General features: G+C 50.2%; 40 protein-coding genes and 1 tRNA gene (2 of these 41 only partly in view). 23 read left to right on the top strand and 18 right to left on the bottom strand.

What is annotated here, in order from left to right; translation table 11 throughout:
* A protein-coding gene (locus ACYVFD_RS19475) for a TonB-dependent receptor (RefSeq protein WP_461092114.1) crosses the window boundary here: on the bottom strand, window positions 1-394 show its 5' portion. The gene continues 2,174 nt to the left of window position 1, outside the view; 394 of the gene's 2,568 nt are visible here — the first part of the coding sequence; the start codon lies at window positions 392-394; its stop codon lies off the left edge, out of view.
* A 381-nt stretch (window positions 395-775) separates the two neighbouring features.
* Here ACYVFD_RS19475 and ACYVFD_RS19470 point away from each other — a divergent pair, with 381 nt between their 5' ends.
* Window positions 776-1,159 carry a hypothetical protein gene (locus tag ACYVFD_RS19470; protein ID WP_461092113.1) on the top strand — a complete coding sequence of 128 codons (384 nt, stop codon included), beginning with the start codon at window positions 776-778 and terminating at the stop codon, window positions 1,157-1,159.
* A gap of 18 nt (window positions 1,160-1,177) precedes the next feature.
* Here the strand turns inward: ACYVFD_RS19470 and ACYVFD_RS19465 are convergent, their stop codons facing one another.
* The 6 genes from ACYVFD_RS19465 to ACYVFD_RS19440 form a co-directional block, all read right to left on the bottom strand.
* A complete protein-coding gene (locus tag ACYVFD_RS19465) occupies window positions 1,178-2,308 on the bottom strand; it encodes an efflux RND transporter periplasmic adaptor subunit (protein WP_461092112.1) in 1,131 nt (376 codons plus the stop codon).
* A gap of 16 nt (window positions 2,309-2,324) precedes the next feature.
* Window positions 2,325-5,582, bottom strand: coding sequence for an efflux RND transporter permease subunit (locus ACYVFD_RS19460; protein ID WP_461092111.1), 3,258 nt, complete (start codon window positions 5,580-5,582; stop codon window positions 2,325-2,327).
* 10 nt (window positions 5,583-5,592) lie between these two features.
* Window positions 5,593-7,029 (bottom strand): TolC family protein, encoded by a 1,437-nt coding sequence (locus ACYVFD_RS19455; protein ID WP_461092110.1) that lies wholly within the window; start codon window positions 7,027-7,029, stop codon window positions 5,593-5,595.
* 85 nt (window positions 7,030-7,114) lie between these two features.
* Entirely contained in the window at window positions 7,115-8,500 is a 1,386-nt protein-coding gene (locus tag ACYVFD_RS19450) for a sensor histidine kinase (RefSeq protein ID WP_461092108.1), read from the bottom strand.
* Window positions 8,501-8,502: 2 nt separating this feature from the next.
* Window positions 8,503-9,177 (bottom strand): response regulator transcription factor, encoded by a 675-nt coding sequence (locus tag ACYVFD_RS19445; RefSeq protein WP_461092106.1) that lies wholly within the window; start codon window positions 9,175-9,177, stop codon window positions 8,503-8,505.
* A 172-nt stretch (window positions 9,178-9,349) separates the two neighbouring features.
* On the bottom strand, window positions 9,350-10,453 hold the full coding sequence (locus tag ACYVFD_RS19440; RefSeq protein WP_461092104.1) for a cytochrome-c peroxidase: 1,104 nt from the start codon (window positions 10,451-10,453) through the stop codon (window positions 9,350-9,352).
* Here ACYVFD_RS19440 and ACYVFD_RS19435 point away from each other — a divergent pair.
* The gene (locus ACYVFD_RS19435; RefSeq protein ID WP_461092103.1) at window positions 10,452-10,712 is read left to right on the top strand and encodes a hypothetical protein; all 261 of its coding nucleotides are present in this window, start codon (window positions 10,452-10,454) and stop codon (window positions 10,710-10,712) included. The genes ACYVFD_RS19440 and ACYVFD_RS19435 overlap by 2 nt on opposite strands.
* Window positions 10,713-10,827: 115 nt before the next feature.
* The gene (locus ACYVFD_RS19430; protein WP_461092102.1) at window positions 10,828-11,307 is read left to right on the top strand and encodes a hypothetical protein; all 480 of its coding nucleotides are present in this window, start codon (window positions 10,828-10,830) and stop codon (window positions 11,305-11,307) included.
* Window positions 11,308-11,431: 124 nt separating this feature from the next.
* Here the strand turns inward: ACYVFD_RS19430 and ACYVFD_RS19425 are convergent, their stop codons facing one another.
* Window positions 11,432-14,986, bottom strand: coding sequence for a carboxypeptidase-like regulatory domain-containing protein (locus ACYVFD_RS19425; protein WP_461092101.1), 3,555 nt, complete (start codon window positions 14,984-14,986; stop codon window positions 11,432-11,434).
* A 167-nt stretch (window positions 14,987-15,153) separates the two neighbouring features.
* Here ACYVFD_RS19425 and ACYVFD_RS19420 point away from each other — a divergent pair, with 167 nt between their 5' ends.
* Entirely contained in the window at window positions 15,154-15,744 is a 591-nt protein-coding gene (locus ACYVFD_RS19420) for an HD domain-containing protein (protein ID WP_461092100.1), read from the top strand.
* A gap of 235 nt (window positions 15,745-15,979) precedes the next feature.
* Here ACYVFD_RS19420 and ACYVFD_RS19415 read toward each other — a convergent pair whose 3' ends face one another.
* Window positions 15,980-17,239, bottom strand: a complete 1,260-nt coding sequence (locus ACYVFD_RS19415; protein WP_461092099.1) for a serine hydrolase domain-containing protein — start codon at window positions 17,237-17,239, stop codon at window positions 15,980-15,982.
* A 221-nt stretch (window positions 17,240-17,460) separates the two neighbouring features.
* Between ACYVFD_RS19415 and ACYVFD_RS19410 the strand changes: the two genes are divergently transcribed.
* From ACYVFD_RS19410 to ACYVFD_RS19385, 6 genes are read left to right on the top strand one after another with little or no spacing between them, the layout of a single operon-like run.
* Window positions 17,461-19,302 (top strand): sulfatase-like hydrolase/transferase, encoded by a 1,842-nt coding sequence (locus ACYVFD_RS19410; protein WP_461092098.1) that lies wholly within the window; start codon window positions 17,461-17,463, stop codon window positions 19,300-19,302.
* A 46-nt stretch (window positions 19,303-19,348) separates the two neighbouring features.
* Entirely contained in the window at window positions 19,349-20,716 is a 1,368-nt protein-coding gene (locus tag ACYVFD_RS19405; protein ID WP_461092097.1) for a sulfatase family protein, read from the top strand.
* Between the two features lie 16 nt (window positions 20,717-20,732).
* The gene (locus tag ACYVFD_RS19400) at window positions 20,733-22,130 is read left to right on the top strand and encodes a sulfatase family protein (protein WP_461092096.1); all 1,398 of its coding nucleotides are present in this window, start codon (window positions 20,733-20,735) and stop codon (window positions 22,128-22,130) included.
* 3 nt (window positions 22,131-22,133) lie between these two features.
* Window positions 22,134-23,906, top strand: a complete 1,773-nt coding sequence (locus ACYVFD_RS19395; RefSeq protein WP_461092095.1) for an arylsulfatase — start codon at window positions 22,134-22,136, stop codon at window positions 23,904-23,906.
* 6 nt (window positions 23,907-23,912) lie between these two features.
* Complete coding sequence (locus ACYVFD_RS19390) at window positions 23,913-25,298, top strand: sulfatase (RefSeq protein WP_461092094.1); 1,386 nt, start codon at window positions 23,913-23,915, stop codon at window positions 25,296-25,298.
* A complete protein-coding gene (locus ACYVFD_RS19385; protein ID WP_461092093.1) occupies window positions 25,295-26,941 on the top strand; it encodes an arylsulfatase in 1,647 nt (548 codons plus the stop codon). The genes ACYVFD_RS19390 and ACYVFD_RS19385 overlap by 4 nt, the downstream gene beginning before the upstream one ends.
* A gap of 143 nt (window positions 26,942-27,084) precedes the next feature.
* Here ACYVFD_RS19385 and ACYVFD_RS19380 read toward each other — a convergent pair.
* Window positions 27,085-27,158, bottom strand: a tRNA-Ile gene (locus ACYVFD_RS19380).
* Between the two features lie 225 nt (window positions 27,159-27,383).
* On the opposite strand from ACYVFD_RS19380, the gene ACYVFD_RS19375 reads away from it, so the two are divergent.
* The 5 genes from ACYVFD_RS19375 (at window position 27,384) to ACYVFD_RS19355 (ending at window position 32,912) form a co-directional block, all read left to right on the top strand.
* Window positions 27,384-28,625, top strand: coding sequence for an HD domain-containing protein (locus ACYVFD_RS19375; RefSeq protein ID WP_461092092.1), 1,242 nt, complete (start codon window positions 27,384-27,386; stop codon window positions 28,623-28,625).
* Between the two features lie 137 nt (window positions 28,626-28,762).
* A complete protein-coding gene (gene lpxD, locus ACYVFD_RS19370) occupies window positions 28,763-29,791 on the top strand; it encodes a UDP-3-O-(3-hydroxymyristoyl)glucosamine N-acyltransferase (RefSeq protein WP_461092091.1) in 1,029 nt (342 codons plus the stop codon).
* A gap of 100 nt (window positions 29,792-29,891) precedes the next feature.
* Window positions 29,892-31,286 carry a bifunctional UDP-3-O-[3-hydroxymyristoyl] N-acetylglucosamine deacetylase/3-hydroxyacyl-ACP dehydratase gene (locus tag ACYVFD_RS19365; protein WP_461092090.1) on the top strand — a complete coding sequence of 465 codons (1,395 nt, stop codon included), beginning with the start codon at window positions 29,892-29,894 and terminating at the stop codon, window positions 31,284-31,286.
* A gap of 109 nt (window positions 31,287-31,395) precedes the next feature.
* Window positions 31,396-32,190, top strand: a complete 795-nt coding sequence (gene lpxA, locus ACYVFD_RS19360; RefSeq protein ID WP_461092089.1) for an acyl-ACP--UDP-N-acetylglucosamine O-acyltransferase — start codon at window positions 31,396-31,398, stop codon at window positions 32,188-32,190.
* A gap of 89 nt (window positions 32,191-32,279) precedes the next feature.
* Window positions 32,280-32,912, top strand: coding sequence for an ABC transporter ATP-binding protein (locus tag ACYVFD_RS19355; protein WP_461092088.1), 633 nt, complete (start codon window positions 32,280-32,282; stop codon window positions 32,910-32,912).
* A 2-nt stretch (window positions 32,913-32,914) separates the two neighbouring features.
* On the opposite strand, the gene ACYVFD_RS19350 is transcribed toward ACYVFD_RS19355, so the two are convergent.
* From ACYVFD_RS19350 to ACYVFD_RS19340, 3 genes are all read right to left on the bottom strand, one after another.
* On the bottom strand, window positions 32,915-34,525 hold the full coding sequence (locus ACYVFD_RS19350) for a CehA/McbA family metallohydrolase (RefSeq protein WP_461092087.1): 1,611 nt from the start codon (window positions 34,523-34,525) through the stop codon (window positions 32,915-32,917).
* Between the two features lie 65 nt (window positions 34,526-34,590).
* Complete coding sequence (locus tag ACYVFD_RS19345) at window positions 34,591-37,092, bottom strand: ABC transporter permease (RefSeq protein ID WP_461092372.1); 2,502 nt, start codon at window positions 37,090-37,092, stop codon at window positions 34,591-34,593.
* Between the two features lie 115 nt (window positions 37,093-37,207).
* Window positions 37,208-37,900: an ABC transporter ATP-binding protein gene (locus ACYVFD_RS19340; RefSeq protein ID WP_461092086.1), complete on the bottom strand. Its 693-nt coding sequence runs from the start codon at window positions 37,898-37,900 to the stop codon at window positions 37,208-37,210.
* 139 nt (window positions 37,901-38,039) lie between these two features.
* Between ACYVFD_RS19340 and ACYVFD_RS19335 the strand changes: the two genes are divergently transcribed.
* Window positions 38,040-38,765, top strand: coding sequence for an arylesterase (locus tag ACYVFD_RS19335; RefSeq protein WP_461092084.1), 726 nt, complete (start codon window positions 38,040-38,042; stop codon window positions 38,763-38,765).
* Window positions 38,766-39,032: 267 nt separating this feature from the next.
* On the opposite strand, the gene tamL is transcribed toward ACYVFD_RS19335, so the two are convergent.
* Together tamL and ACYVFD_RS19325 are read right to left on the bottom strand one after the other, a co-directional pair.
* Window positions 39,033-41,468, bottom strand: a complete 2,436-nt coding sequence (gene tamL, locus ACYVFD_RS19330) for a translocation and assembly module lipoprotein TamL (protein ID WP_461092083.1) — start codon at window positions 41,466-41,468, stop codon at window positions 39,033-39,035.
* Window positions 41,469-41,474: 6 nt separating this feature from the next.
* On the bottom strand, window positions 41,475-46,565 hold the full coding sequence (locus tag ACYVFD_RS19325) for a translocation/assembly module TamB domain-containing protein (RefSeq protein ID WP_461092082.1): 5,091 nt from the start codon (window positions 46,563-46,565) through the stop codon (window positions 41,475-41,477).
* A gap of 483 nt (window positions 46,566-47,048) precedes the next feature.
* Between ACYVFD_RS19325 and ACYVFD_RS19320 the strand changes: the two genes are divergently transcribed.
* The 5 genes from ACYVFD_RS19320 (at window position 47,049) to ACYVFD_RS19300 (ending at window position 52,271) form a co-directional block, all read left to right on the top strand.
* Window positions 47,049-47,861: a TerC family protein gene (locus tag ACYVFD_RS19320; RefSeq protein WP_461092081.1), complete on the top strand. Its 813-nt coding sequence runs from the start codon at window positions 47,049-47,051 to the stop codon at window positions 47,859-47,861.
* A 103-nt stretch (window positions 47,862-47,964) separates the two neighbouring features.
* Window positions 47,965-49,482 (top strand): NADH-quinone oxidoreductase subunit N, encoded by a 1,518-nt coding sequence (locus tag ACYVFD_RS19315; protein ID WP_461092079.1) that lies wholly within the window; start codon window positions 47,965-47,967, stop codon window positions 49,480-49,482.
* An 86-nt stretch (window positions 49,483-49,568) separates the two neighbouring features.
* Entirely contained in the window at window positions 49,569-50,570 is a 1,002-nt protein-coding gene (locus ACYVFD_RS19310) for a bifunctional heptose 7-phosphate kinase/heptose 1-phosphate adenyltransferase (RefSeq protein ID WP_461092077.1), read from the top strand.
* 183 nt (window positions 50,571-50,753) lie between these two features.
* Entirely contained in the window at window positions 50,754-51,329 is a 576-nt protein-coding gene (locus tag ACYVFD_RS19305; protein ID WP_461092075.1) for a hypothetical protein, read from the top strand.
* 108 nt (window positions 51,330-51,437) lie between these two features.
* A complete protein-coding gene (locus ACYVFD_RS19300; RefSeq protein ID WP_461092073.1) occupies window positions 51,438-52,271 on the top strand; it encodes a hypothetical protein in 834 nt (277 codons plus the stop codon).
* A 153-nt stretch (window positions 52,272-52,424) separates the two neighbouring features.
* Here the strand turns inward: ACYVFD_RS19300 and hemE are convergent, their stop codons facing one another.
* On the bottom strand, window positions 52,425-53,483 hold the full coding sequence (gene hemE, locus ACYVFD_RS19295; RefSeq protein WP_461092071.1) for a uroporphyrinogen decarboxylase: 1,059 nt from the start codon (window positions 53,481-53,483) through the stop codon (window positions 52,425-52,427).
* 123 nt (window positions 53,484-53,606) lie between these two features.
* Between hemE and ACYVFD_RS19290 the strand changes: the two genes are divergently transcribed.
* Window positions 53,607-54,701, top strand: a complete 1,095-nt coding sequence (locus tag ACYVFD_RS19290) for a glycosyltransferase family 4 protein (RefSeq protein WP_461092069.1) — start codon at window positions 53,607-53,609, stop codon at window positions 54,699-54,701.
* Between the two features lie 123 nt (window positions 54,702-54,824).
* On the top strand, window positions 54,825-56,657 hold the full coding sequence (locus tag ACYVFD_RS19285; protein WP_461092067.1) for an ABC transporter ATP-binding protein: 1,833 nt from the start codon (window positions 54,825-54,827) through the stop codon (window positions 56,655-56,657).
* A gap of 39 nt (window positions 56,658-56,696) precedes the next feature.
* Here ACYVFD_RS19285 and ACYVFD_RS19280 read toward each other — a convergent pair whose 3' ends face one another.
* Together ACYVFD_RS19280 and ACYVFD_RS19275 are read right to left on the bottom strand one after the other, a co-directional pair.
* Window positions 56,697-57,608 carry an SAM hydrolase/SAM-dependent halogenase family protein gene (locus tag ACYVFD_RS19280; protein ID WP_461092065.1) on the bottom strand — a complete coding sequence of 304 codons (912 nt, stop codon included), beginning with the start codon at window positions 57,606-57,608 and terminating at the stop codon, window positions 56,697-56,699.
* Window positions 57,609-57,654: 46 nt separating this feature from the next.
* On the bottom strand, window positions 57,655-57,671 hold the 3' portion of the coding sequence (locus tag ACYVFD_RS19275; protein WP_461092063.1) for a bacteriorhodopsin. Its footprint extends 805 nt past the window's final position; only the last 17 of its 822 coding nucleotides appear in the window; the start codon falls outside the window, past its right edge; its stop codon occupies window positions 57,655-57,657.

Below are 57,671 nucleotides of genomic sequence, written 5' to 3'. Positions count from 1 at the left end.
TGGTACCCAGATCCAGCGTTTGACCGTTGGTGAGTGTGAGGTTGGCGATGGTTTTATTGCGGAAACCCACAAAACTAACCAGCACCTGATAATCCCCGGCTACCAGTTTGGTGAGGGCAAATTTCCCTTTTTCGTCGGCAACGGTACCATCGATGGCTTTACCGGTAGACTTATTGTAGAGCGCGATACTGGCAAATTCAACGGCTTTGGCTTGTGTGGAATCCACCACCGAACCAATGATTTTGGCGCTCCCTTTCGGGCTTTGATCGCCAGCCGTACCAGGCAATGCCTTGGATTGGGTTGAGCCCCCCATCATCGGGAACTGAGCCTGGGCTGGGGTTAGCAGACTGCCAACACAAAAAAGAAGAGCGATTAAGTAGATGTTCGTTTTCATAGCTTTATTCTGACATGACAAAGGTCATTCCTGCTATGAAACCTTGAAAACAAAAGTGGATGAAGTGGCTATAAGACCGGATAGACCAGTGTTTATTGATGATGAATGAAGTCGGTTAGGGTATGAATCGACAGTATAAGCGGATGACAACGGTTTTTAGGGCCACTAGCAGGGTATTGTGGAACCTGGCGGAAATCTTGAAGTATAAAATCGGTCAACGAGCTGCCATAGTGGAAGGGTCAGGGCAAAAGGCGCTTAAAAAGATTGCATTATAACGCAACCAGAGATCATTATTCTCCGTATAAACGCTTATTAGACAGTGAATAAGACAGGAGCTGTTTACTCAAATGTTATGTTGAACTTTTTACCAATTGGTTACTGATGAATACGAAGAATCTGAAGAGCCAGCAACGCCAGGTTGATCCATTAAAAGGCGAAGAGGCAATGACCACCTGGCTAGAATCGCTTGCTGCGTTTCATATACTCTATAGCCAGTTGGCAGATGCTCTTCATCAGAATAAGATCAATACTCAGGTAATCACCAAACTGGACCCTAAAACGTCGCGTCCGATAGCGCCTATGCGGGTATTAGTCGTTCGCATGCAGCGCGAGATGGAGGCACTTTTGCAGGACACTGACCTTTTTGAACCGTTGGCGCCTACAAATTATAAAGCTATTTGCAAAAAGCTGATTGCACACACCAATCGGTTACGTCGGTTTAATCAACAGGCTCTGGTTTTACTTGCCGGACAGTCTGTAAACTAACAGGTTCACTAAGCAGCATTAGTTGGCAAGCTGTGTTTTTACGGTAGCCTGGTCATCAATATCGTCGCTGGCTGTTTTCAGGATAATATCGCCTGGCTTTACCTCACCAAACACCTGTGTCTGCCCGGCCGCATCATCGCCTTTTTGGACCGTTGTCCGAACCGCTTTGCCATTCACTACTTTCTGAACGAACGTACGCTCCATCGTGCTGATAACCGCCGACTTGGGTACGTACACACTGCCTTCGCCCGAAGAAGCAACGGGTAGCCGAACGGAAGCAAACATGCCTGGTTTCAACTTTCCGCCTTTATTCTGAAAGTCGATCTCAACCATCTCTGATCGGGTTTCAGGGCGTACACTATTAGAGATCCGATTAATCCGCCCGGTGAATGTCTGGTTTGGAAAGCTACGCACCATAAACTGAACCGGATTACCACTACGAATATCGCCCAGATAGGCTTCGGGTACCGCTATCCGTAACCGAAGCCGGTCCAGTTGTTTGATTTTCAGCATCGGTATGCCATTTTGCCCACCCGGTCCGACAAACGCTCCCGGCGACAGTCGACGGTCGGTAATAACGCCTGTAAACGGAGCGGTTATTTTCAGGTAACTCACCAGCTGTTGTACGGAACTATAGTGCGCATTAGCCGCCACGACGGCCAGGCTGTCGGAAATGGCTTTGGTTCGGGATGACTCCAGATCGACGGGCGAAATGGCTCCCAGCGTGCGGCTGGTACGTAGTACTCGTAAAAATGTGGCTTTACTGGTACCAAACACTGCTTCGGCGGCTTTCACCTTCGAATAGGCTTCGGTGAGGTTTGCCGTGAGTTCAGGCGCTTCCAGTTCGGCCAATACCTGCCCCTTTTTTACCTGATCGCCAATGTCGACATACAAGGCTTTGACGTAACTGCTGACACGTGGATAAATATCAGTTTCGTAATAGCTTTCCAACTCACCCGGCAGGTTTAGTTCAGAGGTGGGTCGGGAAGCAGTTACCCGAATGGCTTCATAGCGAATTTCTTCATCGGCTGGTGCTTCGTTCATTCGACTTTTTTCGGCCGACGAGTTACCGCATTGACTCAGCAGAAATGTCATTCCTGCCATAAACACCAGGTGCGATCCAGATCGGAGAGCAGAATATAGTTGCATGGTATTGATCGGCTGATTAGTAGGTTAAACTGGTTTGGGCAGATTCTGCAACGGCGATTCCGTCATACACCGTACTGGTCGGGTCATCGGGGTCCAGAGACGGCGAATCGAAGGCTGTTTTCCGTTGAACAGCCGCAAAAACAACGGGTAAAATCAACAGGGCTGCCACGGTGGAGAAAAGTAAGCCCCCAATAACGGCCCGGCCCAGGGGAGCCGTTTGTTCACCCGACTCACCAAGACCACTGGCCATCGGAATCATCCCGGCAATCATAGCCAGCGCCGTCATCAGAATGGGCCGTAACCGAGATGCGCCCGCCACTCGTGCAGCCGCTCGGGCATCGCGGTAACGCAGCCGCAGGGATTCGGCATTGGTCACGAGTAGCAATGCATTGGCAACCGAGACACCCACCGACATAATAATGCCCATATACGACTGTAGATTGAGCGTCTGACCCGTTACCAGCAGTAATGTTAGCGCACCCGCCAATACGGCCGGTATACTCACCAGCACCACACTTGCTACTTTGAACGACTGGTAATTTGCGGCCAGGAGCAGGAAGATAACCACAATAGCTAATCCCAATCCGAATTGCAGGCTGCTGAGCGTTTCCTGAAGCAATAGAGCCAGCCCCCGTAATTCAACGACAGAACCTTTGGGTGGATCACCAGCAGCCTTAATGGCCGCCTGTACATCACGCGAGGCCGTGCCTAAATCCCGATTGTTAATATTGGCCGACACTGTAATAATTCGCCGGGGACCGATCCGGTCATATTGACCCGGTACCGTAGTGGGCGTAATCGTGGCTATATCACCCAGCGTGGGTCGGAGTTGCCCTTTTACGAGCGGAATAGCCTGAATATCGGCCACCGACTTCATCTGGTCCTGCTCCAGTTGAATCTGCACCTGATAGGCAAAACCTTTCGACTGGTCGAGCCACAGGTTTTTGGCCGTAAAACGACTCGATGAGGTAGCCGCTACCAGCGACTTTGAAATTTCATCGGTGCTCAATCCCAATTGGGCGGCTCGCTCGCGATCGACCTTCACGGATACGGTCGGATAGCTAAGCGGCTGGTTGATTCGCAAATCGCGTAAGTAGGGGATTTCTCGCAGCCGAGTCAGTAACCGATTGGCATAATGTTGTCCTTCGGTAAGGTCTTTACCACCCACTAAAATTTCGATCGGCGTTTGCGCGCCCTGGCTCATGATCTTATCGGTCAGATCGATAGGCTCGAACGACAGCCGGACATTGGGTAGTTGCCGGCGCACTTGTTGGCGAATCTGTTCTTTCAATGCATCCAGCGACTCGACCTTGTAGTCTTCGGACAGGTTAATCTGCAATACGGCTTCATGCGGACCTGCATTGAATACGTACAGAGCGCTCGTACCATAACTGGAAGGGGTCATACCCACAAATGCCGACGAAATCGCTATGTTTTCCGGGCCAACGATGTCACTGATTTGCCGGATAACTCGTTTGGTCAGCGCTTCCGTACGCTCAATCCGTAAGCCCTGTGGCCCTACGATTCGTACCTGAAACTGGTGCGCATGATTTTGGCGCGGCATCATATCCTGGCCAATCTGGGTAAAGCCAATGCCGATCAGAAGTGCACAGACCAGCGCATACGCACCAATGACTAATGCCCGTCGTCCCATCATGCTATCCAATAGCCGTAGGTAACCTAACTTGAAGCGCTCGAATCCAGTTACTTTTTCAGGATGGCTTTCTTCATACTGCTCCTGTCGGCTCTCGGGTTGATTTTCCAGATCAGGTAGAATGCTTAAATCATGCGGTCTGGCATGTGTATGGTTTTTCAGCCACCAGTTGGCGACAACCGGCACAAACACCTGCGACAGGATATAAGACACTATAATTGAAAAACCAACCGACAATGATAACGGCAGGAACATCCCTCGGGGCACCCCATTCATGAGAAAAGCAGGTGCAAAAACCGCCAGAATACATAGGGTAATGAGCAGGAGCGGGAACGACATTTCCTGACAGGCGTCCAGAATAGCGCGGGCTTTAGGTTTGCCCATTTCCAGGTGCTGGTGAATGTTTTCAATAACCACCGTAGCCTGATCGACCAGAATCCCAATGGCTAGTGCCAAACCGGACAAGGTCATGATATTGATAGTCTGCCCGGTCAGGTTGAGGAGTAGAATGGCACTCAGGATCGAAACTGGAATGGTCAGAATCACAATCAGTGAACTACGCCAGTCGCCCAGAAACAGCAACACCATCAACCCCGTCAGAATGGCCCCCAGACCACCTTCCACCGCCAGACTATGTACCGCCTGGGTGACGTAGACCGACTGGTCAAATTCGTAGGAAAGCTGCACCTCATCCGGCAGAAGCGCTTTCATTTCGGGTAGCTTGGCTTTCAGGGCGTTCACGACACTCATGGTCGACGCATCGGCACTTTTCGTGACGGGAATATACACCGACCGTTTCCCATTGACCAGTGCGTAGCCCACGGTAATATCGGTGGCATCTTCTACGGTCGCAACATCCCGCAAAAACACGGTTGGCCCCACACCCTTACGGAGCGGGATGTTCATAAACTCGCTCACTTTGTCGAGTACCGTATTGCTGGGTGTCATCACGGTGTAGTCGCCCATCTGAACGCTACCGGCTGGCGAAATCTGGTTGTTTTTCACCACTGCCTGCACAATTTCATCGGGAGTCAACTCGTAGCTGCGCATCCGTTCGGGATTGACTTTCACAACCACAGTTCGCTCGTTACCGCCAAATGGGGGAGGAGCGGAAGCGCCGGGTATCTGAGAGAACAGCGGACGAATACGCGTCGAAGCCAGATCCTGCATTTCGCCCAGTGATGCCCGTTGGCTGCTGAATACCAACTGCCCTACCGGTAAACTCGACGCATCAAATCGAACAACAGTGGGCGGTACGGTGCCCGGTGGCAGGTAATTCATGACGCGGCTGACCTGATTGGCCACTTCGCCCGACACCTGCGCCATGTTAACATCCTCATAAAACGTACATTTGACCAGGCAAAGACCCTGAATATTCTTTACTTCGACGTTTTTAATGCCCGATACATACAACAACTGATTCTGATAACGGGTGGCGATAAAACCTTCCATCTGGGCGGGTGTCATACCGCCATAGGGTTGGGCGATGTAAATCGTTGGGAGGTTGAGCCGGGGGAAAATATCCACCGGAATCTGGAGCAGTGCCAGCACCGCAAACAGAACAATCCCGGCTAGCGCAACGATTACGGTGATAGGTTTGGTTAAGGCAGTTTTGATCATAACAGTTGAGTTAGTGGGGAAGTTGTTGCAGGAACGAATCCAGATCGCCAGCCGTAGCGGCACGTAGGAGCAGCGCCCGCCAAACACTACTGGTGACAATGGCCTGATCGACTTCGGCCCGGTTCAAGAGCGCACTGGTTTGGGTCAGTGCCTGAATATTATCCAGTCCGGATTCGTATCGGGCCTGCGCCTGAATATAGGCCTGCTTAGCCGCATCCAGTTGAAGAGGAGCCTGCTGGGCACGGGCCTGGGCTAGTTCGAGTTGCAGAACAGCATTCTGACTTGCCGCCTGTATGCCCAATGCCTGCTGATCGTACAGTTGCTGACTGACGTTGATCCGTTCCCGCTGGGCCGACAGGGCATATTTACTACGCCACAAATCAGTAGGCCGCCAGATGGCCGTCAGCCCCACGATGTAGTTATAGGAGCGAAGAGGTAAACCCGCACCCAGCGATGGGTCGATTCGGAATGTGCCGTCCGACTGCGCTTGTTCGCTTATGCCGGAACCCCGCCCCTGAAGTGAACCGAGTACGGAGATCGACGGTAGGGCAGCGGCTTTTAGTAAGGTTTCATTCGCCCGCCCGAGATCAATAGTCTTCTGATAAACCCGTAACTGAGGGTGCAGTGCTGGGTTGCTACCAGGCATCGGAGGAACTAGGGGCAACTGGTTATAAAAAACCATCGAATCCAGTTGGGCCACCGGGTTCGGCTGGCCGATTAGTTCGGTAAGTCGGAGTACCTGCTGTTGAGCCAATTGCTGACTCTCCAAGACTTGCAAACGAGCGCGGGCAACTTCGGTAGCCGCTACGGCACTGTCGATTCCGGGCCGAAGTCCGCCTTCGGTACTGGCCCGAATAATTCGCTGGAGTTCCTGCGTTCGTTGAAGGTTGGACCGTTGCAGCGCTACGGATTTCTGAGCGTTGAGGGCCAGTAGATAGGCATCGCAGACTCGAAGCTGATGGGTGAACAACTCGCCTTCATAATCGGCCTGGGCCTGCTCAACGGCTAACTGCGCCTGACTACGCCGGGCTTGTCGACGACCGAAGGTAATGGCTTCCCAGTCAACAACCAGCGAAGCCGCACTCGTCCAGGTAGCCTGACTATTGAACCCATCGGTCCGAACCCCTGAAATAGGCAACATAAGTCCCCCATTGGATACGTAAGCACCCCGCACCTGATTGGACGTAGCATTTAATGTTTGCGCCTGGACACCTGCCTGGGGCAGCAAGGCCATAGCTAACGCCTGCGCATCGGCTTCGGCGGCTCGGATGTTGGCTAGTTTCCCTCGCAAACTGGGATAGTTGGTTCGGGCCAATTCCAGCGCTTTGGCTAAGGTAAGCTGGTTAAGTTGGGGCGACGGACTGCTCGTTTGGGCTAAACTTTGACCAATCCAGCAACTGGTCAGGAGAGTTATAAGCCAAACATATTGTTTATTTCCGCTGAGCATAAACCTGATTCGATGAATAAGGCCAAAGCTAGAAAGCTAATATTAGAGCGAAATTAGAGCCAGATTAGTTAATATTAGAACGGGCTTAAGCACGTTGTAAGGGGAAGATGATTTCGGTGATAGTTCCTCCGCCGGGACGGGGATGGAAATGGAGCTGCCCTTGATGAAGCGTGATGATTCGATGGGCCAGTGTTAAGCCAATACCAAAGCCATTGATTGTTTTTACGTTAGACCCCCGAACCAACGGTTGTAGTACGCGCTCTTCTTCGCCGGGAGGCATGCCAACACCTCGATCTTCGATGCGGATGCGTGCCCGCGCTTCGGTATCCATTTCCAGGCACAGCGTGACAGGCTGGCCGCTGGAGTATTTAGCGGCATTGTCTAACAGGTTCAGTAGTGCTGTTTTAAGTAAGTGTGCATTGCCCAGGACTGCTATAGGGACGGGTTGTTCCAGAATACCGTCGCTAACCTGTACCGATAACGATTGGTCAATCCGTTGTTGGCCAAGCGTATCGGCGGCATCGAGTACGATTTCTACTAGTTCAAGAGGCTGGCGGTCCAGGTGAGCGTCTACGCCGTCAATACGGGCCAGTTGGAGTAAGCCATTGGCCAGTGCTGTTAGTTTGTCCAGTTCGGTAACGGCTTGTGTTATACCCCGTTTGAGCGCATCCGGGTCGGCGTCGTAGAGGAGTGAGGTTTCCAGCCATCCTTTGATCGTTGTCAGCGGTGTTCGCAGTTCATGAGAGGCCTGGGCAATAAACGAGCGTTGGTTTTCGACCAGCCGCTCCTGTCGGGTAAGCAGGTCGTTGAAGGCTTGTGCCAGTACACCCACTTCATCCTGGGGGTTATCGGCTTTCAGTCGGAAAGGCAGTGTACCAGCAGCGGGTACGTTAATCTGATCGATCAGGTTATTGAGTGGTTTGAGGGCTTGCCGGGAAAAGAAATACCCTAAAAAAATTACCAGACCAATGCCCATTGCATTGCCGATAATAAACAGATCCCGTAATTCCCGCTGCCGTTGATACCCATCCTGATCATAAGCGGTCACAATGGCTACATATTCCCGACCATCGGGCGAGGGCGATAGGCCCGCATAGGTCAGGGCGACTCCGTCTTTTGGGTAGGTATGCCCCGAACTTTCATACTGAAAATGGACCAGTCGTTCCCGGCGTACCCGTTGCCGAAATGGCAGTCCAGACACAAAATCATTCGTTCCCTGGCTAGTATAGATCAGACTATCGGACGGTGAATAAACAAACTCAACCTGCTCGGGCATGGAGGTGATCACACTACCCGCAACCCCTTTCAGCGTTAGCAATTGTTCCGTAACCCTGGCTTTTCGCTCCAATCGATCCTCAATGGATCGTTGCCGGAAGCGGGCATAGGTACTGTAGACATAGACTGAAAAAATAAGCAGTATACTTGCTACCAGGGCCGAAAACCAGAGAATGAGTTTGTGTTTGATCTGCATAATCAGCCCCGTAAGACATAGCCCATTCCTACAATCGTATGCAGTAGTTTTGGACTGAAATCCTTGTCGATCTTCTTTCGTAAGTAGTTGACATACACCTCAATGACGTTGGTGTTGGTGTCGAAATGTAAATCCCAAACTTTTTCGGCGATGTCGATCCGACTCACAATTTTTCCTTTATTGATCATTAGATACTCCAGTAGAGCATATTCGCGGGCGGTCAGGTCAATCCGCTGTGCTGCCCGGGTTACTGAGTGCGCTTCGGTGTTCAGTTCCAGATCGGCTACCCGTAACACGGTTTTTAAACCGCTATAATCACTGTTTCGACGGGCAAGGGCTTTGATCCGTAGCATCAGTTCTCGAAATTCGAATGGTTTGACCAGGTAATCATCGGCTCCGGCGCCAAAACCACTTTCTTTATCGGGCAGGCTGTCCAATGCTGTCAGCAGTAGTATTGATTGCTTGGGAGACTGCTGCTTTATGTATTTACATAATTCAAAACCGTTGATATAGGGCAGGTTGACATCCAGTACGATGACATCATAGGTATTATTATCCGCCATACGCTGACCCATCAGGCCGTCATAAGCCAGATCAATTTCGTAGCCTTCGCTCTCCACGCCTTTGCGAATAAAGGATGCCAGACTCACTTCATCTTCAACAAGTAATATCTTCATAGATTAAGCGTACTCGACTACACTCTGTCAACCATTGATGTACTATGGTACGAAAGTAGGAGTATTGCCAATACATAAACTACAATAACCAATTTAGCTTTGTTATGGCGGTGACTATGCGATGGGAGGTTTTGGTAACCCGTATCCGAAGCTAATGGCGTTCGCGAACTCGTTAAGGGAGTGGCTTAGGTGTAGCCTTTGTACTGATTACAGACTTCGTCGAAGCAGATGTGGACAGGCTGGGTTCGGCAAACCGGCTGTCCTGCAGAAACGAGTCGTCAGTCAGCGTTCGCAAAAAGGCGACGATATCTGCCTGTTCAGCAGGTGTGAGCGAAATGCCGAGAATGCCTGTTTCGCGGTCTTTTTTCAGGAGGGTGTCCAGCGTTTCGTCGTGCTCAACCCGCGAGCTATAGTGCGCCACTACCTCTTCTAAGGTAGCAAATCGACCATCGTGCATGTAGGGAGCGGTTACGGCGACGTTGCGTAGTGTAGGCACTTTAAACTTGTAGCGATCATCGCTTTTTAACGTAATGCCGAACTGCCCCTGGTCGCCATTCTCCGTTTTGGATAGACCGATATTTCGAAACGAATAGTCGGTGAACAAGGGCTCTGGATGGCAACCACTGCATTTTCGCTCCACTAAGATCCAGCCCGCCCGCTCGGCAGGTGTGAATGTAGCGCCTTTGTGACGTACCGCTCTGTCGTAGCGCGAATTGGCCGACACCATCGTGAGCATAAACTGCGAAAGTGCTTTCAAAAGCCGCTCGGACGTAATATCAGGGCTGCCAAACGCCTTCGTAAACAGAATGGGGTAGCCTCGCTTTTTGCGGAGTTTTTCCAGAATCGTTGGTAGGGACTCATTCATTTCGGCTTCATTCTGGATAGGAACCATCGGGAATGAGTCCAGATCATGAATACGACCATCCCATCCAAAACGACTTGACCAGGCCAGATTTGCCAATGGCATGGCATTTCGTTTGGTCGACAACTCGTTGATGCCTCGGCTTAGTGCATGCCCCGGCTGGGTAAACCCCGATGCCTGTTGATGACAACTGCTGCAACTGATGGTATTGTCTTTCGACAGAAGGGGTTCGTAAAACAGCGCTCTGCCCAGATCTATTCCGGCCTGAGTCAGTGGGTTTGTGTCAAATGGATAAACTGGCTCTGGAAAATGGGGGGGCACATTGAATAGCGGAGCCTTCCGATAGGCTGAAAAGAAAAAAGCCATGACCAGCAAGGCAACTGACGTAATGAGTAGTGTACTAGTAACCTTCATGATTCACCGCCAGCCATTCATCTTTAAACCAGAAGAACCCGTATTATTGGCCTATGTTTCACCAATAAAGTTCGTTAAATTATTAAAAAATAGCTACTCTACCCTGATAATCGACTTTTGCTTTTTGTATGGGCGGCTTCTGTGGGCTAAATCTGAAGAGGATGGAAGACCACACGGTAAAATTGAAGAAGTGCCTATTTTGAGAGAGTGCATGTTAAACGATGCTTATATTGGTGATGAACGCAATCAACAGCAGTAGGTTGATTCGCTGAATGGGCTTTTACCTACTCGGTCTAACTCGGTTAAACAACTACTGTTAGAAGCTTGTTGTTCTTTCACTAAGAAGAAATAGTATTTTATTGATAATGGAAAGGGTGAACGGATCCGATAAAAAGACCAGATCTCAATCAGTTTATGGTGCGCTTGTGCTGTTGGGGATTCTTTCTGTAGGCGGCATGCAGGGTGGCTGGCACCTGATGGCTGACCCCTCTGGTCAATGGATGGCTGTTTCTCCTGATCGGTTCTCCTGGTTAATCACCGATTTTTTTCTGCCTGGTCTCTTCATTTTTTTGCTCTTTGGCCTCACCCCCCTGTTTTTAGCCTACGCCCTGCTGACTCGGCTAAAATGGCCCTTAGCGGAGTCGTTCGTTGGTGACAGTGGTTATCACTGGGCCTGGGTTGCTGCCGTAGGATTGGCCGCTCTCCTATTCTTATGGACAATGGTGTTAGTGGTGGTGGTTGGCTTTCGGACGCTATATCAAGTGCTTGACGCGTTGATGAGCCTGAGCATGTTGAGTTTTCTTTTTCTGCCTTCGGTTCGCAGAGCATTCAATCAGGCAATTGCCTCAAAATAATAGAACCTGCTCGCCGAACTGTGGCACGGCTGATCCCATAGTTGATAAGCAGACGCTCGTAGCAGCCGGGCCACAGTTTAACATGCACGCTCGAATAGTACGTGTGAGAGAAATAAATCACTGCTTATTGAACCTGGATTAACTGAACGCCCAGCACCGGACGACCATCGGCTGTAATGCCTTGTATCACCACGCGCAAAGTTCGCACTACATCCGACAGTGGAAAACGTAGTTGGCTGTGTCCCTGACTATCGGTTTGCATAAGAGGTTTCCAATAGAGAACATCCCGGCTATCGACGGGTCCAGAAATGGGGCTGGCTGTTACCTCCGCATCGTAGCGGGGCACGTAAAATTCGCGCTGTACCGACGGATAGCCAATCAATTGCATTGGCGTCATTCCCTCCGTAGATTTTGCACTTCCCTGCATGGGCCGTGCACGTTTTGTGTAAAACGCAATGACTCCGTTCCCTCCCCGAGCCCCATATGTACCCGTTGTGATTGCACTTTTCAACACTTCGATTCGTTCAATATCGCTTGGGCTGAAGAAAAACAGAGCCGTTCCATAAGGGTCTTCAATGGGCATACCATCCATCAAATACAGTGGTTGTGAACCCATACTAAAACTATTCGCCCCCCGTATAGATACATTATAGGCAAGCGCTACTGCGGCTCCTACTCGTTTAACCCTCACGCCAGTTAATCGTCCCTGAAGCATTTCGTATAGATTCTGAAAGACGGGCGATTTCTCATCGACTACAATAACGGCATCAGCCTGATTGTGCAAACTACGCTGTTGAATATCCTCGGGTCTCTCATCGAATTTTTTTTGTGCTCGAACCGTCACTTCGTTTAGCACTTTCGCCGTTTTATCGCGGTACAGATCGGCGTTTGCTTCCTGCCGAATTCGGGCAGCTTCCAGTTGCGCCCGCCATGTCGACCAGTTTGGTACAATCGTTAGTTTACCAGATTCCCATTCTTTTCCGGGACCTTCCTGAACCAGAAAGGCTTCCTTGGTCGGAATAGGTTTAAACTGACGGTCAGCGATTTTCGCCAGTAACTGTACTGTATCGGCAATAGCCATGCCCGCCAGCCGAAAACGCCCCTGGTCGTCAGTGCCTGCCGATTTTACAAACGATTTTGCGGATCCTGTCGACATCACAATAAGTTGAGCACCCGGTATTGGACTATGTTTGGCATTCAAAATGCGACCTCTAAGCGATATACCACCCAGCGAATCCGTTTCGAGTGTGCCACTGACCCGTCGCCAGCCCTGCGTCAGCAGCAGGTCGTCCAGTGCTCGGCGGGCCTCGGCCGTGTGAGTCACTATGTAGTTGTTGGGGTTTTCGATGCGTCCCCGAAGCTCTCCCGTTAATAACAGATGGACTGGCAACGTAGCGTCGGCGGTGTCGTTGGGTACTTGTCCGGCATCGGTAATCGACGCCGATAAAGCAGCCTGTACCGGTGCCCCATTATTGTTCAGCTTGACATTCAGAATAGCCTGTTCGCGGGGCTGATACCGCTTTTTGTTGACGCCCATTATCACCCGTATCGGTGCCATGAATTCAGGAACAAAAACTAATCGCTCAGCCTGAGGCCTGGCGCTGGCATCGTAAAGGGTGATTTGTGCCAGGCCCGGCAACCAGGTCATCATGGGCAGGCTTATCTTCGCCACCCCATTTTGCAGGAGAATTTTTCGACCATCGACCACTCGGCCGTGCTGTTGAATCAGAAGATACACGGAGTCGGCAACGGCCCGATTTGAACTCAATATGGTTAACGCCAAACGGGTCGTATCGGTAACCACATCGGCTGAAAGTGACAGCCCTTCCGTTTCGGGTTTGGGCAACGGAACGCGTTGCGGCTGGTTGTTATATGTTATGTCGGCATAATACGTCCGCTGCATCGTTGGCTCCATCGACACGCTGGTCATCCCCTGTGGGTTGGTCCTGAAACGAACGACTTCAGCGCCCTGCTCGTCGACGATACGTCCCGCAATGGGCAATCCATGACCATTGGGCTTGACAATTTTTACGCCCAGACGTGCTGGCAACCCCGAAATCCAGCGACCACCTTCGGGCAAAATCTGAACGTCTACTGGCTGAGGAACAGAATCACTACGAAAGGATACCTCGTTGTGAACCAAATTATAGATAGCTACAGATCGCTCGAAAGCCGGACGTCGCTGGGCATCATCTTCATCGGTATAAGCGCGTAGCCGATACGTTCCCGTCGTGAGGGTATCAGCCAGGCGGAAATTGCCTTCGCCACGTCCGTCGACGATACGTACCCACTGATGCTGCACGAGTTTCCCGGTTGACGTAAGCAGGTCGACATGGATAGCCGTTTCGCCAGCGGTTCGCTGGTGACTGGCCGCATCGAGCAGGTACGTGCTCATCCAGAGCCGGTCGCCAGTGGCATAAAAGGGTTTGTCGATGTGCACAAACACGGTGGGAGCCAGCAACTTGAATCGTTCGTTGAAGGCTGTTGTAATACGTCCCATGCGGGCATCGGGTGGCATGAGTTTTCCCTGAGTAGCCAACTGGCTGTTTGTCGGTGCTTCCTTCTCAGGTCCTTCGGGTTTCCAGTCGGCGGGCAACATCGTCGATAGCCGGTCGTTACCCATTGAGCCTTTCACTTCCATACCTTCGGGCATCGTAACAACTCCATCAACGGTCATTTGCATCTGACCGCGAGGCAGTTTCATTTCCGTATAGGCGTAACGAGCATCGGGATAGGGCGAAAAGCCCGAGGTTGCATTCGTATAGAATACAATCAGTTTCATAGGCGAGACCAATCGGCGTTCGGTGGCTAATCGGCCGGGTTGAATGGCCGTAGAAACCTTGATCGGAACCAAACGCTTGTAGTCGTTAATGGCAGCCGTGAGGGTAATTGACCGCTGTTCGAGGGAAATCATTTTGGTAACATCTTCCTGATAGACCAGAAAACCAGCCTGTTCGAAGGTATTGTCAATCAGGCTGGTCATCAAGTGCCTGATCGACCCTTTATAAGCTATCAGCCGGTTACGCTGAAACCGGCTGGCTTGCCGTTCGTTCTCCGGTTTAAGTTCTTCAAAACGGGCCGCCCCCGCCGAATAAACCTCTCCTGACGTAGTTGCATCGAAATGTTGCAAGGCATAGATTAGTCGATAGCCTAACGCCTGATTGTCAATGATCAACGGTTCGTTAGCGGTTGCGTACAGATGGTCTTTCTCTTCTTTGAAGTTGAGAACTTCACTATTTATAAGTTGGCACTGTCCGCCAAACGGTTCGCCGAAGAGTTGCTTTTTAAACTGACGCAGGTGCCGCTCCCAACTTTTCGGATTGCCCCGCACGGTTACGGCATCCAATAGTTGTTCACTCGGTTTCAGACGGAAATTCGCTTTCTGAGGTGCTGTATTATCGAATCGTATTGTTTGTGTAGCAGGTTGATACCCAACAAATGAAGCGGCTATTTCGACCGTACCCAGTGGCACACCTGCTAAGGTATAATAGCCTTTTTCGTCGGTAATGGCACCCCGCGTTGATCCATTTACGTAGACGTTGGCAAACGGCATGGGTTTTTCCGTCGTGGCATCCGTTACGTAGCCAGTCAGTACGGCTGTCGGTTGCCCATGAACCAGCAGGGTAGATCCAAGAAGTAGAGCGACGGTTATCCAGCCGAGGAAAAATGAGGTGCGCATAGTTAGTGGATTATCGCTAAAAAAGATCCCCACTACGTCATTATACCTATAGCTATACTAGGTAACCGCCCGGTTTCCATGATACTATTTCTTAATGAATGTGGCTATTGGTTGCCCAATCTTTCAGAAGTTTTGTCAACTTTACCACAAAAGCCATAAACCAAAAAATGGAATTTACGAATCTCTCCAGGCAGATTGAGTTTATTAAAGAAGTGGATAAACTCAAATATATTCTTCGTAAGACTAAACTATTCAACAGTGACCGAAACGAAAATGATGCCGAACACAGTTGGCATCTGGCATTAATGGCCATTGTTTTAGCTGAGCATGCAGATGTTCAGGTTGATCTGCTCAAAGTTATTAAGATGTTGCTAATTCACGATATTGTCGAAATAGACGCTGGCGACACGTTTATCTATGATACGCAAAAGAACCACAGCAATACTGAGGAAGAACGAAAGGCGGCCCAGCGAATCTTTGGCTTATTGCCTGATGATCAGGCTCGCGAGCTGATAGCCATATGGGAAGAGTTTGAGGAGCATCAAACCAATGAAGCAAAGTTTGCCCGAGCCATGGACCGACTGGAACCCTTACTCCAGAATACATCGAATAATGGCGGCACCTGGAATGAGTTTGGCGTAAACTATGAAAAGGTTTATACAAAAAAACAAGTTATCCAACAGGGGTCTACGCACATTTGGCAATATGCAGAGCAGCTTATCAATGACAGTGTTGAAAAAGGAATTTTAAAAAAGTAAACCATCCAGCTTGATACCGCCTGCAGGAATGACAGAAGAGGTGTTCGAAAGGCTACTTTTCGTTTAAAGTAGATTGGATAAGTAGGATTTTGGTTTTAATCTGTTTTTAATACTAGTTGCATAAGGAAAGCACTTAGGTTAAGATGTTAAAAGCCTGACTCATTATGTAGTCAGGCTTTTTTTATAAAGTGTTGGGCACCTGTTAGCGAAATAGGCTATTTAGCAAGCTTACCTGTTATTCTCTTGGCCACATGGCAGGCCACTGGTACTCTCGGGCAATGGCCCGGACCAGTTCATGAATCAAAGCCGTGCCGTTATCTGAATTGGTCATGATCACAACGCCACGGCCACTGTTGGCAAAGGCTACCGCATAACAGGAAAAGCCAGCATTACCCCCACTATGACGAAAACGCAGGGTCTCGCCCGAGCCATCGACGCCAAACCCTAATCCGCCAGCGCCCGGAATCTTCGTCAGCATCTGGCGAACGGTCGTTTGCTTGAGAAGGCCCTGATCGGCCCGGTACGAACTGCTCACATTAAGCATAAATCGGGCTAAGTCAGCGGGGGTTGTCCAGAGACCAGCAGCCGCTAATTCGGGGTAAACATGATAGCCTCCGTTGACCAGGTTGCCATTACCTTCATATCCTTTTGCTGCATGTGTGTTTTGCTCGGCTGACAAAGGCAGACTGAACGTACTTTGTTTCATACCCATAGGTTGGAGTACGAGTTCTTCCAGCAGTGGGCCAAAGGGTTTTCCGGTAACATCTTCCAGAAGCAGTTGAAGAATCGTGAACCCTCCTCCTGAATACCTTTCTTTTTCACCCGGTGTTTCCATAACCCGAACAGGTGATGAATTGGCGGGTGGAGTGCCATTGAGAATTTGAGTTACCGTCGGCAGTTTGTCGGCTGGATTATAACCCGCGAATCCATGAACAGTTAGGCCACCCATATGGCTGATGATCCGTCGGACAGTCACCTTCTCTTTTACTGTATAGGGACTCTCTGGTAGTGTCCACCGTTGAAGCTTCTGATTCACGTCTTCATCAAGTGAAATAACATTTCGTTCAATCAAACGAAATGTGGCTACCGACGTCACAGGTTTAGAAATAGAGGCTGCCTGAAAAAGTGTAGAAGCATCCACCGGTTTGGTATGAGCTTTGTCGCTTAGCCCATACCCTTTAGTCCAGGCTATTTTTCCTTCATCAAAGACGGCAATGCTCACCCCAGGAACACTCAGGGTATTCATTCGTTGATCAATCGTCTGGTAAGAACCGCTATCAGCCCCTGACCTGGCGATGGGCATGAGTCTGGTTTCAATTCGTTGGCGGTTTATATCATGCTTTTGCTGACCATAAGACAAGGTGGCCAGCAAAAGCATCGTCAATAATTGCCCTAAAAAAAGAAGTCGAAAAACGATCTGACCGTTGACTGTAATCTGAGTTTTGGGAAAAGGTGGTTTTGTGTTCACGGCTTTCAACGTAGTGAGCCCACTCATTGCGTTGAGAAGGCAAGAATGGAGTTTGAGCCTTGGAAACTGTGATAATCCTGAAAGGTTACAGTCGGAGAAAGAGCTTTCGGCTAAATACCGGAACTGGGTCGCTAAAGGGCACTCAGGCTTCAACAGACAGTCTGTGTACTATCGATGCGTAAAACAGTAAGCTATACTGCTTTACTTCTGCTAGTAGATCATGCTATTGGGCAGACACAAAACCGCTTATGCTACGAATTAAGAAACGACTCGTCGGATTGCTACTACTGGTCTCCTTTCAAAGCTGGGCTCAGGCACCTGCCGACCGGCCGAATATTCTCTGGATTGTTAGTGAAGACAACAATACGTCGCTGATTGGTTGTTACGGAAACTCGTATGCCACAACGCCCAACATCGACCAGTTTGCCAAAGAGAGTATTCTGTACAAAAATGCCTTTTCGACGGCTCCGGTTTGTGCCCCCTCGCGCAACACACTGATTACAGGCATGTATCCGCCCTCACTGGGCACTGAGCATATGCGTAGTACGTACCCGGTGCCGTCGTTCGTAAAGTTTTTTCCAAAATATCTGCGGGAAGCGGGGTATTACACGACGAACAATTCCAAGAAAGATTACAACACCACCGATCAGGTAGACGCCTGGGACGAGTCGAGCGATAAGGCAACCTACAAAAACCGTAAACCGGGTCAGCCGTTCTTTGCGGTATTCAACCTGTTCGTCTCGCACGAAAGCGGGTTGCATCAGCCACTGCCTTCCCTGCATCACGACCCCGAAAAAGCGCCTATTCCGCCGTACCATCCGCATACCGCCGAGTTTAAACACGACTGGGCGCAGTATTACGACAAGGTTGAAACGATGGATGGGCAATTCGGAAAGCTTCTAAAAGAACTGACCGACGCGGGACTGGCCGACAATACCATCGTGTTTTACTACGCCGACAATGGCGGGGTGCTGGGTCGCAGCAAACGGTTTATGTACGAGTCGGGTCTGCACGTACCGCTGGTGGTTCATCTGCCGAAGAAATACGCGCATCTGGCGAAAGCAAAAGCCGGATCGCAGACGGACCAGCTTGTTACGTTTCTGGACTTCGCCCCAACCATTCTGAGTCTGGTTGGTATCAAAATTCCCGATTATATGCAGGGGCAGGCGTTTCTGGGAACCCAACAGAAGTCTGAACACCAATACGCCTATGGGTTCCGGGGTCGAATGGACGAAGCCATTGATATGTCGCGATCCGTGCGGGATAAAAAATACCGATACATTCGGAACTACCTGCCACATAAGATTTACGGCCAGCATCTGGATTACCAGTGGAAAGCACCCTCCGTCCGGTCGTGGGAAGCCGAATACAAAGCCGGGCGACTGAATGAAACACAGTCCCGGTTCTGGCAACCCAAGCCTGCCGAGGAATTATACGACGTAGCGACAGACCCCGACAACATCCATAATCTGGCCACTGATCCGAAGTACGCAAAAGAACTAATCCGGTTGCGAAAAGCGAACGAGCAGTGGCTCCGGCAAAGCAACGACGTTGGCTTTATTCCCGAAGCCATGCTGGCCAAAATCGCCGGTCAGACACCGTTATGGGACTATGCTCATCAGGGAAAATACAATACGAATCGGATCATCGAAACGGCTTCACTGGCCTCTTCGCGTAACCCGGCTGACGCGGCCGAATTAATTAAACGCCTAACTGATACTGATGCAGTCGTGCGGTATTGGGCGGCTACGGGCTGTACTGTCCTGAAGCCGGTGGCCGCTAAAGCTTCACTCCAGAAACTCCTTCAGGACCCCGAAGGAGCCGTTCAGGTGGCGGCCGCCGAAGCACTTTACGGGCTCAATCAAAAAGAGGAAGCCCTCGACTTACTGAAAAAAGCCCTGACCAACGAAAACCGGCTGGTTCGGCTGCAAGCCCTGAGCGTACTGCAATCTTTTGGAAAAGACGGAAGTCCGGCCTTGCCGCAGGTTAAGGAAATTGTCGCTCATGCCCCGACAGGCTATTCAGTCGATACGGCTTACGATGTTCGGGCTGCCCAAAATCTGGTCGACGCATTTAAAGAAAATGAATAAGAAACCCTGTAAAATGAATGCGTCTGTGAGAAACTACCCTTTGCTCATGCTGGCGGTATTACTTCTCTGCAATCGTGCAGGAGTCGTTGCCCAATCGAAATCGGCCACTAAGCCCAATGTCATTATTATCATGGCCGATGACCTGGATAGTCAGCAACTGAGCTGCTACGGCGGCAAAAATCTCCGTACGAAGAACATTGACGCGCTGGCAACTGAAGGGCTGAAATTCAACCAGATATATGCGTCCGAAGCGATGTGCGTACCAACGCGGGCGTCGCTGTTTACGGGCCTGTATCCGGTGCGGCATGGGTCGTTTCAGAACCATAAACCCGTTTACGACAATCTGAAGAGCGTCGGGCATTATCTGGCCGATCAGGGTTACCGTGTCGGGCTGACCGGTAAAGACCACGTCACAAAACCGAAAACCGTCTTTCCGTTCGAGATCGTGAAAGGCTTCGAGCCCAACTGCGTAGCGCCGACGGACGACTACGAACTGGATGACGTAAAAGAGTACATGACGCGCAACAGCCAGCCGTATTGCCTGTTCGTCATGAGCATCAATCCACACGCACCCTGGACCGTGGGCGACACCACCGAATTTGACCCCGACAAGCTGATTCTTCCCAAAAACTGGGTCGACACGAAAGTAACCCGGCGTCAGTTCGTGAAGTACCTGGCTGAGGTTCGGCGGCTGGATAATCAGGTGGGCGACATTACGCGGCTCCTGAAAGAAACGGGTCAGGATAAAAATACCATTGTCGTATTTCTGGGCGAACAGGGCGCCCAGTTTCCGGGGGCCAAGTGGAACCTGTGGGACGTTGGTCAGAAAAGTTCGATGCTGGTCAAATGGCCGGCTACGGTTAAGCCGGGCACCCAGACGAACGCGCTCGTTCAGTATGAAGACATTACCCCTACCCTCATCGACATAGCGGGCGGCAAACCCATCGCCAATCTGGATGGCAAAAGTTTTCTGCCGGTGCTGCTCGGGAAAAGCTCAAAAGCGCGCGAGTACGCCTATGGCATTCACAACAACATCCCCGAGGGCAACCCCTACCCGATTCGTAGCATCCGCGACATGCGCTACAAACTGATTCTGAATCTGACGCCAGACAAAGCGTATTATAATCGGTTTATGATGAATCCTCAGCAGAAAGACCCCAACTCCGTCTGGTTTTCCTGGACCGATCAGGCGACCAGTGACCCAACCGCCAGACAAATTACCGAACGATTTGTACAACGGCCCGCCGTCGAATTTTACGACACACAGGCCGACCCGTGGGAATTGAACAATCTGGCGAATGACCCAGCGTATCAGGATCGCATCAAACAATACCGTCAGAAGCTGGACGCCTGGATGAGGCAACAAGGTGACGAAGGCGCAACTATTGACAGGATTTACGCCAAAAAGCCATAACGTATAACCGGCTCGTATGAAACGTTTTATCCTGCTTGTCGCCTTATCAGTCCGCCTTCTCAGTTCGTCAGTCGCTCAGCAAACTTCCCGAACGATAGCCCAGACAACGGCCGATAAACCCAACGTCATTTTTCTGCTGACCGACGATCACCGATGGGATGCACTGGGGGCAACGGGCAATTCGATTATTCAAACGCCCAATCTGGACGATCTGGCCAGCAAAGGAATGCTGTTTAAAAACGCATACGTCACAACGGCTATTTGCTGCGTTAGCCGGGCCAGCTTGCTGAGCGGCCAGTATATGTCGCGGCACAGAATCAATGATTTCGATACGCCGTTTAGTCCGGCGGCTCTGGCGCAAACGTACCCGTTGCTGTTCAAAAAAGCAGGGTATAAAATTGGCTTTATCGGCAAGTACGGCGTCGGCACTAAACATCAGCCGAGCGATGCGTACGACTACTGGTCGTGTACAAAAAAGAGCCAGCCCGATTATGAAGTGCTGAACACTCAGGGCCAACTCATTCATGATACCGATACGATCAGCCACGATATTCAGAAGTTTCTGGGTAAGTATGGGGGGCGTGGCCCGTTCTGCTTATCGGTCAGCTTCAAAGCCCCGCACGAACTGGACGGTGATCCGCCAACGTACGTTGTGCAGTCACGTTTCAACGACCTGTACCGCAACGCCACCATTCCGCAGCCACTAACCGCCAACCCGAAATACTGGAACAGCTTCCCCGATTTTTTTCGAACCGATCAGAACATCGCGAGGGTGCGCTGGAAGCCGTTGTTATCCACGCCGGAGCGACATGCCGAAACGGTTAAAAAGTATTACCGGCTAATTACGGGCGTCGATGAGGCTGTGAGCAAGCTGGTTGCGCAGCTAAAGCAATTGAATCTGGATCAAAACACGGTTATCGTTTTTATGGGTGATAATGGGTTTTATCTGGGCGAACACGGTCTGGAAGGGAAATGGTACGGTCATGAGGAATCCATCCGGGTACCGCTCATTATTTACGATCCTAGATTGCCCGCAAACCTCAAGGGAAGTAAACCGACGCAGATTGCGCTCAATATCGACATTGCGCCTACCCTGTTATCGCTGGCAAACGTACCCGTTCCGGCCAGCATGCAGGGAGTCGACCTGATTGGCAACCTTACCCGTAAAACACTTGTCCGCACCGATTTTTTCTATGAGCACACCTTTATGGGTAGCCCGCGACTCCCGAAGGTAGAAGGGGTGGTAAGCCCAAACCTCAAGTACATGAAGTTTATTGAACACGACTACGAAGAACTCTACGATACGGCCCATGACCCACACGAAACAACAAATCTGGCGAAAGATGCCCGGTATGCAAAGCAGTTGGCCAATCTGCGGAAGCGGTATCAAACCCTTAAACTGGCAGCTCGGTAAACCATGAAAAAGCAAATTGTCCTCTTGCGGCTTCTGGCCTGTATGTTTATTGCGTCCTCTGCCGGGGCACAAACCTCCTCCTCATCAACAGTACCCAAACGCCCCAATATTATCCTGATTATGACCGACGACCAGGGGTATGGCGATTTGGGTTATTATGGGAACCCCCACGTGAAGACGCCTAACCTGGATGGTTTTGCGGCCCAGAGTACTCGGCTGACTAATTTTCATACCTCGCCGGTTTGTAGTCCTACACGGGCGAGTTTACTGACGGGGCGGTATCACCAGCGAACGGGTGTGCATGATACGTACAACGGTGGTTCTATCATGGCATCCGAAGAAGTGACACTAGCCGAAGTTCTGGCGAAGAACGGTTACCAGACGGGCATTGTTGGCAAATGGCATCTGGGCGATACGTACCCATACCGAGCATCCGATCAGGGCTTTGGGTTTTCGCTGGTCGGGCATGGTGGCGGTATTGGCCAGCCGGGCGATCATGCCGATAACTTTTTCCGGCCCGACAGCTGCTACTTCAACTCAACACTCTATAAAAACAATGTTCCGGTAAAAACCACTGGCTACTGCACCGATGTTTTTACCGATGCCGCGCTTGATTTTCTGAAAACGAACCAGCAGAAACCGTTTTTTCTGTACGTCGCTTACAACGCGCCACACGATCCCTTACAGGTCCCGAAACAATATTATGACCAGTACAAAGACATAGCGTTCAATACCGCTTTCGACCGGCAAACGGGTAAAGACTGGGCTACCATGACGGAGAAAGACAAAGAAGATGCGCGTCGGGTCTATGCCATGGTTGCCAACATTGATGATAATGTAGGCCGGATTCTGGCTCAGGTAAAAGCCCTGCATCTGGACGATAACACGATCATTATTTTCACAACCGACAATGGCAGTCAGCAATTACGGTTCAATACAGGGTTTAAAGGGCGAAAAGGTAGTGTTTACGAAGGAGGCACCCGCACGCCATTTTTTGTTCAGGGTAAAGGTATTTTTGCTGTCAATAAAGATATCGATACGCGACTGGCGCACATCGACGTCCTGCCAACACTACTCGACGTCGTTCGTATCCCAACTCCGACTTCGCTACACCTTGACGGACAATCGGCGCTCCCGGTTATTCAGGGCAGGGCAACATTTCGGCGGAGACTTTTTTACAATGCCTGGAATCGGGGCTGGCCTGAACCATACCGCAATGCAGCCCTGTACCAGGATAACTTCAAACTGGTGGCGATCAATGCCGACTCTCAGCAACCGGAAAGTTTTGAACTGTATGATCTCAAAACCGACCCATACGAACGCACGAACATAGCGTCAGCGAACTCAGCGATTGTCAGTCAGTTACGAGTCAAGCTGGATAGCGTTTTTGCCGATATTGCCTCAAGTCCAAATCTGGTTACCCGCCGGATCAGTCTGGGCGACCCGCACGAAAATCCAACCGTACTGACTCGGCAGGACTGGACGGGCCTGGTTAACAACTGGACCACCGAAACCGGATTGGGTTACTGGGCTGTCAACGTACAGACGGACGGTCATTATGACGTTGCCGTTCGGCACCCTTCGGTTAAAAAGGGCAGTCGGGTTCTGGTTCGTATCGGGCAGATTCAGCGTAGTGTTCAGGTGCCGAAAGACAACGTCACTGACATAGTCATTCCCCGCGTGTATATAAAACGGGGTGAGTACAACCTCGAATCGTGGCTGGAAACAGACAAAGGCATGCAGGGCGCTTATTATGTAACGGTCAAAAAACAGTAGTATGGCATGAAACATGTTGGTTTTAGTCTTTTGCTTTGTCTATTGGGCTTCACGGGTTTTGCGCAAAAGAAACCGTCTGCTCCGCCAAACATTATTATCATTCTGGCTGATGATCTGGGCTGGAGTGAACTGGGCTGCTACAAAAACAGTAACGACGGACCGCGCTTCAACGAAACCCCGAACCTCGACCGGCTGGCAGCCGGAGGTATGCGGTTTACTCAGGCGTATGCCACCGCACCGGTCTGCACACCCACCCGCATTGCCCTGATGACTGGTCAGCACCCGGCCCGAACCGGCATTACGGACTATCTGGATGCAAGAGACGAAAAATACCTGTCGCCCGACTACGTAACCCTCAACGAGCAGTTGAAAAAAGCCGGGTATCACACGGGGCTCATTGGTAAATGGCACCTGACCGGCGATTACACGAAGAAAAAAGGCGAACCGGCGAAGCATGGCTGGGATGAGGTGATCTGCTCCGAAACCGGCTACATTGCCAACGGCGACTATTTTCACCCGTACTTTTTCATGCCCGAGGTTCCGGCCCAAACCGAAGGAGAATACCTGACCGACCGACTGAATCAGGAAGCCGTCGACTTCATTAAGCGCAGTCAGGCCAAGCCGAACGCGGCCCGCCCATTTTTTCTGTATTTATCGCACTATGCTGTGCACACCAAACTGGCCGGTAAACCCGATAAAGTGGCTAAATACCAGCAGAAGCCGGGTGCTGGTACCCGGAAAAACAATCCTGAACTGGCGGCTATGCTGGAGAGTATTGATGACGGGGTTGGGCAGATCATGGCTACGCTAAATGAGCTGAAGCTGACCGACAATACGTTGATTCTGTTTACCTCCGACAATGGCGGTGAACTCAATGTAACATCGAACGCGCCCCTGCGCGGTGGTAAATCGGAACTGTACGAAGGCGGCATCCGCGAGCCGTTCATCGCCTATTGGCCGGGTTTTATAAAAGCCGGATCAGTTTCAAGGCAGGTAATCAATACGTTGGATATTTATCCGACGCTGCTCGAACTGGCGGCTGTAAAACCCACAGCCGGTTTTGTGCTGGACGGAACCAGTATTGCCTCGACCTTAAAAGGAACAGCGAAACCATTCGAACGAACACTTTACTGGCATTATCCGCTTCCGAAACCCCATTTTCTGGGTGGTCGCTCAGCCGGAGCCATCCGAAATGGAGCGTATAAACTGATTGAATACTTTGACAAGGATCAGGTTCAGCTATTCAATCTAGTCGACGACCCCGCTGAACAGATGGATTTATCCGATAAACTGCCAGCCAAACGAACTCAACTACTTACCCAGCTACGAGCGTGGCGCCGACAAACGGCAACCGATTTTCAGGCAGCCATTCCTTCCTCTGTGAAACCATGAAACAACTCCTCATCCTCAGTGCGCTCCTGAGCGGTTTTTTCTTTTTCGGGGCGATACCTCCTAAAAAGTCAGCCGTTCAGAAAGCGACTTCAAAACCGAATATCGTCCTGATCATGGCCGACGACATGGGCTATTCGGATCTGGGTTGTTACGGCTCAGAAATTCCTACTCCTAATCTGGACAAGCTGGCTCGCGACGGGGTTCGGTTTACTCAGTTTTATAACACGGCTCGCTGCTGCCCTACCCGTGCCGCCCTGATGACGGGTCTGTTTCAGCATCAGGCGGGTATCGGCCACATGACCAAAGAACCCAACAACCGAATCGACTACGATTATGGTGTAGAGGGCTATCGGGGTGAATTGAACCGCCATTGTGTGACGATTGCCGAAGTGCTGAAAACGGCGGGCTATCATACCTACATGGCCGGCAAATGGCACTTGGGTTCCAGCACCCCCGACCTGCGCCCCCGTCAGCGGGGCTTCGATCGGTATTATGGATTGCTGGCCGGGGCAAGCAGCTACCTCGATCCCATTCAGCCACGCGGTATCTGGCAGGACAATGAACCGATTGAAAAAGTAAGTCAGCCGTTCTATACCACCGATGCGTTTACGGACAATGCCCTTACGTTCCTGAAAGAACAGAACGATCAGCAACCGTTTTTCCTGTACCTGGCCTTTACGTCGCCCCACTGGCCGCTCCATGCCTTAACGGACGATATTGAACGGTTCCGGGGTAACTACCATCAGGGCTGGGATGCGCTTCGCGAACAGCGGTTTCGCAAGCAGGTCAAAGAAGGAATCGTACCTGAAAAATGGGGACTGTCGGCCCGGCCGGAAATTTACCCGGCCTGGGCAGAGCAGGACACTGCCAAACAACGGGAAATGGATTATCGGATGGCGGTGTATGCCGCGCAGGTGTATCGCATGGATCAGAACATCGGCAAACTGGTTAAGTACCTGAAGCAGACAGGCAAGCTGGATAATACGCTGCTGGTCTTTTTGTCCGACAATGGTGCCTGTCAGGAAGGGGGCGTATTGGGCGGAGGAACTACCAGCGAGATCAACGACCCCGCCAAAGGGGGCGCCATTTCGTACGGAGGAGTTTGGGCCAATGCGTCCAATACACCGTTCAAGGGTTTTAAACACGTTTCCTATGAAGGCGGTATCGCTACACCATTGATTGTTCACTATCCGGCGGGCATGACCAGTCAGAAAGGTAAAATCACATCGGCGCCCGGCTATCTGATCGACATCATGCCTACGTTTATTGAAGCGAGTGGCGCCACCTACCCGACTGAAGCGAAAGGGCAGAAAATTCATCCCATCGAAGGGAAAAGCCTGATGCCCGTACTGACCAAAGGCACGCGCCAACCCCATGAATACATGTACTGGGAACACGAGAACCACCGCGCCATTCGGTTTGGTAAATGGAAAGCCGTAGGCGTGATTGGTGCACCCTGGGAATTATATGATCTGGATGCCGACCGAACGGAGCGGCACAACCTGGCCGCCAATCAGCCCGATCTGGTCAAAAAGCTTGATCAGCAGTGGAACACCTGGGCGAATACGCACAACGTTTTCCCGAAGGGAACGATGAAGTCCGACTTCTCGAAAGAGTGGAATTTCTTCAGGACTGCCGACTAGACTGTCTAAAATGCTTAAGGAACAACGGCAGCATCGTGGAATTGGCTTTACAAACAAAAACGTACTACTGCTCGATTGAGAAAATGTATTGCAACTAAACAATAAAGCCGCTTAACATTTATGCTAAGCGGCTGATTATCAAGTGGGCCAGCTTGGGCTCGAACCAAGGACTTACTGATTATGAGTCAGTTACTCTAACCAACTGAGTTACAAGCCCGTTGCTGAGCGATTGCTCGGACTCAGCGGGGCAAATTTACATATTTTTTGACAGAATGAACAGATTTGGCCGGATATTTCGATCAGTAAGCCAGTAATCCTGTGTTTCAGGCTGGTAGAGACTGCTCGCTGAACTGTGGCACGGCTGAGTTCGTATTTGGTAATCAAACGCTTGTATTAGCCGTGCCACAGTTTAAAATGCACGTTCGTCTGGTATCTTTGCCTAATGGCAACGCCCAATAAAAAGAAAATTCTCAACGATCCGGTTTACGGATTTATAACCATACCATCCGAACTGCTCTTCGATTTAGTAGAGCATCCTTACTTCCAGCGACTTCGGCGAATCAAGCAACTAGGGCTCTCTGAATACGTGTACCCAGGGGCTTTGCATACGCGTTTCCATCACGCATTGGGCGCCATGCACCTGATGGGGCAGGCGATGAGTACGCTCCAGAGTAAAGGCCACACCATCAGTAACGATGAGTGCGAAGCGGCTCAGATCGCTATTCTGTTGCATGATGTGGGACATGGGCCTTTTTCGCATGTGCTGGAGTGCTGTTTGCTCGACGATGTGCCGCATGAGCAGATTTCGCTGATGTTGATGCATGACCTTAATCGGCAGTTTGGTGGCGCGTTGTCGCTGGCGATCCGCATGTTCGAGGGCACGTATGAACGGCCTTTTTTCCATCAGCTTATTTCGAGCCAGTTGGATATGGACCGGATGGATTACCTCAACCGCGATGGGTATTATACGGGCGTAGCTGAAGGGGCTATTGGCGCGGAGCGAATCATTAAAATGCTGGACCTGGTCGATGATCAGCTGGTGGTAGAGGCTAAAGGAATTCTGAGTGTCGAAAACTTTCTGAATGCCCGTCGACTCATGTACTGGCAGGTGTATCTGCACAAAACGTCGATTTGCTGTGAATCGATGATGATTCAGATTTTGCGTCGGGCCAGGTTCCTGAGTCGGCAGGAGGGGAGTGAGTCGGTGTTTGCGTCGGATGTGTTTCGGCTATTTCTCCGCAACAGTGTGTCGATGGCCGATTTTCAAACTGATCGTACTTACCTCGATGCCTTCACCCGACTAGACGATTTTGACATCTGGACCTGTGTGAAACAGGGTGCTTATCATTCTGACCCGATTTTCTCGAATCTCTGCCAGATGCTGCTCAATCGACGGCTGTTTAAAATTATGCTGTCGACCGAACCGTTTGCGGGTGAACTGCTTACCCAAATCGAAGGCCAGTTGCGGCAAACAGGTATGCCCGAGGATTGGCTTTCCTACTTTTTGATTGAAGGCCAGGCGACTAATGCCGCCTATTTGCCTTCGGGTGATCGCATTGCCATCAAACTGAAAGGCGGCAACGTGATCGATATTGCCGATGCCTCCGATCTGTCGAATATTCAGGTGCTGACCAACATTGTCCGTCGGTACTACGTCTGTTGGGCGAGGAATTTGGCAGAGTAGTTGAGTAGTAGTCTATCTTGTTAATCAATCGACCAATTAACCGGTTAACCAATTGCGGAAAAGTGCAATTTGTTCGCTACCTTAGCGCCCTGAATACCCGGCTATAATGGGTGTTTTGCGACGGCCGTCATACATATATGGAGTTTACAGTCAAGCAGATTGCCACACTGCTGGGGGGCGAAGTCGCCGGAAATGAATCGCTGGCAATCACTGGGTTAGCTAAAATTGAAGAGGGGCAACCAGGGGATATTTCGTTTCTGTCGAACCTCAAATACGAACCACATTTATACACAACCCGAGCTTCGGCGGTGATTGTCGACCGATCATTCGAGCCTAAAAAGCCGGTTTCATCGGCGCTGATTTTTGTAGAAAACTCCTACTCTGCCTTCACCCGACTGCTTGAAGAATACCACAAGCAATTAATTTTTTCGCGGGTTGGTATCGAACAGCCATCTTATATTGGTGAGGGAAGTCAGATGGGTGAACAAGCCTACCGAGGAGCGTTTTCGTACGTTGGCCGGAACTGCCAGATTGGTCGAAATGTGAAAATATACCCTCAGGCTTACGTCGGCAATAATGTTCGGATTGGCGATAATACCATTATCCATCCAGGGGTTCGTATTCTGGACAATTGCGTGATCGGGCAAAACTGCGTGATCCATCCTAATGCGGTCGTTGGCAGCGAAGGATTCGGATTTGCACCCCAACCCGATGGAACCTATAAAACCATTCCTCAACTCGGCAATGTCATTCTGGAAGACAATGTGAACGTTGGCTCCAACACGACTATCGACTGCGCCACAATGGGTTCGACCATTATCCGTCAGGGGGCCAAATTAGATAATCTGATACAGATTGCCCATAATGTCGAAATAGGCAGGAATACAGTAATTGCCGCCCAGACGGGTGTTTCGGGGTCTACCAAAATCGGTGATAACTGCGTGATTGCCGGTCAGGTTGGATTCGCCGGGCATCTGACTATTGCCAACGGAACTAAAGTAGGCGCCCAGTCGGGCGTTGGAAAGAGCGTGGAAGAAGAAGGAACGTCACTCAACAGTTCACCCGCTTTTGGGCTGAAAGAAAGTATGCGCTCGCTGGCGGTGTTCCGTCGGCTCCCTGACCTGGAACAAAGAGTGTTTAAACTGGAAAAGAAAAACGAAAAATAGTTTACAGTTCACGGTTTACAGTTTACGGTTGATTGACGCCCGCACTGTTCTCGCATCAGCCACCGTAAACTGTAAACCGTGAACTGTAAGCTGATAAGAAATGAATACCAAACAACAGACGATTCAGAAAGCCGTTTCGGTATCGGGAGTGGGACTCCATACGGGTGTGCAGGCCACGATGACCTTTCTGCCTGCGCCGACCAACCATGGCTATAAATTCCAACGTGTTGATCTGCCTGGACAACCCATTGTGGATGCCGATGTGGATAATGTGGTCGATCTTTCGCGCGGAACGACCATTGAACAGAGTGGAGCTCGTATCCATACGGTTGAGCATACACTGGCTGCGCTGGTCGGTCTTCAGCTCGACAATATCCTGATTCAGTTAGATGGTCCAGAACCTCCCATCATGGATGGGTCGTCCATCCAGTTTATCGATGCCCTGCGGGATGCCGGGATTGAAGAGCAGAATGCCACCCGTAACTACTTTGAAGTCAACGAGTACGTTCATTATCGAAATGCGGAGAAAGATATTGAATTAGCCGCCCTGCCGCTGGACGACTATCGGCTGACGGTGATGGTCGATTACAACTCACGGGTCATCAGCAGCCAGCACGCATATCTGAACGACATCAGTCAGTTTCCTGAACAGATCGCCAGCAGCCGTACCTTCGTATTTTTGCATGAACTCGAAGCGTTGTATAAGCAGAACCTGATCAAAGGGGGCGATCTGACCAACGCCATAGTCATTGTAGATCGGGATGTGCAGGATGGTGAGCTGGATTACCTGGCCGATCTGCTGCATAAACCGAAGGTGAGTGTAAACAAGCAGGCGGGTATTCTGAATAATCTGCAACTCCACTACCCGAACGAAATGGCTCGCCATAAACTGCTCGACGTAGTGGGCGATCTGGCTCTGATCGGTCGACCCATCAAAGCGCAGATTCTGGCAGCCCGGCCCGGCCACGCGGCCAATGTAGCCTTTGCCAAAAAAATCAAGAAACTCATCCAGAAAAACGCAGCCAACCAGGTGCCTAAATACGACCCCATGCAGCCTCCTGTGCTGGATATCAATCGGATATCGCAGCTGCTGCCTCACCGGTATCCGTTCCAGATGATCGACAAGATCATTGCACTGGACGAAAACAGTGTGGTTGGTATCAAGAATGTGACGATGAATGAGCCATTTTTCCCTGGACACTTCCCCGGCAATCCGGTGATGCCCGGTGTGATGCAGCTCGAAGCCATGGCGCAGACAGGTGGTATTCTGGTTTTGAGTACCGTTCCCGATCCTGAGAATTACTGGCCATTTCTGGTTGGTATTGAAAATTGCCGTTTCCGGCGGAATGTGCTTCCTGGCGATACCGTGATATTCCGGTGTGAATTTACGTCGCCCATGAAGCGCGGCATTGTGAAAATGCAGGGTCGTGGCTACGTAGCCAACCAACTCGTTTGCGAAGCCGATATGATTGCCAGCCTGGTAAAGAAAAAATGATGAATTATGAATGATGAATCAGGGCCGCCTGTGCGGATGAATGGGTGTGACTACATGCCCATAGCTGTCATTCATCATTCATAATTCATAATTCATCATTTAAAGAAGTATGATTCAACCGTTAGCATATATTCACTCTGAAGCGAAGATTGCGCAGAATGTAGTGATTGAACCATTTGCCATCATTCACAAGGACGTTGAAATTGGCGAAGGAACATGGATCGGCTCCCATGCGGTTATTAATGAGGGGGCTCGTATTGGCCGTAACTGCAAAATTTACCCTGGAGCGGTTATCTCGGCAACGCCACAGGATTTGAAGTTCAATAATGAATATACCCGGACCTTCATTGGGGATAATACGACGATTCGTGAGTACGCGACCATTAGCCGGGGTACCGAAGAACACTGGAAAACCCAAATTGGGGCAAACTGCCTGATCATGGCCTATGCGCACGTAGCGCATGATTGCCGGATCGGTAATCACTGCATCATTACCAACAATGTGCAGATGGCGGGCCACGTACATATGGGCGATTGGGCCATTATTGGCGGATCTAGCTCCGTGTTGCAGTTCTCCCGAATCGGGTCGCATGCGTTTATTTCGGGTGGCTCACTGGTTCGAAAAGATGTACCACCTTATTCCAAGGCAGCCCGCGAGCCGCTGACTTACGCAGGCATTAACTCCGTGGGTATTCGTCGGCGGGGTTATACAAACGAACAGATCAACCAGATTCAGGAAATTTACCGCTATATCTATCTGCGCGGATTAAATAACGCTGATGCACTGACCCAGATCGAACTGGAACTACCGGCTTCGGACGAACGTGATGAAATCGTGAACTTTATCCGTAGCTCCGAACGAGGCATCATGCGCGGCCCATCCGCAAATGGAGAGCGGGAGTAAGATTTAATGAATAATGGATAATGAACAATGTATAATGACTAGGACTACATCATTATACATTGTTCATTATCCATTTTACATTATCATTTATGCACATCGTTGCTGAAAAAATCGGCAAGAAATATCGGAAAGAATGGATTTTTCGGCGGGTCGAACTGACGCTTTCCGCCGGGAATAGCTATACGTTTGTCGGACCCAACGGCAGCGGAAAATCTACCCTATTACAGTTACTGGCCGGTAGCCTGCCCATCACCGAGGGAACGCTTACATATTCGATGCAGGGCAAGACGCTGGAAGCCGACGACTGGTTTCGGTACATTTCGATAGCCGCACCATACCTGGAGCTGGTTGAGGAATTGACGCTGGATGAATTGCTGACGTTTCACCAGACGTTTAAGCCGTTCCTCGATGGTTATACCCTCGAATCTATCGCCGACCGACTGCTGCTGACCCACGCCCGCGATAAAGAGATCAAGTATTTTTCGTCGGGAATGAAGCAGCGGGTGAAACTTGGCTTGGCGTTTTTCTCCAATTCGCCGATTATTATGCTGGATGAGCCTACTTCGAATCTGGATCGTCAGGGTATGAACTGGTATCACGAGCAAATCCAGCAATTGATCAATCCGGCAAATCCTTCCCCAAAACTCCTGCTAATTGGCTCCAACCAGCCTGAGGAATACGACTTCTGCCGCAATGTGATTGACATTACGCAGTGGAAGTAAGCCTATTTTAGTTTCTTCCGTAATTCACTAATGACCCGTCGGGTTTCGGCAATTCGGGTCTGCAAGCCGTCTTTGTATTTCCAGGCCTGCTGATCGATTTTGGTAGGGTCGGGTGTAAACTGTTGTTCGATTTCGGTCAGGTACTTTTCGCTCAAGTCCAGATAGTGACTGGCGGTTTCCCGATTATAAAACCCATCTCCGTCAACAGTGAGGTAAACGGGCGTTGTATGCGCTGCCTGACCAGGGCCTGCCGAACAGCGGGCGGCAATCCATCGGCCACTTTCGAGATTGGGTAAAGTCAATTGAATGGATAGATGGTGAGTCGATTGTCCCGGCTCATGGGCTGTTACCCGGCCAATAACCTTACCATGACTCACCAGTTCCAGTGTATCGAGTAGCACCTGACCATCATGGCCATACGCATGAACCGTAATAGGTACAGACGCCCCTTTTTTAAGATCCAAACGATCGCCCGGAATGGCATTGGCTACGGTTAAATCAAGAATTGGCCCGCTCGATACGAACGTATGACCAGCCGCTACGGCATCACGCCAGGTTGAAAACGAAAGTTTCTTACCCGCCCCTAAATAGGTATAAAATCGCGCATTGCCGATACGTGACGAATGCTCGACCGGCCCATGACCATGATCCTGCCCACACCAGGGAAAATCGGACCCTGCCGTTGCGATGAGTGGAATGCCCAGATCAAGCAGGTGATAATAGTGTTCGATATGTAGTGGATGCGCATCCACACAGAACTGAAGCAATTCGAAGGCGTCGACTTTTCCTCGCAGGCCGTCGAGGGTTAAGCCCCGGTAGCCATGAAACGTTTCGGCCTGATGCGCATAGCCTGTAATGCCACCAAGCTGATGGATTTTATCAAACACTTCGTCGAAGAAGTAATAACGACTACTTTTTCGAACACGGTTGGCAGCGCCTAACGCAAAGACGTGTCCTAATTCCGAAGTTCGCGGATCTTCCTGCCCACTGGTTAATAAGTAGTCGCCCTGTTGATAAACGCCTTTGTCGCCATACGCATATTGTGGATAATAGGTTTCCCAGAAATCACCCATGCGCAGGAATGCACCCACATGCACTTCTTCGGCTTGTAACCAGGTCGCAATGTACGGGTTGTCGCGAGGGGAGCGCCGGAGGTGAATATGCCCATCGGTCGAATACCACCCTTTGGCAGCCATATTGATCCATCGTTCCAGTCGAACCGTTTTCTGAACCGTTTTTCTGGCGGTACTCACCAGCGTATGTTTCTGACTTAGGTACTCGGAGCCTTTGGAAAGTGATAATTCATATGTGCCCGGAGGCAGAGACAACCCAAATTGACCGGCTACATAGAACGAACTGTCGGGCTGGAATCCGTACCCATCTTCGTGATCCCATAGGCCATACATGACCGCAACCGCTTCGGGTGGGAGTGATGCTACAGGATGGCCATTCCGCGTCAGCCGAACTCGAACAGGAGTAGGCTTGCTCGTTGCCGCATCAAGCACGGTTACTGTTAATCGTCCAACCGACTGTCCATGTGCGTTCAGAAACAGTAAAGCCGCCAGGATAACGGCCCAGTTTAGCCGTTGCCGACAGATGATTAAGCCAGCCATAGGAATTAAGTTCGAATGGCTAGCAATTTACACGTTTATGCGAGCAGCCCCTACAATAGTTTAGTTTACCCCTCTGCCCGCAATACATCGAGTGGTGGTCTTGACAGCACTTCCCGACTGTTAAATACACCAATTAGAATAGTCATTACAGTTACAACCGCAGTTACCACGACCAGTGGCACAACGGCGGGTTTGTAAGGTACTTCGAACACAAACCGGGCTAACCCCCATGTACCACCTATAGACAGCAGAATGCCTGAGAGAGCCGCCAATAAGCCAAGCAAGCCATATTCGAGTACGGTAATGCTTAAAATCTGCTCCCGGCTGGCACCTAACGTACGTAACAGCACACTCTCACGCAGGCGCTGGTATTTGCTGATAACAACAGAACTGGCTAAAACCAATAAGCCTGTCAGAATGCTAAATAAGGCCATAAACTGGATAACGAACGAGATTTGCCCCAGAATCTCATCTACGGTCTTGAGAATAAGTCCCAGATCAATAGCCGAAACATTGGGAAATTGACTAACCAGTCCACGTTGAAGCTGGGCCGAAACCTGATTGTTGGGAACTCGGGTCATCAGCACATGGAATTGGGGGGCCTGCTCCAGCACACCCGACGGAAAGACGACGAGAAAATTTGTTTGTACCCGGTTCCACTCGACCTCGCGCGTGCCGCCAACAATAGACTGAATGGGAGCGCCCTGAACATTAAAGTTCAATGTATCACCCAGTTTGAGGTGCATCCGGTCGAAGAATGGTTTCTCTACGGAGATATAGATAGTTCCATTGGCCTGGTACGGTGCTTTTCCCGCGATTAACTTCTCCGACGAAATCAATGTATCACGGTAGGTAACCCGGTATTCGCGGGTAAAGGCCCATTTAGGAATTTTGAATGTGGTGTCTTTTGGATTGACGTTACCCGTTTTGCCATTAATATCCGACAAACGCATCGTTACGACGGGTACCTGCTGCAAAACAGGTAATTTCTGCGCGGCTACCAATTTTTTTACTCCGCCAAGCTGCTCATTCTGAATGTCGAACAGAACCATGTTCGGTTGCTTGCCACTGGCCGACAGTTCGACCTGACCCAACAGTAACCCTTGCGTAAGGTAAAGTGTGGCAATTAAAAATGCGCCAAGTCCTATCGACGTCACCAGGATCAGCGTCTGGTTGTTGGGCCGGTAGAGATTGGCCAGACTTTGCCGCCAGACGTAACTCCAGGAAACAGGAAAAAATCGGCGAACCAGCCAGATGAGCCCTAAACCCAGTGCAGTCAGTATACCAAACGCCAGTGTTAAACCACCGGTGAAGCCAATCGCCAGCATCAGATTTCGTGTCTGCAGATAGGCAAAGCCCACAATGAACCCAACCACCAGCAAATACACCAGCCAGCGGAATGGATCGCGTCCGCTCAGATCATCTTCGTAGGAGTTACGAATGGCTCGTAAAGGTGATACGTTTCGAATGGCCAGTAAGGGTAATAGCGAAAACAGAACGGAAATCAATAAGCCCGTTCCTATACCACCCAGAATTGCTGGAAGGGATAATGACGTTTCGACGGTGATCGGTAAAAAATTACTGAATACGCGGGGAAGAATCAACTGAATGGCTGAGCCCACCAACGCACCAATGGCGGCTCCTAAAAAGCCCATTATCGCCGTTTGCAACAGGTAAATCAAAAAGGCTTGCCGTCCGCTGGTACCGAGTGTTCGGAGAATAGCCACCGATGCGATTTTCTCTTTTACGTATAACTGAACGGCACTGGCAACGCCCACACACCCTAACAGTAAAGCGACAAACGCGACCAGACTTAGAAACTTGGTTAGATCACCAAAAGCACGTCCGGTTTGCTTTTTACGCCCGGCTACAGTGTCATAATTAAGCCCTTCCTTGTCCAGTTGTGACGAAAGCGGTTTAATGAATTTTTCGACATCGGTACCGGGAGCGAATTGATAGTAGTATTTGTAAGCAATCCGGCTACCCCGTTGGAGCAGGCCCGTAATTGCCAAAAATTTATTCGGTATAAAGACGGTGGGGGCTACGGTAGCCGCCACAGCAGCCTGTCCCGGCGTTTTGGTGACGCGTCCGGCAATCAGGAAATTCAGGTTTCCAACTTTTACCGAATCACCGGGTTGAGCGCCCAATTGAACCAGCAGTCCATCATCCACCAAAGCTACTCGACTGGTTGCCTGTCGAAACGACTGGATCGCTGATGCGGGTTGGACTTCCCAGGTCCCATAATAGGGGAAAGCGCCTTCAAGGCCCTTGATCTGTGCCAGCCGTACACCGCCCGTTTTCGGGATCGATACCAGCGATGGGAAGGATACTTCATACGCCCGGTCGCGACCAATTGTTTTTAAGAGCTTCCCCGTTTTGGCAGAGGGTTCGCGAGCCCACGAAATGGTCAGGTCAGCACCCAGCAGTTCGCGGGCCTGATCGTCGATACTTTGGGCCAGATTATCACCAAAGGAATTGATAGCTACTAAAGCCGCAATGCCCAGCACAATGGCCGACATAAACAGCAGCAGCCGTTGACGGCTCCGGCGACTGTCGCGCCAGGCCATCCGAAACAGCCAACCCGTTCCGGGCTGGGGGAGGAGCGTAGTATGAAAGCGTGGGGAATCCATGTTTATTGAGTGAATGAGTGATTGAGCGAAAAAGCGTGCGTCAGCAATTCGCTCAATCACTCAATCGCTCATTCACCAATTGATTAACGACCGTTCCGCCCTTGATTCGGATGATCCGTTGCGTGCGGGAGGCTAGTTCCATATCATGGGTGACCAGAACGAGGGTGGTGCCTGCTTCGCGGTTGAGTTCGAACAGCAGATCGACAACGGTAGCACTGGTATCCGCGTCGAGGTTGCCGGTTGGCTCGTCGGCAAAGAGAAGTTTGGGACGGTTGGCGAAGGCACGCGCCAGCGAAACCCGTTGCTGCTCCCCGCCTGAAAGCTGAGTAGGGTAGTGGTGTCCTCGCTGCCCCAGACCGACCCGATCCAGCAGTGCCTGAGCGGTTTTAGCAGCTCCTTTTTCACCCCGTAACTCAAGCGGCACCATTACATTTTCGAGAGCCGTCAGCGTGGGTAAAAGCTGGAAATTTTGAAAGATAAAGCCTACATATTGGTTGCGGATGGCGGCTCGTTGGTCTTCACTGAGTGTATCCAGCCGAATGTCGTTGAGGTAAACGCTGCCGGAAGATGCCCGGTCCAGGCCAGCGCACAGCCCTAATAAAGTCGTTTTGCCGCTGCCCGACGGGCCAACAATGGCAAACGTATCGCCCGGTTCAAGTGTGAAGTTGACGCCATGTAGTACGGTTAGCTCGCGGCCTCCGCTGGTATAGGTTTTGGTAAGATTTTCGACGTGCAGGATACTCATGGAACAAAAAACGGTTGATACGACTTTTGTAATGAACACTGAGTCACGGAGATTACAGAGTTTCAAGTACTTCTCCTGATGTTCTCCGCGTCTCCGCTTCGGCGGTCCGATGTGTTTCGTATTAACCCGTCTAAAAACAATGAAGTTCTGTCTGAATCGACAAACGGCCTTTTCTGTGATAAGCGGCCTGATCGTTTGCTTAACGGTCTGGAATTGCGGTTCATCTGATACCAAAACCACTTCAGGCACAGGTGATAGCACCGCTAAAGCGTCTACGGCTGCGCCAACAGCTCCGTCCAAAAAACAAATTGTCTTGTTCTATGGCAATAGCCTGACGGCTGGTTACGGTGTCGAGCCATCGCAGGCTTTCCCGGCTTTGGTTGGTCAGAAGATTGATTCGGCTGGACTGAACTATACCATAGTGAATGCCGGGCTGAGTGGCGAAACTACGGCGGGTGGAAAAAGCCGCATTAGCTGGGTGATGCGTCAGCCGGTAGCCGTGTTTGTGCTCGAACTGGGTGGCAACGACGGCCTGCGAGGCTTACCACTCACCGCTACCCGACAAAATTTGCAGGCCATTATGGATACGGTTCGGAAGAAAAGCCCGGACGCTACGATTGTGCTGGCCGGTATGCAGATTCCACCCAACATGGGAACAACCTATACAAAAGAGTTTCGGGAGTTATTTAAAGAACTAGCCGATAAGAACAAAGCAGTGTTGATTCCGTTCCTGCTCGAAGGTGTCGGCGGCATTCCCAAACTGAACCAACCCGATGGTATCCATCCCACACCCGAAGGCCATAAAATCGTAGCGAATACCGTCTGGAACGTACTTAAGCCAGTGCTGGAAAAAGAGAAAGATTAAACACAGAGCGGTCCGTCGTCACGGCAAGAAGTATAGAGAGTTAAGAAAGAGCCTGTTTAAACTTTTCCTAATCGAGCCATAACGGTACTTTTTTGTCATCCCGACGCAGGAGGGATCTTCGGAGATACTTATTTTTTCGCATTTCCCGAAGATCCCTCCTGCGTCGGGATGACAAAAAAGTTACTGGAATAAACGTTTAAGTTGGTATGAAAAACTCTCTATACTTCTTGCCGTGACGACGGACCGCTCTGTGTTTAATCTAAAAAACTAAAACGGATAACCAACGCCGATGTTGAGGACGAGGTTTTGCTTTCGCCAATCGGGACTGCCAAACGCCATCTTATCGACTACCCATTCGTTGCCGTCGGTTTGGTAGGGTTTTCGCAAGGGCGTTGCCAGGTCAAGGCGGATCAGGAAGTACGATAAATCCAGACGAATCCCTACCCCTGCGCCTATCGCGATTTGCTTCAGAAAATTATTGGAGAATTTGGCCTCGGGTCCGAACGTATCCACATCGGAATACGACCATACATTGCCAGCATCTACAAAAACGGCTCCTTCGAGGAACTTGTTGAATTTGGCGCGTAATTCGGTATTGGCTTCCAGCTTAATATCACCACCCCCATCCTGAAACAATGGGACGTTACGCAGGGTATCGCGCGTGAACAAGCCGGGTCCGATAGCCCTGGGCCGGAATGCCCGGATACTGTTGCTGCCACCTACGAAATATTGCTTGGTGATCGGCAACATTCTATTGTTTGAGTTACCGTATGTAATCCCTATCCCCCCAAAGATGCGGTTAGCCAGCGTAATTTTAGGCGTTAGACGGCGGTAATATCTAAAATCGGCATCAAATCGAAGGTATTGGGCATAAGGAGCACCAAATATCCCATTTCGATCATCGTTTATTACTTGTTTATGGAAGAGTAAACTGGCCAGATTACCGGCAGCCTCCGCATTGGCCGTGAAGCGAAATGTATTGGGAGATACAGAGCGAGCTGGTGTATTGTAATTGAACGTATACAGCGTGCTGAGTATGAGTTGGTTAGAGCCAATGATATTCAGGTACTGCCGTTTGATAATGGCATCTGTTAATGTGTCGGTTAAAATATCATAGACCCGATCACCTATGCTATTGGATGGGACGTATACGTAGTTGATGTTGAATGGCTGAAAGACATGTTCAATTGACTGATTTTGACGCCAGGCGTAGCCGAACGTAGTTTGTGCCGAATTAATGCGGTAGAGCCCTCCCCGGATAATGGTCTGGTAACCTACTGTTGCATTGGTTTTTGGCAGGGCTTGTCGCTGATCGTACCGAAACCGGAAAGGCGAGACCAGACGCGGAAAACTCAGGGTGGCATCCGCACCCAGCCGATAGTTGGTAATCCCTTCACTTCCATCCCCCACCTGATATTCAATACCGGCATTGGCATTGACCGTCAGCAGTTCGGCTCGGTGAAGCGCATTTCGGTTACGCCAGCTCAGAACAACCTGTGTTCCATTGAAATTTGTGGAACGAGATGTCCCATCTAATTCAACCCGCACGGATTTGGCCGGATAGGGTGTGAGATAGTAGTGCACATCCAGTACGGCGGAGTCACTCTGTTGGTCAGGTTCAAATCGATTGCGGACAAACTTAAACGCACCTACGTTGATAAACCGGGAGAGCGTTAAGTCCTGCATCCGACTGCTGTAGCGGTCTCCTGGCCGCACCGTCACAATGTCGCGGAAAAGTTTGGGGTCGAATCGACGGGTCGAGTCGATAACGCGGAAGCGCTGTTCTGTTTCATAAGCGCGTCGCCGATTGGTGTCGTTCCGGGCTGTCGATAGGTTATAGTTGGAGTAAATAAATACATCGCGAATATAATAGGGTATAGCAGCCGCTTCAGGTATGTCGGGCTTAATTGCAAAATAGACCTTCGTTTTATGCGTTGCCGTATCATTGTCGGCCAGAACGGCTACGTAATCGGGTAAGAAATAATAAAAGCCCCGTTGCTTAATGGACTGACTAATGCGTTCCCGTTCTAGCTTGATGTTGTCGAACACATAAGGATCGCCTTTTTTTATCACTGTTCGTCGGGCAGCTGCCAGGAGGGCTTTACGCACAGGAGTCGAATCGACCAGAAACCCCGCTGAATCGATGTAAAATCGTTGCTTTACATCGACGTCATAAACACCTCTGGCCTTGTAGCCATCCTCGGTCAGTTTGCCCGTAGCATCCGACCCAAAATAGCCCTGATTCTGCAAGGTAGCCTTAAAAATAGGAATGTTCGACGTAATGGCTTTGGCACTGGCCAGTACGGGCTCCTGACCAAACTTATTCCGAAACCAGGACCGGAATCCCTTCGGTTTTCTGGGCTCCCCAAACAAATAGTAAAGCCCTACTTTATAGGGATAGCCAAAAATCTGTTTGTTGGGCCGAGGACGGGCCATGCCTTCTAACTGCTCCTGTAAACCGCTTTGCTCGTCTTTGGAAACAGTCGAATCAGCATGAATGACTACATCCGTTCCCATGTAGAGCCGCTCGTTTGGGGGCAGATGTTTGGCTATGTTGCAGGCATTCAATAACCAAATGGAAAGCAAAAAGAAGAAAGCCTGAACTGATCGTAAACGATAGTTGGTATAATGAACGCCCTTTAGTGGATTGGTCCAATTGAGAAGAACGGTGTATGAATAACGTATCGTAGATAGGAATCTCATAACGGATTAGTTCATCGTAGTACCCGGCGACGACTTCCGGAAGATTTCAGATAGTGTATTGTAATCCATCGTAATGATGAACCCAATACCTGTTTCAATGACATAGCCATCCAGTACGGCCTGATAGTCGTTCCGTCGATAGGCCCGCAGCACATAACGCCCATCGCGGGTGACATTGTAGTTAGCCGAAACGTTGTCGAACACCTGATTCTGGCTGGGTGTAGCGGCACTGGCAGCATTGTCTAATACGAAGTTTTTACCGACTGAAACGGTGACACGACCAGCCAGAAAACTCCGTGATATGCCCACGTTCAGGTCGGTACGGGAGCCGTTGGTAGTACCTCCCGTGTTGGCGCTGCCCGCCTGAGACAGTAGATTGAAGTCCACATCGAAGCCTTTCAGGACGCCCGAAGCTAACCGGCCTAACTGATCCGAAATGAGCTTACTGACACTGCTGCGGGCAATATTTTCAGCCTGCGTATTTAATCCACCATTGTCGGAGCCAGAGAAGAAGTCGGACGTGTTTTCGGGCAAGAACCGGTTCAATACCAGTAGAGCAAAGACCTGTTTGTTGACCTGCGAGGGATCTTGACGGAGTACCTTTAATTTATTTTCAACACTTGTACCCAAAGCACTGGATTCCGCAATGGCGCCCGTTTCGGCTTCGGGTAGCCGAATGTCAAAAGATAGCTTTGGTGATGCCAGATTATCGCTAATGGTTAATAGAACTTCAAATGGGAGTTTTCGCTTGAGTGATGCGGCATCTAAGGAGGTCGTTTCATTGCCAATCAGATCGCCGGGTGGGGTCGAGACTTTATAGATCGCCGTCATGTTGATATCGGCTTTGAGCGGGTCACCCGTAAAGTTGATATAGCCCCCTTTCTGAAGTTCGAACTTGCGTTTTAGTACCTGATAGGTCAATGAATATTCCCCTTCGGTCACTTCATACCGGCCCAATACGCTCACTTGTCCAGCGGCATTGACGCCTACATTGAGTCGGGCATTGCCACGTACCCGCAGATTATCACCGTTGAGTTCGTCGACTACAATCGTCAGCTCTGACTTCTCATCAGCTTCCAGATCGACCGAGATGGTTGAGTTCGTTAACTTCTCAAACGAGAGCCGGGGAGCCAGACTGTCGCGTTTTGGTTGGTACAGATACTTCACCAGCGCGAGCGAATCGTTATGGTTAATGAACGTCACAATGCCATTGGCTTCGTTGGCATCGGCGGTTTCGTCGGGCAATACCATCGAAATTTTACTGCCATCTTCGAGCCGTACCGTCCCATTTACAGACGCATCAGCACCTGCCCCTTTAATTCGAAGATCGGTACTGACTGCCGCCTGTCCATACGCGTAGTCGTTGTCTTTACGAGCGGCATTGAGCACCTGGAAATGATCGGCCTGAACGCGCAGATTATAAGCTGCATTGGGCAGATTCTTCAGAACAACGGTTCCATTCGTGGTAAGCGTTCGGCCCAGCGAATCGCGCAGACTGAAATCGTTCAGGGTAATGGTTTGTCCCGAGAACGCCAGTTTTTCCTGATCGATGTGGTACGTTGAATTGATCTGTTTGATGTTGAACGCTACCGAATCGAATGATACACTACCATCCATCTCCGGGTTATCAATAGCACCCGCTACGCTGAAGCCGCCGGTAAGTTTTCCTTTGGCCTGACGTAACTCACCGAAACTAAAGGCTTCGATGGTTCGGGCATCGAGTCGGTTAAGTTTAATGGCCAGATTGAGCGCTTCTTTAGCATTCGTTGGGTTATAAAAACCAGTCACAGCCGCATCATTGTAGGGGCCAACAAGGGTTGTATTGACGCTAATTCGTCCTTCGGTCGTATTGTTGAACCGGGCCGTCAGGTTACCGATCGGCTTCTGCATCACCTGTAGGCTATCGACATACACCGAACCAATAAACGCCAGACTCTGGTCGGTACCCATGTAATTTCGCACCACTACCGTACCATTCAGTTCGCCACTGGCCAGGGTTGTATCCTGATTGGCCAGGCGGGCCATGTTCGCGATATTGAGCGATCGTGCGGTAACACGAATCGGGGCGTTGCCGTACTGCTCGGTACTACTGATCTCAAGCGATTGCTGCCCCTGTTCAATATGCAGGTTATTGATCAGTACGCCATTGTTTCCATACTGGGCAAAGCCACTCGTGTCGGTCTGCCAGTGCTGGTAATTGGTGAGGAGTCCATTTCGGGCAAATTGGAAGCGGTAATTGGAATCGACCACGCTCAGTGTACCGGCCAGACCATGTAAATCCCGATTGATCGAATCTTTGTTGACCACCGAAAAACGGAATCGGTTATTGGCGGCTATCCCAGACAAATCGGTTTCGCGAATCGTCATGCCGTTATAGAGTACACCAGCAATCCGTCCATCAACTTTGAGCTGGTTGTTGGCACCCCGTATGGCAAACGAGCTTCCCTGTAAGGTGGTCGTATCATACACAATCACGCCGGTTCGGAGGATGGCTGAAAGAGTCGTATCGCGTTTGTTATCCAGATACGCATCCAGCCGTACCGTATCCATGCGGGTGAGTGCCGGAACAAACGCCTGAAAAAGCGGGTTCTGGTAGGCTTTTAGCGATAGATTAAATGCGTGAGGAGGAGGAATGCGTTTGTAAGCCAACGCCGGTAGCTCAATGTACTGGCTGATTTCTCCGGCAATGATGTCGTAAAGTTGTGGGTAATCGAATTGGCCGTTCAGGCTAAGCTGAGCACCGGGAAGCACAGCCAGCACGCTTTTATTGGCACCGTCGGCATCCAGACGAGCGTAGAGCGAATCGATGGGATAGCTTTTACCATTCAGATCCAGAACCGCATCCTGAGCCGAAACCGTACCGACAGGCTTATCGGGATTGGTCGATGTCATATTCATGACAATACGGCCTTTTAAGGAGAGAGGATCTTTGTAAAGTTTTAGTTTTTGTAGATTCAGTTCCTGGATCACCGTTTCGCCCGTTACGCTGGGGAAATCGCCTTTTAAACCGACTTGTGCGTCTAACGCCAGATTTGCATTCGGATCTTTCAGCGCTCCCTTAATGACAAGATTACCATTCGACAGTTTTCCTTCGGCATCCAGATTCTGATACGTGTAACCATTCAGCTCGGCTGATTTAACCGCCAGATCGAAGCGAGTGGTGAGGGTATTGACATCGATTCCCTGCCCGTCGACCGTAGCCCGACCGGTTATCTTACCCACCGTGCCTGTTTGTTTCAGCCATTTCCCAGCATCGAAATTGGCCAGATTGAGCGTGCCTTTATAGGTTTGACGTTTCCCGGATACAAAGCCAGCCAGACGTCCATCGAAATCGGCCGTGCCCCATTCCGTAGCCACTTTGGTATCCAGAATCAGATCATTCAATTGTCCATTGATCTTACCCGTCAGCTTAATGGAAGGCGGTAAGGCAATTGACGAAGGGATAGACCCTTTAGGAGCCAGCTTATTTATATCGGCCAGTTGGGTGGTGGCTTCCTGGACGGTCATGGCTACGCCCAGATGAACAGGATCGGTTACGTTAGTCAGTCGGCCACTCGCCCGGATACGGGTGCCCGACAGCAACTGGAAATCAAGACGAGGGAGATTAAGTGACGCCAATGTACCATAAGCCAACGCATTAGCCCGGAATACGCCCCCTTTATTGCCTGCAAATGGCGGTGTGTCGGCTAGCGTTGGGGCCAGTTGCAGCACATCATCGACTGAAAGGCGGCTGTCGCGCAAATTCACTTTCACGCTTACCCGTTTGGCAAATCGCGGATTGGTCAACTGGGCCAATGAATCGTAGCGCAGGGTCAGCTGATCGCGAAGTAGAGTGGTTGGCGTTTGGACGTATAGCTTCGTAAGGGTCGTAGTCGTGTCAGTATAGAGGACGTTGCCGTCGAGTTGCTGTAACACAAATCCGCTCGTGGCCCGGAATCGTCCGTTGCGAAGCTGACCACTGATGCGCTGTCCCCGTTTGCCCAAATCCTGATAAACCAGAAAACGTCCGTCGATGCCCAGGTTCCGTAAATCGAGATGCCCATAATCCAGTCCCTGTTTTTGGCGGGCTGCTGTTTCATCATCGAACTGAATTCGGTTATTCGCAAACCGGACATTGGTAAGTTTAGCCTGCCAGCCCGGCCCAGGCGAAGCCACGGAAGTTGAGGTAGCTACAGTACTTGAAGCTGACGTGGATGGCGTCGTTGCTAGTTTTTTGGTTGGTTTGGTTAGGATTGCGGCCACATCGCCATTACTTAACTCAAGCGATTTGATGCCGATTTTTTGCCCGTCAAGGTAAAAATAATCCGATTCCATAGCGAGTCGTTCGGCGGCCCCTTTGGTAACAAAGTCCGATGTTTCAACTCGAACATCCCATTTGGTGTGGTTGAGTTGCCATTTTCCGAGGGCTAAGTCAAGTGTATCGCCGGGTTTGCTCGGAGCACTGGGCGGAGTAGGCAGTCCGGCATACAACCGCGTGTATACGTTCAGCCCGTTGCCTGTAACGCTGGACAGGTGGTACTTCGACTTATCGACGTCGGTTTCGCTGAAGGTTGCCCTTAGGCTATCCAGGTAGGCGTTTACATCGGCACCAGCTACATCATCTTTATACTTGATACGCACATCCCGAAGAGCAATGCCTGTCAGATTAATAGCCATTGGGGTTGATACGGTATCGGAAGGCTCTGGTTCAGAACCGGTATCAAAAGCATTTAGAATATATTGGAAATTAAAAGCCGTGTCGGGTAGCGTGCGGGTAATGTTCAAACGGATGCGCTCCAGTTCGATCTGGTTGAGAGCAACGCGGTTGTTCAACAGTCCCCACATATCGAGATCGACCCGCATCCGGCCACCGTTCAGCAGGGTATCGCCTTTGGGCGTTTGGAAAAAGACATCTTCCAGCTCAATCCAGTCGGGAATGGAGTAGCGGATATGCCCGATGTGAAAAGGCGACTGAAGTTTTTTGGCCAGATAGGAATTGACCTGTTTCGTAACAAACTGCTGCCCCCAGGGGGTAGTGGCTACAAGCACCACAAACCCCACCAGCAGTAGGACGAGGGCTAGTAAGCCGAGCAGAACACGAACGATCAGTTTGGGCACAGGTAAAACGATTTTCAGGCTGTCATGAAATGGAACAAACTATACTCTCCTCAGTATGACCTCACAGATTTACACCATGAGTAGCTGGGTATTCAGTTTCTTTGCATAACGCGTATATAGGTCATTATGTTACGAACAGGTTTTAATGGCTTTTAAATGTCTATATTTTTCTTCTATATGAAACATTTGCACCGCCTGAATTATGTCAGTTTCCAATATAGACTGGCGGCTCTAACCTGTCTGACCATAACGTTCTTCATTAACTATGGCATAGCACGGCGGGTTTAATATTATGGATAGTTTTTCATATATTAAGTGTACGCAATAGGTAAAGGTTTTGTTGCCAGGACTATTTGTAGGTTTGTATGGTGTACCAATGGTCCATTTCCCGCACCTTTTATCCGGTTTCTACTTCTTTGTTGAACAAGTTGTTGCAGACCCGGCTTGTAGCGGGTAATTTTGAGCCGTACATCTGTTCAACGAATGAGCGACCTGTTTACTGCTGAAGCCATTGTCAGCTTATTGACCCTGACGTTTCTTGAAATCGTACTGGGTATCGACAATATCATTTTCATCTCCATCGCGGCTAATAAACTTGCCCGCAAAGACCAGCCCAAAGCCCGAAACATTGGTCTCGGTCTGGCCATGGCATTCCGGTTGATCCTGCTGATGGGCATTTCGTTTGTAATCTCCCTAAGCAAACCGTTCACCCATATCGATGCAGGCTGGTTTAAAGCTGCGCTTACGGGGCAAAGTCTTATTCTGTTTGGAGGTGGATTGTTTCTGCTCTATAAAGCAACTTCCGAGATTCACCATAAGCTGGAAGGGGGTGACCATGAAGAAACAACTGGCGGAGGGAAAAGTAAAACGACTATTTCCAGTGTCGTCACACAGATTGCAGTGACAAACATCGTCTTCTCCATCGACTCTATCCTGACGGCTATTGGCCTGACGCAGAATGTTGCAGTCATGATGATTGCCGTGGTATTGTCGATCGTGATCATGATGTTTTTTGCCGGGCCGGTTGGCAAGTTTGTGAACGATCACCCCACGATTCAGATGCTGGGATTGGCCTTCCTGATTATGATCGGCTTTATGCTCCTGGCCGAAGGGGCCCACTTGTCGGAAGTCGCGTTCTTTAACCAGGAAGTAGGCAGCGTACCGAAAGGGTATCTGTATTTCGCCATAGCCTTCTCGCTGTTGGTTGAATTCCTGAATATTCAGCTTCGCAAAAAAGAAAAGCCCGTTAAGCTGCATCAGTACGATGGCCAACCGGGTGAGGATGGAATTATCTAGTACTTAGGAGAGAGGAGTGAGGAGTGAGCATGCTGGCGCATCAGTAAATTTCGTGCGTCAGCATGCTCACTCCTCACTCCTCGCTCCTCACTCCTAAAAAACATTGTCTCTTACCGACCAACTAAACGACATTCTGAGTAGCCTTAGGGGCTTTGGACCAGAAATATGGCTATCGGTGGCTATGTGCGTGCTGCTGGTGGTTGAACTAGTGTTGGTTCGGTCGATGGCCGTGGCAACTGCCCGGCGGTATCTGGCTGGGTTGAGTGTGGTGGTAGTTGGTGTTGCTGGAGCCTGGGCTGTCTGGCTACCTACGCGGGGGTTTTTGTTCATGCACTTGCTGTATGTCGACAATCAGGCTGTATTTATTCAACAGGTGGTTGCCTTAGGGGCTGCTGCTGTACTGCTTTATGAAGTAACCACATCGTCGGAGCGATTTGGGCGTGCCGCAACATTGCCACTGGAATGGTATCCCCTGTTGGTTGCCATGACATTGGGGTTGTTTCTGATGACGATTTCGGTGAATCTGCTCAGTATTTACCTTAGCATTGAACTTGTTTCGATCTGCTCCTATTTGCTTACCGCGCTTACCACTGATCGAAAAGCATCAGAAGGGGGGATCAAATACCTGCTTTTCGGCTCTATCAGTTCGGCCGTTATGCTCTATGGAATGTCGTTGCTTTATGGCATGACGGGCACGCTCGATCTGACAGCCGATGTATTTGGCGCTCAACTTGCCCAGCAGCAAATACCTGTAGCCACTGTGGCCATACTACTTACACTGGGTGGGTTACTGTTCAAGCTGGCTGCTGTGCCGTTTCATGTATGGACACCCGATGCGTATGAAGCCGCTTCTGTTCCCGTTGCCGCTTTTTTTTCGATAGCACCCAAAGCGGCTGCTGTGCTGGTGCTAATGCGTGTAGTAACTTCTCTGCCGATCGATTCGCCAACAGGCGGAGCCACAACAGCATCGATACAAACACCGCTGGCAGTACTGGCTTTAGCCGGGATTCTAATCGGCAATTTATCGGCATTGCGGCAAACGGATGCCAAACGACTACTGGCCTATTCGAGTATTGCCCATGCCGGTTTTTTGCTGGTGGGGGTTGTGGCCATGAGCGAAGCCGGGTTCAATGCTGTTTTATTCTACATAGCTACGTACCTGTTTATCACGCTGGCTGCTTTCTTTTTGGTCGACCTCCTGGCACGAAGCAATGGGAGTGATCTGACCATTCGCCATTTTGCCGGATTGGGCTCCCAACAGCCTTTGCTCGCCATTGCTCTTACGGTGGTTATGATTGCCTTAACAGGCTTACCACCTACAGTTGGATTTACGGCCAAGCTATTGTCGTTCTCGGCGCTCTATGATACCTACCAGCAAACGGGCGATACCTGGCTGTTGGCGTTGTTTGTACTAGGGCTTTTAAACACCCTGGTAGGGTTAGCGTATTACCTCAAAATTCCGTTTCTGCTGTTCTTCCGTCCAAGGCCAACGGAGATAGAGCCTTATCCCAATATGCCCTTACCCACTGCAGCCGTCTGGCTGGCAGTTGGTCTGACAGTACCCGCCATTGGACTGTTCCTAAAACCGGACCTGGTATCGCAGTGGCTGACCAATTGGTGAGTTGTCGTTGACTAAGTCGTTGATGGCTTCCGTTCGGGTGAATCGTTTGTTTTCGTTTCTTTGTAGTCTCACAACCTGTTCAGCGTATGAATCCAGTTCTGGATATGACTCTTGATGAGCTGTTTGATCAGTTCGATAAACTACGTGTATTGATCATTGGCGACGTCATGCTCGACTCTTATGTGTGGGGTCACGTCGAGCGGATTTCTCCCGAAGCACCCGTTCCGATTGTTCGGTTTGATCGTCGTGAATTACGTTTGGGCGGTGCTGGTAACGTACTGCTTAACGTCCAGGCTTTAGGAGCCGAAGCTATCATTTGTTCTGTGATCGGCACCGATACATCGGGCGATCAACTCGAAAAAGAGCTTTGTGACCGGGGATTAAATTGCGATGGCCTTATTCGCAGTGCCGACCGCATCACCACTATCAAAGAGCGAATCATTGCCGGGTCACAGCAAGTAGTGCGCGTCGATACCGAAACCGACAAATACATCACCTCAGAAGAGCGGGCAAAGTTAATTGATAAGGCCAAAAGCCTGATTCCGACCTGCCACGTGGTGATCTTTGAAGATTACGACAAAGGGGTTTTAAGTAAAGAAGCTATTGCCGAGATAACTGACTTTGCCAATGAACAGGGCGTTCCGACGGTGGTTGATCCTAAGAAACGCAACTTCCTATCGTATCAGAACACCACACTGTTCAAGCCTAATCTGAAGGAGTTGCGTGAAGGCCTGAAAGTCGATTTCGATGTCGATGATCCGAAAGAATTTCAGGGTGCAGTTGACCAGTTAAAACAGCAGTTGAACCTGAAAGGCGCACTGATTACGCTGTCGGAACGGGGTGTCTTTATCGATTTCAACGGTGAACAACAAAAGCTTCCGGCGCATATCCGCAAGATTGCCGACGTGTCCGGCGCAGGTGATACCGTAATTAGTATTGCGGCCTGTTGCGTAGCTCTGAAACAACCCCCTCATATCATTGCCGGACTATCGAACCTGGGTGGTGGACTGGTCTGTGAATCAGTTGGCGTAGTGCCAATCGATAAAGCGAAACTGAAAGAAGAAGCAAAGGAGAATCTGTTGGGTTGACCCGAGCGCTTGGCCTTTCGGCCGGACTATGACTTGACATAACGTTAGATTATATAATTAAAAATACCATTGAACACAATGAGCCCAGCCTAATTCGGGTATATATAGTAAACTCAACTCAACAAGATGAGATTACTAAGCAGTCTTATGTACTTGCTTGTCAGCTGCGTAGCTTGCTCCAAAATGGCCAATGTAGCTACCCCGTCTACTGGGAACTGGCGATATGGCGCAACAGCTTTACTAAATGACTCTGTTTGGTTTAGTTCAGCCTTCGCTCAGCGAGAACATATCGTTGACGGTATGGACTGTACACTCAATCAGTTTGCCTTAGGCCTTTCCACCGATTTACCCCATGCAAGGTCAGGCGGTGAACCCACAAAGGGAATTACAGGCTGCACAGATCAATGTATACCGACTCAACTTCTTGGCTTCCGGCGAATACCCTTAGCGGTTGGCTGCTATCAGTTATCTGATCTTAAAACTTGTGTGGAAAGCAGCAGAACGACTGCTGTCGATTATCGTTGGCTGGTTGGGGGTGATATCATCATCAACCACTTTTATCCGCGAGGGACAACTATTCGAAAGAGCAGAGGAGTAGTGGTTGAAATTCCTGGTTACGATAATAGTTGGCTTGAGGTTACTCAGTATAACCCAAAAACAGGTCAGGTAGAAGGAACATTTGAAATGACTTTACTTAGTCGAAAAGGCGAGATTGCCCGTTTTACAAAAGGGTCATTTAGAGTTACCTTAACAAGATAATTAACTTTTCAATAACTGACCTGATTAGCATAATTTACACTTATACAACAAATGAATATTTATCGGCTATTTGTCACTGAAAGTAGGTTACTATGCAAACTAACGGTTTTGCTGCTTGCTCTAGACGGGTGCAATCAGCCTTCTATCGACCAACTACCAAGTCAACCGCCTACTCAGCGAGTAGGTGCTGTAGTTAAGCTTTACTTAGGCAAACCTCACTCACAAACTGGCATAGATACAGTGCTATTTAATGGGGTCATCTATCCTGTCAACGCCATTGATTCGACCAGCTTTGCCTATGATAACCAACAGCGATTAATTCGCCAGCAGCTCAGCCAGACTTATGAGGCTAACGGCCGAAAATTGACCTCAATGGCCCCTTTAACCATGTATCGCTATCAGGATGGGTACTTACAAGTACTGCGAGACGGCTACGCATCTAAGTTTCCCTTGGACTCGACCCGTCAGCGGGTAACCAGCTACACCCGCCCAAGCTACTCGTTTGTGGATGTGGATACGCTGAGAAGCTATTCCGGGGAAGGCATTCTTGTCAGGGCCTTGCAAGCCAGTTACAATACGTCCTATCCGAGCATTAACTATTTCCGGCCGAATCGCAAAGTTGCCCTTGAGGCAGGGAATATGATCCGGCTTGAGACCTATTCATCCTATACCGGGGCATTGGAAAGTGTCACTCGTTTCATCTACGACAACAAGCATTTTGCTCCGTTAGCTGCGTTGACTTTTCTAGGAGAAACCAGCCGGAATGTCCTGTTACGAAAGACAGAAATCAACTATTTGGGGGATGTCGTTGCTTACACGGCCGAGTATGTGTACACCAACCACTATGATCAGCAGGGCCGACTAGTGAGTCAACTGGAGTATGCAGAGACAAAGAATGCATCTTATGCAGGCTCGTATACTCTGACGCGCTACTATTACTAATCTCAGTAAGGTGATCGTTTGTCAAGGGATAAAGGTCCGTGAGTTCTTGGTTTCGTCCCTTTACATAAAGTGAGTTGTAAAACTAGGCGGAGAAAAGTACAAGCCATGAAATTTAACACAGTTTATACTTTCCTATTATCACCTGCTAATACATTAAATGGCTCCTAATTCCTTCACGGAATCCACAAAGCACCGGGCTTTGTCGCGGTCGGTGTCGGGATAGATGCCGTGGCCGAGGTTGGCAATGTAATGCTGATGGCCGAACCCGTCGAACATCCGCTTCACTTCGGCCCGTATCTGGGCGAAATCGGCGTAAAGTACACAGGGGTCCAGGTTGCCCTGCAATACCCGATCAGGAATTAACTGCCGTGATTCGTGTGGGTCCATATTCCAGTCCAACCCAACTACATCACAACTTAACTGGCCGATTTCCTGCCGGGCAAAATAGGCTCCCTTAGCAAACACTGTTATAGGCACGTCACGGTCCGGCGTTCCGCGGTCCGGCGCTCCGGTAATCAGATCGCAGATTTGCTTGATGTATGGGAGCGAAAACGTCCGGTATTGTTCGGGTGAGAGGATGCCCGCCCACGAGTCGAAAATCTGAACCAGATCAGCTCCAGCCCGGATTTGTGCCTGCAAATACCCAATCGTGCTGTCAGTAATTTGCTGAAGCAGGGCATGAGCAAAATCAGGGTCGGTGTAGAGTAGCTTTTTGGCAATCGAGAACGTTTTGGAGCCCTTTCCCTCGGTCATATAACAGAAGATTGTGAACGGTGCTCCGGCAAATCCGATCAGCGGAACCCGACCGTTCAACTCCTTCTTGGTCAGCTTGATGGCATCCAGTACATAGCCTAAATCACTTTCGGCATCCGCTACCCGTATCCGTTTGAGGTCGTCCATTGTACGGACCGTTTCGGGAAAAACAGGCCCACGGCTTTCGATCATCTCATACGGTAGACCCATCGCTTCGGGAATCACCAGAATATCGGAAAATATAATGGCGGCATCGACGTCAAACGCATCGACAGGTTGGATGGTCACTTCGGCTGCTAGTTCAGGTGTTTTGGCCAGCGTTATAAAACTACCCGCCTGTTCGCGTACCGCACGATACTCAGGCAATACGCGACCGGCCTGCCGCATCATCCAGACCGGCACCCGTTCGGTCAGTTCGCCCCGTGCGGTGCGGAGCAGCAAATCATTTTGTAAGGTCATGCCACAAAAGTACGGCTGAACTGTGGATTTTTGAGAATAGGCATGACTTGGTTTTACAGCCTGATACGTGGGTTCGCGAAAATCTATTCGGAATTTCTCAAATTTGTCAAAAATTGACAGCGAATGCCCACGTTATTTATTGATGCCGAGCGACTACGTGACCTCAACAGCGGGTTGGGACAAGTGTGTTTGCACCTCGGCCATGAACTGGTACAACAGCGACCTGCCGACTGGAAGATGACCTTTCTGGTGCCGAAAGGAAAAGCCGGAATTTTTGGTGATTCAGTCGAGTATATAGAAGCTTCCTGGCAGCGAAAGCTCTGGATTTCGGGTAAATACGATGTTTGGCATTGTTTGCATCAGGATTCGTCCTATCTGCCCCGGTCGCTGCAAAATGGTCCGGCTCAGTTGATGCTCACCATTTATGACCTGAATTTTCTGGAACGAGCCGACTATTCGGATGCTAAAAAAAACCGGCGAATTGCCCAATTACAGCGCAAAATTGATCGGTCCACGTTGCTGACGGCTGGTTCGGCCTATACGGAATCTGTAGTACGGGGGAACCTGAACGTGCCCGATCTTTTGCCCTTACAGGTTGTTTATACAGGAGTGGCTGTCGATCCTAAAAACGCGCCCGCCGAACTACCGCAGCATTCATCGATTCAGGCGTTTACCAGTTCGCCTTTCTTTCTGTTTGTGGGTGTCATTCATCCAAAGAAGAACGTGCATACGCTGCTGCCCTTGCTGGAAGCGTTTCCCGATTATCGGCTTATTCTGGCTGGTCCGAATCGCCATCCGTACGCGCAGCATATTCTGGAGCAGGCTCAGAAGCTTGATGTCGCGGATCGATTGCTAATGCCCGGTCCCGTAGATGAATCAACAAAACTGTGGCTCTATGCGCATTGTTCGGCCTTTTTGTTCCCCTCTTTATCCGAAGGGTTTGGCCTGCCGGTAGCCGAAGCCATGACATTTGGCAAGCCCGTATTCATTTCCCGACTGACGAGCCTACCCGAAGTAGGCGGCAAGGAAGCGTACTATTTCGAGAATTTTGAACCCGAAAGCATGGCCCAAACCCTGGACGAAGGGATACGGGATTTCAACCAGAATCCACTCCGTCAGGAACGCCTACGCCGACGAGCCGCCACCTTTAGCTGGCCCAGCGTTGCCAACGAATATTGGGAGTTGTATAAAGGATTATCCATGGGTAAAGGTGCCTGAATCGGAACCGGAATTTAGCTGATTTATGGATTAACAGGATTTTGTCGAATGATGAATTCGCAATACGAGCAAAATCTGTTTAATCCATAAATCCGTTAAATCCCGGTTATCTTTGCACCACGAATGAAAACATATAGTCGATTACTCTCGTTTGCTAAGCCGCTAGGTCGCTTTCTGACGCCATTTGTCCTGACGTCGCTGATTGCCAGTGTGTTTGGTGTGCTGAATTTTACCCTGCTGATTCCCCTGCTGAGCATTCTGTTCGAACAGGTCGATGCCAAACAAATGCAGGCGTTTCTGAACCAGCCCGCTCCCTCCATCACCTCATCGCCGACCGAGGCATTCAATTACTACTTTGCTCAGATATTTCAGGAATATGGAAAAATAGGAGCGCTCCAGTTTGTATGCGCCATTATCGTGCTCTCGGTGCTTCTAAGTAACATCTTTAAATACTTATCGGTCAGGCAGCTGGAGTCATTTAAGGCGCGTATGGTGGCGAAATTGCGCGAAACCGTTTTTAGCCGGACTATTCACCTCCATCTTGGCTTTTTCTCGAATGAACGGAAAGGCAACCTGATGTCGCGGATCACGACCGATGTGCAGGAGGTTGAAAATTCCATTGCCAATACGTTATCGGCTGCCTCGAAAGAAGTGTTTTTGCTGATTGGCTACATCATTGCCTTGCTGAGTATATCCGTAAAGCTGACCCTGTTTGCGATTATTGTGATTCCGATTTCGGGTGGGTTCATTGCCACGCTGGTTCGGCGGATGAAGCGCGATGCGCAGGAAGGTCAGCAACGGCTAAGTAGTCTGGTGAGTTTGTTGGACGAAACCTTTGGTGGGATGCGTGTCGTGAAAGGCTTTGTGGCCGAAGGCTTTATTCTGGGTAAGTTTCGACAGGAAAACGAAGGGTATCGGCAGGCGGTTCGGTCGCTTGCCAATCGTCGGGAGTTGGCCTCGCCCTTTTCCGAAGTGATGGGCGTGGCAGTGGTGTCAGGTATTCTGCTCTATGGCGGATCGCTGGTGCTGAGCGGGCAATCGGACCTGACGGCCGCCCAGTTTATTGCCTATATCGCTATTTTCTCGCAGGTGACCCGCCCGGCAAAAGATATTTCGAATGCCTTTAGTGGCTCGCAACGGGGACTGGCTTCAGGTGAACGGGTGCTGGAACTTATCGATACCCAATCGGCGGTGCAGGACAAACCCGGAGCTATAGCCCTTGGTAAGTTCAGCGACCGGATTTCGGTACAGTCGGTGTCGTTTGCTTACACTGAAGATACGCCCGTGCTGCGCGACGTCAGTTTTGAGCTAACCAAAGGGAAAACCATCGCCCTGGTTGGTTCGTCGGGCGGGGGTAAATCGACTATCGCCGATTTGATTCCACGCTTTTATGATCCAACGTCGGGTCGGATTCTGATTGATGGTGTGGATCTTCGCGACTGCACCATGGCTTCGTTACGCGCCCAGATGGGTATCGTTACCCAGGAAAGTATCCTGTTCAACGACACTATTTTTAACAACATCGCCTTTGGTAGTGACGCTACCGAGCCTGAGGTGATGGAAGCGGCCCGTATTGCTAATGCCCATGAATTTATCATAGCTCAGTCCGATGGCTACCAGACCATTATTGGCGACCGGGGAGGCAAACTGTCGGGTGGGCAGCGTCAACGCATCAGCATAGCCCGAGCGATCCTGAAAAACCCACCCATCCTGCTTCTGGATGAAGCGACGTCGGCCCTCGATACAGAATCCGAAAAACTGGTACAGGAGGCTTTAACGCGCCTGATGACCAACCGGACTACCCTCGTCATTGCCCACCGACTGAGCACCATTCAACATGCCGATGAGATTTTGGTCGTTAACCAGGGACGCATCGTTGAGCGCGGTCGCCACGACGAACTGCTATCGCTGGATGAAGGGTTCTATCGGAAGTTGAGTACGATGCAAAGTGTGTAGAGAGTAAAGCGGGTGGAAACCCGCGAGATTGATCAATCATCACGGGTTTCCACCCGCTTTACTCACCACAATTCGCCACTCCGGACCGCTGAATACTTTATATTTCTCCGAAAAATTGCCCTGATTGACAGCAATCGAGAAATTGAGCAGGCTATTGATATAAGCCACGTCGTCGCCAATGGGCGCTTCGCCGAAGGTGTTGACGAATTGAACTGATTTGTCGTACAGCGACTGGTCGTTCTGAAAAATCTGGACCCGCACCATCGAGCCCGGTTTTATGCCAAGCTGGTCAGTCATCGCTTTGGGGATATTGCTCCAGACATTACCATACTGAATGTCCAGCACCGGGATGGTTCCTTTCACAAGGCCATTCGCCGACTCGGCTTTCTGGTAGGGGAGTTGCACGACCTGGTTAGGTAATTTAGGGCCAACCTGCTCGAAACTAATCGTGTGTGAGGCCAACCGGGCGGCTGTGTAGGCATACACATCACGTCCGTGGAAGGTATACGACTGATTTGAATTTCTTAGTCGGTTAATGGCTTCGTCGATTTGCCGAATCTGGCGAATGCCCAGATGCTCGGCCACTAAGGTTAGTGTTCCATTGTCGGGTGTCACGATGTAATGCCCTGTGTTGGTTAGTAGCACAACCGAATGCCGTTCGGTACCGACGCCCGGATCGCAAACAGACACAAACACAGTGCCTTTGGGATAGTAAGGAACCGTTTGATGCAGCCGATAAGCCGCTTCCCAGATGTTATAAGCTGGAATGTCGTGGGTGAGGTCGAAGAGTCTCAACGAGGGAGATACACCCATTGCCACGCCTTTCATGGCCGATACCGCTCCATCTTTCAGCCCAAAATCAGATTGAAAAACAACGATTCCATTTTGAGCGTAGGTTGATTGCGAGGTAAAGAGCCACAATAAGAGACCAATTCTGTAAAAGTTACGCATGGATTTAACGGTTACGGTATAGTAAATGGAGCCTGGAAATAGCTTGTCAAACTTTTCGGGGAA

It is taken from the genome of Spirosoma gilvum (genome assembly GCF_054776815.1).
The sequence above is the reverse complement of the archived record's forward strand: the minus strand, read 5'-3'. Positions and strand labels throughout refer to the sequence as shown.

Bases quoted from the DNA above. Each gene is read 5' to 3' on its own strand.
- ACYVFD_RS19455 (WP_461092110.1), bottom strand. From the start codon at position 7,029: ATGCTCAGCGGAAATAAACAATATGTTTGGCTTATAACTCTCCTGACC.
- ACYVFD_RS19425 (WP_461092101.1), bottom strand. From the start codon at position 14,986: ATGCGCACCTCATTTTTCCTCGGCTGGATAACCGTCGCTCTACTTCTT.
- ACYVFD_RS19465 (WP_461092112.1), bottom strand. From the start codon at position 2,308: ATGCAACTATATTCTGCTCTCCGATCTGGATCGCACCTGGTGTTTATG.
- ACYVFD_RS19460 (WP_461092111.1), bottom strand. From the start codon at position 5,582: ATGATCAAAACTGCCTTAACCAAACCTATCACCGTAATCGTTGCGCTA.
- ACYVFD_RS19420 (WP_461092100.1), top strand. From the start codon at position 15,154: ATGGAATTTACGAATCTCTCCAGGCAGATTGAGTTTATTAAAGAAGTG.
- ACYVFD_RS19350 (WP_461092087.1), bottom strand. From the start codon at position 34,525: ATGGCTGGCTTAATCATCTGTCGGCAACGGCTAAACTGGGCCGTTATC.
- ACYVFD_RS19440 (WP_461092104.1), bottom strand. From the start codon at position 10,453: ATGAAGGTTACTAGTACACTACTCATTACGTCAGTTGCCTTGCTGGTC.
- ACYVFD_RS19320 (WP_461092081.1), top strand. From the start codon at position 47,049: ATGAGCGACCTGTTTACTGCTGAAGCCATTGTCAGCTTATTGACCCTG.
- ACYVFD_RS19445 (WP_461092106.1), bottom strand. From the start codon at position 9,177: ATGAAGATATTACTTGTTGAAGATGAAGTGAGTCTGGCATCCTTTATT.
- ACYVFD_RS19280 (WP_461092065.1), bottom strand. From the start codon at position 57,608: ATGCGTAACTTTTACAGAATTGGTCTCTTATTGTGGCTCTTTACCTCG.
- ACYVFD_RS19285 (WP_461092067.1), top strand. From the start codon at position 54,825: ATGAAAACATATAGTCGATTACTCTCGTTTGCTAAGCCGCTAGGTCGC.
- ACYVFD_RS19395 (WP_461092095.1), top strand. From the start codon at position 22,134: ATGAAAAAGCAAATTGTCCTCTTGCGGCTTCTGGCCTGTATGTTTATT.
- ACYVFD_RS19310 (WP_461092077.1), top strand. From the start codon at position 49,569: ATGAATCCAGTTCTGGATATGACTCTTGATGAGCTGTTTGATCAGTTC.
- ACYVFD_RS19435 (WP_461092103.1), top strand. From the start codon at position 10,452: ATGATTCACCGCCAGCCATTCATCTTTAAACCAGAAGAACCCGTATTA.
- ACYVFD_RS19410 (WP_461092098.1), top strand. From the start codon at position 17,461: ATGCTACGAATTAAGAAACGACTCGTCGGATTGCTACTACTGGTCTCC.
- lpxA (WP_461092089.1), top strand. From the start codon at position 31,396: ATGATTCAACCGTTAGCATATATTCACTCTGAAGCGAAGATTGCGCAG.
- ACYVFD_RS19385 (WP_461092093.1), top strand. From the start codon at position 25,295: ATGAAACAACTCCTCATCCTCAGTGCGCTCCTGAGCGGTTTTTTCTTT.
- ACYVFD_RS19470 (WP_461092113.1), top strand. From the start codon at position 776: ATGAATACGAAGAATCTGAAGAGCCAGCAACGCCAGGTTGATCCATTA.
- tamL (WP_461092083.1), bottom strand. From the start codon at position 41,468: ATGAGATTCCTATCTACGATACGTTATTCATACACCGTTCTTCTCAAT.
- ACYVFD_RS19375 (WP_461092092.1), top strand. From the start codon at position 27,384: ATGGCAACGCCCAATAAAAAGAAAATTCTCAACGATCCGGTTTACGGA.
- ACYVFD_RS19345 (WP_461092372.1), bottom strand. From the start codon at position 37,092: ATGGCCTGGCGCGACAGTCGCCGGAGCCGTCAACGGCTGCTGCTGTTT.
- ACYVFD_RS19290 (WP_461092069.1), top strand. From the start codon at position 53,607: ATGCCCACGTTATTTATTGATGCCGAGCGACTACGTGACCTCAACAGC.
- ACYVFD_RS19355 (WP_461092088.1), top strand. From the start codon at position 32,280: ATGCACATCGTTGCTGAAAAAATCGGCAAGAAATATCGGAAAGAATGG.
- ACYVFD_RS19335 (WP_461092084.1), top strand. From the start codon at position 38,040: ATGAAGTTCTGTCTGAATCGACAAACGGCCTTTTCTGTGATAAGCGGC.
- hemE (WP_461092071.1), bottom strand. From the start codon at position 53,483: ATGACCTTACAAAATGATTTGCTGCTCCGCACCGCACGGGGCGAACTG.
- ACYVFD_RS19405 (WP_461092097.1), top strand. From the start codon at position 19,349: ATGCTGGCGGTATTACTTCTCTGCAATCGTGCAGGAGTCGTTGCCCAA.
- ACYVFD_RS19305 (WP_461092075.1), top strand. From the start codon at position 50,754: ATGGCCAATGTAGCTACCCCGTCTACTGGGAACTGGCGATATGGCGCA.
- ACYVFD_RS19415 (WP_461092099.1), bottom strand. From the start codon at position 17,239: ATGAGTGGGCTCACTACGTTGAAAGCCGTGAACACAAAACCACCTTTT.
- ACYVFD_RS19390 (WP_461092094.1), top strand. From the start codon at position 23,913: ATGAAACATGTTGGTTTTAGTCTTTTGCTTTGTCTATTGGGCTTCACG.
- lpxD (WP_461092091.1), top strand. From the start codon at position 28,763: ATGGAGTTTACAGTCAAGCAGATTGCCACACTGCTGGGGGGCGAAGTC.
- ACYVFD_RS19400 (WP_461092096.1), top strand. From the start codon at position 20,733: ATGAAACGTTTTATCCTGCTTGTCGCCTTATCAGTCCGCCTTCTCAGT.
- ACYVFD_RS19340 (WP_461092086.1), bottom strand. From the start codon at position 37,900: ATGAGTATCCTGCACGTCGAAAATCTTACCAAAACCTATACCAGCGGA.
- ACYVFD_RS19450 (WP_461092108.1), bottom strand. From the start codon at position 8,500: ATGCAGATCAAACACAAACTCATTCTCTGGTTTTCGGCCCTGGTAGCA.
- ACYVFD_RS19365 (WP_461092090.1), top strand. From the start codon at position 29,892: ATGAATACCAAACAACAGACGATTCAGAAAGCCGTTTCGGTATCGGGA.